This is a genomic window from Alishewanella sp. WH16-1 (assembly GCF_001441695.1).
GTDB lineage: Bacteria > Pseudomonadota > Gammaproteobacteria > Enterobacterales > Alteromonadaceae > Alishewanella > Alishewanella agri.
Window position 1 is genome coordinate 57,672 of sequence record NZ_LCWL01000147.1, and the last position, 57,671, is coordinate 115,342.

Below are 57,671 nucleotides of genomic sequence, written 5' to 3' on the forward strand. Positions count from 1 at the left end.
AATATCGGCTAACTGCAATAACTCCGCTGCAGCGTCCGACAACAACTCAACTGCCAGCTCCTGAGTATAGCAAGCCTCTAGTTGCTGTAACCGTTGCAGGTGCCGCAACAGGCGCTCTGCCGGGTCTAGCGACACGGCCAAAGCAGCAGGTCTGGGGGTGGTTTTTTGCTGATACAACTGATAACCGCGTGCTGCTTTACTCAGCCAGCCCGCGCGCAGCGGCAAATGCTGTAATAAAAAGTGTGCCAGCTGAAACAGCTCGTTGGCATCACCACTAAGCAGTTCCAGCTCCAGCTCAGCCAGCTGCTGCCGTCGCGCTCCGGAACGGACTTCGCCTAAATCATAGACCACATCAATTTCCGCGTGCGCAGTGCGCAGCAGCCAGCTTTGGCGGCTAAAGTCGGTGCGAAACAATTCAATCAGCTCCGCCTGCAGTTGCGCCAGATCGGTGGCCACCGGCCAAATTTCCGCCGGGAAGTCGCTAAGCTGCGGTCTGACACCCGCACAAGGCAAGTTATATTCCGGCCGGACTTGTAGTGCGCCATGGTGCTGACCGGCAAGCTTAATCGTTTGTTCAAAACGTCCTTGCTTCTGGCGGGTACGCAGGCCCATATCATGCTGGCGAAACCACTGTGCTGGCGTATCAAAGTAGGCGTTTAGCAAGGCGCTGACTGGAGCAGCAGTTATCTCACCGTATAATGCCAGTAATTCAGGCAAAGCCGCTGCGTCTGCCGGCCCTAACAGAAACTTTAACTCCAGTTCCAGACTCATCATTTTCTCTCCTGCAAGGGTAAAGGCCGAGGTATTAGTCCTTGTAAACTGCGCCACAACTGCCTATCATCGCCGATACCTTTGCATTACTGCGTTGATTTTTGTCAGGATACCTATGTTCAGTATATTTCGCAGCTGTTGTCGCCGGTTATTTTTGTTAAGTCTGTTGCTGTGTTGGCTACCAGCCCAGGCCCAAACCGAACAACAGCCCGCCTTTATCTCCGACAATCTGGTGGTCTATTTACATTCTGGTCCGGGTAATCAATACCGGATTGTTGGCACCCTCACTGCTGGCAGCGAAGTGATCAAGTTGGCAGAGCAGGATGGTTATGTGCAGATCCAGGTTGATGAGACGCGCAGTGGTTGGATCCCAAAAGAAAATCTTAGCTTTACGCCGGGGATCCGCAGCCAGCTAACTGATTTACAAAGCCGTTTTGAGCAACAAAGCGTGCGGTTAACCGAGTTGGAGCAACTTAGCAGCGAAGGCCAGCAGGCTCTGCAACGTCTGACGCTGGAGCGCGACCAGGCGCAGGCAGAGCTGGAGCAACTGAAACGCAGCAATGAACGTTTGAGTAAAGAGCTGGACGCGCAGCAAGCCAGCTTCTGGCAACAGCCTATGGTACTGGGCGGAGCGATTTTACTCTTTGGTTTGCTTTTCGGTTTAATTTTACCCAAGCTGATCCCGCAACGGCGCAATAGCGAGCGCTGGATGTAGTGGCAAGCGTAACCTAAAGGCTTTAACCTGCCGCCGGTGGCGTACTGGCATCGGCGTGCAGTTTTAACGGTAAGCCCTGGTCATTTTTTACCTGCTCGATCACCACATAGGTATGGGTTTGCGCCACGCCGGGTAAATCAACAATTTTTGCCAGAATACTGCGATAGGCCTCCATATTTGGCAGCCGCAGTTTCAGCAAATAATCAAACCCCCCCGCCACCATATGGCATTCCGCTACCTGCGGAATTTGTACTACCGCATCGCGGAATTTATCGAATACATCGCTGGTGGTGCGATCTAAAGTCACCTGAATAAAAGCTGCAGTGCCATAGCCAAGTTTGCTGCTGTTTAGCCTGGCACCATAGCCTTCAATAAAGCCTTCTTTCTCCAGCCGCTTAACCCGATCGATACAAGGACTGGCACTTAAATTGACCTTCTTTGCCAGATCAACATTGGCAATACGCCCTTCTTTTTGCAACGTATCGAGGATACTGATGTCTATTCGATCTAACGCCTTAATTTTGCTGTTCGTCGTCATGGCAGTATTTTTTTGGGTTTGAGGTTTCATTGGCAGAATTATATACGGTTAAATTGCAAAAATAACCACCCTATGCGGTAGTCTTTTCTCTACAATGCCGCCAATATTTCGGCCTAATTTCAGGATACTTCTTATGCTGTTTAATGGTTCATTGGTTACTACCGACCCTTTACGCCAAATCATTCGCGACCACTACCGCGCGGATGAAGATCAGGTATTGGATTACCTGCTGCCTTTGGCAGAGGTCGACGCCAAAACCCGCAGTCGCGCCTGGGAGCGTGCCCGGCAACTGGTGTTGTATATTCGCCAGTCACAAGTGGGTAAAGGCGGTGTCGATGCGCTATTAAACGAATTCTCACTCTCGACCGAAGAAGGTCTGGTGCTGATGTGTCTGGCCGAGGCGCTGCTGCGGGTGCCGGATACGACCACGGCCGACCGGCTGATCCGTGACAAGCTGTCGCAAGGTGACTGGAGCTCACACTTGGGCAACAGCAGCTCACTGTTCGTCAATGTTTCAGCCTGGGGCTTATTGCTGACCGGTAAGTTGGTGAACTACTCGGATGAACAGCGTAAACAGCAATTTGGCTTATTAAAACGCACCTGTGGTCGTCTGGGTGAGCCAGTGATCCGGCAGGCTGTGCGCTACGCGATGCAGATTATGGGTACTCAGTTTGTTCTGGGCACAACTATCGACAAAGCCTTAACGCGCGCCACGGAAATGGAAGCCAAAGGCTTTAGCTACTCTTACGATATGCTGGGCGAAGGCGCCCGTACCATGGCCGATGCAGACCGCTATTTCGCCGCCTATATGACCGCTATTCACGCTATCGGTAAAGCGGCGAATGGCCGCGGTCCAATCAAAAGCCCCGGCATTTCGGTAAAATTATCGGCCATTCACCCGCGCTATGAATTCAGCCACCTGGACCGCGTACATGAAGAGCTGGTACCACGCCTGAAACAACTGGCACTGGCTGCCAAGTCTTACAATATCGGCTTTACTGTTGATGCCGAAGAAGCAGACCGGCTGGATATGTCGCTGGATGTGATCGGCAAAGTATTTAGCGATCCGGATCTGAATGGTTGGGAAGGTTTTGGTTTAGCGGTACAGGCTTATCAAAAGCGTGGCATCCATGTTATTGAATGGCTACGCGAACTGACGGTAAAAGTTGGCCGTAAGTTAATGGTAAGGTTGGTAAAAGGCGCCTACTGGGATACCGAAATCAAACTGTCGCAAGTAGAAGGTTTGGATGATTTCCCGGTATTTAGCCGCAAGCCATCGACTGATGTGTCTTATCAGGCCTGTGCTAAAAAGCTGCTTAGCTACCGCGACAGCATTTACCCGCAATTTGCCACCCATAACGCTTATACTGTGGCGACCATTCTGGAGATGGCCGGTGATTTAACCGGTTTTGAATTCCAGCGCTTACACGGTATGGGCGATGCGCTGTATGACTTAGTGGTTGCCAACGAAAAAGTCCCTTGCCGCATCTATGCCCCGGTGGGTGAACACTCGGATCTGCTGGCTTACCTGGTACGCCGTTTGTTAGAAAACGGTGCCAACAGCTCCTTTGTTAACAACATTATTGATGAAAAGATCCCGGTCGAGTCACTGCTGCAAGATCCGGTAGAAGTGGTGAAAAGTTGGCGCCAGAAGCGCAACCAGTCTATTCCATTACCGGCGAATTTATACGGCAGTAGCCGCCTGAACTCCAAAGGCATGGATCTGACGGATATCAACCAGCTAACGCCACTAAAACAGCATATGTCTGAGTTTGAGCAGCAGATCACCAGCCAACAGGCGCCAGAGGGTGCAGTGGCTGTGGTTAACCCGGCTAACTTAACAGAGGTGATCGGTTACCTGCACTACCATACCCCGGAGCAAATGCAGCAATTGCTGGCCAAAGCCGAGCAAGCTTTTGCCAGTTGGTCGGCAACGGCTGTTACCGAGCGTGCCGCCTTACTGCGTAAATTGGCGGATGCAATGGAGCAACATCGCGATGAGTTACTAACGCTCTGTGTTAAAGAAGCCGGTAAAGTCCTGGCTGACGCCGTGGCAGAGGTACGCGAAGCGATCGACTTCTGCCGTTACTACGCACATCAGGCCGAGCTGCTGTGTGCCAAACCACAGCAGGCGCGCGGCGTATTTTTATGTATCAGCCCGTGGAATTTCCCGCTGGCGATCTTTATTGGTCAGGTTGCTGCTGCCATCGTCGTTGGTAATACCGTGGTGGCGAAACCAGCCGAACAAACCAGCCTGATTGCCGTGCGCACTCTGGAATTACTGCGTGAATGTGGTATGCAAGAGCATGTGGTGCAACTGGTGATTGCGCCGGGCCGTCAGGTCGGTGAACACATAGTACCGGATCCGCGGGTACAGGGCGTGATGTTTACCGGCTCGACCGAAACCGGTTGCTGGATCGCCCGTAAACTGGCAGAGCGTGGTGGTGAGCCGGTGCCCCTGATTGCCGAAACCGGCGGTCAGAACTGTATGATTGTTGACTCGACTGCCCTGCCAGAGCAGGTCGTAGACGATGTGATTTCGTCGGGCTTCCAGAGTGCCGGCCAGCGCTGTTCGGCACTGCGGGTGTTATTCCTGCAGGAAGATGTCGCCGATAAAATTATTACCATGATTAAAGGTGCAATGGCTGAGCTGCATGTTGGCGATCCGGCCTGGTTAAGCACTGACTTAGGTCCGGTGATTGATGCCAAAGCGCATGACCGCCTGACCAGCCATGTTAATTATTTAAAAGATAAAGCTAAGTTGCATTATGCCTGTGCTATCCCCAGCGAAGGCGAACACTTCTTCTTTGCGCCGCACCTGTATGAGATCAGCGATCTGACCGTGCTGGAACGCGAAGTCTTTGGTCCGGTGGTGCATATTATCCGTTTTAAAGCAGAAGAAGTGGATCAGGTGATCCGTCAGATCAACGCAACCGGTTACGGCCTGACGATGGGTGTGCATAGCCGGATTGAACAGTTTACGACTAAGGTCGCCCGCGAAATCAAAGCCGGTAATATCTATGTTAACCGCAATATGATCGGTGCTGTGGTCGGCGTACAGCCGTTCGGTGGCCGTGGTCTGTCTGGTACCGGTCCGAAAGCCGGTGGCCCGCTGTATCTGGAGCGACTGGTTAAAGATAATCTGAGCGTTGACTGCGCAGCATTGGATGAGACGAAAAAAGCCCGCTTACTGGCAGAAACGACCAGCAGTGCGGTCGCTTATGCGATGCCAGCCGCAGCCATTGCCCAATATAAGTGGTCACAACTGACCACCAGCCAACGTACGTCAGTACTGCGACAATTCCTGGCGTCCTTAGCCAGCAATCAGGTGGTTAGTCGCCAGGAGCCGGATCTGGAGCAAGTGCTGATGGTGGCCCGCGCCAAACTGCAACGGGTGGAGTTGGAATTAAACCGGCCAATTAACCTGCCTGGTCCTACTGGTGAGAGCAATGTGCTGGTGTTGGATCCACGCGGTATTTTAGCGCTGCTACGCGATGACAGCAGCAGTTTTAGCCACTGGTTACTCAGTATTATCACCGCGCTGGCGGCTGGTAATGCCGTGATCACTGCCGTTGAAGACGCCGATTTGCCAGAAGCCGAAGCCTGCATCAAGGCGCTACTGGCTGCGGGGATGCCACAACATTTATTAGCTGTGGTACGGCTGGATTGTCTGACTACACTGTTAGCGCATCCGGAGCTGAATGGTGCCGTAATTGAAGTCAGCAGTGCGTTAAAACCGCTGGCTGCCGAGCTGATTGCTGCCCGCGAAGGCGCCATTCTGCCACTGATTACTTCACCGGCAGACGAGCGGATGTTACACCGCTTAGTTACCGAGAAGACCATCACCATCAATACTACCGCTGCTGGTGGCAATGCTTCGCTGATGACGATGGCTGATAACATCGGTTAAGAAGCAGATTTTTTTGCAGAACTACCGTAAAAGCCCGCTACCCGGCGGGCTTTTTGCTATGCTTAACGCAGCAACGACAGCACTACAGGATGTAGGATCGCTAAAGATGTCTTATCAGAAAGTAACTATCGATCAGCTACAGCCGGGTAGCTATGTAATTAAAGTGCTGGAGCAAACCGGCGAACTTGAAATTAAACATGCCGGTTGGGTCCGCACCCGCCAGGCTATTCGCTCATTACGTGCGCAAGGCGTGTTAGCGGTTGCCATCGATCCAGCCAAACAACTGTCGACCACCACTGCACCGGCCAAACCAGCAACCGAACGCGAACCTGAACCTATTGCCTTTCGGGCGCTATTTGCCGATGAACAACCCAAAGCACAACGCTGTATCGAACAAACACAGCAAGTGCAAAAGCAAGTGTTGCAAGCTGCGGCCAGTGGCGAGCCGGTTGATTTAAGTCTGGTACACGAAGTCAGCGCTGGCTTGTCCGATGCAGTAAGCCGCAATCCGGATGTACTACTCTGCCTCGGCCGTATTGCCGCGCAAAGCGACGCGCTGCTGCGGCATAGCTTGAACTGCGCCCTGTATATGGCCGCTTTTGCCCGTTTTCTGAATTTACCCAAACATAAAATTCAAGCACTGATCACGGCAGCTTTGCTACATGATGTCGGCAAAGCACAAAATCCAAAGTTATTGCAGGCCGAGGATGCCGCCGCAATTAGCACCAGTCTGGCAGTGTTGCAACGCAGTACGGCGCTGGCGGGGGAAGTGTCGTTATGGATTAGCCAACATTGCGCCTGCCCGGACGGTAGCGGCGAACCAGCCATCCGCGACGCGCAACTCGATAATGGCAGTAAAATGCTGGCTATTGTTAACCGGTACGAGAAGCTGTCTGCTCCCGAGCAAGGTTATGTCAGCCCTCTGGCGGCGGCACGGCAGTTGCTGGCGCTGGCACCCGCTAAAGTCGACGGGGATTTGTTACAGTTATTTATAAAGTGCATTGGCGTTTATCCACCTGGGACCGTGGTGCGACTGAGTACCGGCCGTCTGGCACTGGTATTAGAAAATAACGCCAAAAAACCGACCCTACCGAAGGTGAAAGTGTTTTATCACAGCACACATCACCATCATGTTCCCCCTAAGGTTGTGGATTTATCCCGTCAGGTCGAAGAGCAGGTTGAAGCCTGTGTTGATCTTAATAAGTATGGGTTAGATGTGCGTAACTACCTTTAAGAAAGATATTTACCACTCACTCAGTGCACGCATACTAAACAGTGTTTGACCAAACTCCAGCATCACATAATGCGGTGTGATTTCCCGTAATCTGACATCCGCTGTGATCCACTGCCCTTCCTGCAAAGACTTGCCATTCACTTTTACCCAACGCTGCGCCGGTTGGGTCGCATAGACATGAGCTTCAAATTTCAGCCGCGGTAACTGTCGTTGCAGGGTTAAATCCAGCATGCTGATATCCTGCGCCGGAGCAGAATGAGCCGTGATATTGCTATTGGCGCGAGGTTGTTGTTCACTTTGCGCCAGCGCACTGGCAAATCGCTCGCGCAGTTCTGCCGATACCTCAGGTTCAGGCACTGGCTCGGCAACAGGTGCAGCCTGCGCAGTCACCGTCACCACTTCTGGTTGTGGCGGCAGAGTTTCCGTAACCTTTTCAATGACGACAGGCTCAGCAACAGGCTCGGCCGGCTGCGTTAATGCCTGTGCAATGGTTGCGGTCGTCGCCGGCGTTACCGCAACCGGCTGCTGTGCTTCAGATACCGGAGCGCGCTGTAACAATAGATAACCTGCCGCAAAACCGGCTAGTACCGCTAACACTAAAGCCAACGCAATAGCCAGGTTACGCCAAAAATGTGAGACCGGCGCCGCAGCCGGTGCTTGTTGCTTTAACGCATCCATCAGGATGGACATATTATTCTCCGCGCCAGATTGGCAACAGTTGTACCGCCAGTAAGAAGCCCAGAATTATACCGAACAGCGCCAATAGCGGCCAGAGCCAGCCGGGTAATGTTTTCGCGACACTTGAGGCCTGATTTAACGGCAGGATTTCAGCGGCCGCGCGCTGCACCTCTTTGGCATCGACCACCGCTTGCTGCTTACCATAAGCCGCTAATAATGCCCGATCAGCCAGCAGGTTGAGTAAACGCGGGATCCCCCCGCTCAGTTCAAACAGCTTCTTTACTGCCTTGTCATTAAATACCGGCCGCTCACAGCCTGCGACCTTTAACCGGAAGCGCACATATTGTTGCACTTCGCTAAGATTAAGCGGCAGCAGATGATAACGGGCAGTAATACGCTGCGCCAACTGACGCAAATCGTTGCGCTGCAACAGTTGTTGCAGCTCTGGCTGTCCAATCAAAATCACTTGTAACAGTTTTTTGGTATTGGTTTCCAGGTTAGTCAGCAGGCGCAGTTGCTCTAACACCGCCGGTTGCAGATGCTGGGCTTCGTCAATAATCAGGATAGTCTTTTTACCGGCGTCATGATTTTTTTGCAGCCGCTGGGTAATTTTATCGCCCAACAGTTTCAGACTGGCGTCGGTTTTTTTATAGCGGATCTTAAGCTCATCGCAAATCGCCGCCAGTAACTCTAGCTCGGATAAAGTCGGGTTTAGGATAAAGGCCACATCGGTTTGCTCGTCCAGCTCTTGCAATAAACTGCGCGATACCGTGGTTTTACCGGTGCCGACCTCGCCGGTTAACAGCACAAAACCACCGGCATCGCCCAAGCCAAAGCGTAAGTGCGCCAATGCCTCAGCATGACGCGGGCTTAAAAACATAAAATCCGGGTTGGGCGCTATCGAAAACGGCGGGCTGTTAAAACCAAAAAATCCGCTATACATCGCTATCCTGTTTATCAGCACTGCAAATTAGGCCAAGGCGGGTATAATGGCAAAAAAACAGCAATCAGGAAAGCGTGTGCAAATTTATCTTGTTGGCGGCGCGGTGCGCGATGAACTGCTGGGCTACCCCTTTACTGAGCGTGACTATGTTGTGGTTGGCGCCAGCCCGGCGCAGATGCTGGAACTGGGCTATCAGCAGGTAGGTAAAGATTTTCCGGTTTTCCTGCATCCGAAAACCAAAGAAGAATACGCCCTGGCCCGCACCGAGCGTAAAGCTGGCAGTGGCTATACCGGCTTTAACGTCTATGCGGCGCCTGATGTGACGCTGGAGCAAGATCTCGCCCGCCGCGATCTGACCATCAATGCTATCGCCAAAACGGCCGACGGCACATTAATTGATCCCTTTGGCGGCGTTAAAGATTTGCAAGCACGACTGCTGCGGCATGTCTCAGCGGCTTTTGTTGAAGATCCGCTCAGGGTACTGCGTGTCGCCCGCTTTTATGCCCGTTATGCGCATCTGGGTTTTCAGGTAGCGCCGGAAACCTTAGCGTTGCTGCAGCAATTAAGTGGCAGTGGTGAATTGCAAACACTCAGTGCCGAGCGCGTCTGGATCGAAACCGCCAAAGCATTGAGTACCGGTACGCCGGCTGCCTACTTCGATCTATTACAGCAATGTGGTGCTTTGCAGGCACTGATGCCTGAACTTGCCGCGCTGTGGGGTGTACCACAACCGGAAAAATGGCATCCGGAAATTGATACCGGAGTGCATACCTTGCTGGTGCTGGCGCAAGCGGCCAAGCTGTCAGAAAAAATCGAAGTCCGTTTTGCCAGTTTAGTGCATGACCTGGGTAAAGGTGTTACCCCAACGGCTTTGTTACCTTCCCATCATGGCCACGAACATACGGGTTTACCATTAATCCAGCAGCTGTGTGAGCGCTTACGGGTACCTAATAGTTGCCGTGAACTGGCGCTGCTGGTTTGCGAGTATCATCAGCTGGTGCACCGCGCCCAGGAGTTAAAAGCCAGCACCGTGCTGAAGTTTTTCAATGCGATAGATTTATGGCGCAAACCAGAGCGACTGAACGATATTCTGCTCTGCTGCACCGCCGATCTACGCGGCCGTACCGGTTTTGAGCAGGCGGAGTATGCGCAGGCCGCTTATTTGCAGCAGTTGGCAGAAGCCGCGCTGCAGGTCACAGCGCAGCAGGTCATGGCTACGGGTATCACCGGCCCGGCGATTAAAGAGGCGCTAAACCAAGCCCGGTTAAACGCCATCGATACCGCCAGACGGGATGAGTGGCGTTAGGCACTAAAACTTAAAAAGACAATCAAGCCCACACCTAATAACAGCCGGTAAATTACAAAGGGTAACATCCCCATCCGGCTGATAATTTTTAGGAAGAAGTGAATACAAATTAAAGCGCTGATAAAAGACAGCACCATACCTAATAAAATACCGCTGATATCGTACTGGGTCGGCTCACTTAGCAGTTTGCTGGCTTGGTAACCACCACTTAACACAATAATCGGGATTGACAGCAAAAACGAAAAGCGGGCAGCGCTGACTTTATCTAACCCGAGCAGCATCGCTGCGGTCATGGTAATACCAGAGCGTGAGGTGCCGGGAATTAGCGCCACTGCCTGTGCCAGACCAATGAACAACGCCTGACGCCAGTTCATCTGCTCCATACTAACCTGTTGTTTAGCAGTCGCATCGGCTAACCACAGTAGTAAGCCGAATACTATGGTGGTGATTGCCAGTACCCAGGGCGAGCGCAAAAAGGTCTCAATCAAATCGGCAGCCAGTAAACCGGCTAACCCGGCCGGAATGGTTGCTAATATCACCCACCACGCCAGCTTACTATCGGTACTATGTTGCCCCCCCAGGCTTTTTATCCAACCCACGGTTAAATTGGCGATATCCTGCCGGAAATACAACATTACCGCTAATAAGGTGCCAACGTGCACCGCCACATCAAAAGCAATGCCCTGATCTTCCCAGCCGAAAATGGCGGAAGGCAGAATCAAATGGGCGGAGGAAGAAATAGGTAAAAATTCGGTAATACCCTGAATAATCGACAGGATAATCACTTCAAGCATGCTCAAGATTAGTCACTCCATGAAAAATCAATTGGCCAGAGTTTCTGGGGTTTGTTGTAGGTTTGCCACAAAGTAGCGTAGCTTAGTTGGGTTAACGGATGAATTTGTTCCGCGGCAATTTCGGCCAACGGCCAAAGTACGAAAGCATTTTCGGTTATCTCGCCACGTGGCAGCTCCACTGGCTGCTGACACACCAGCTGATCGTAGGTCAGTAAATCCAGATCCAGGGTGCGGCCACAAAACTTTTCCGCACCACGCACCCGGCCAAATTGATCTTCAATCTGTTTTAGCAGCGTGACGCACTCGGTCAGACTCAACGTCGTTTCAACACCGACCACCAGATTATAAAAAGGATCGCCGTTAAAACCGACCGCTTCACTTTCATACACTGAGGATAAGGTTAAAGCACCAAAATGCTCGGCCAGTTTACGCACACCGGCGCGCACATAGTGCTCCCGGTCGATATTCGAGCCGACACTAATATAAATCAACGCCATTAGCTTAGCGCCTCGCGGCTGCGCCGAATACACACACCAACTGTTTGCGCCGCAGGCACGGCACCCGGTTTATACACGGTGACTTTGACATCCTGGGTCGCAAACTCGCTGAGTAGCAGTTCAGCTACCCGCTCTGCCACACTTTCAATCAGTTCAAGTGGTTGGGCAGTAATCAAAGCAATCACCCGTTCGCTGATCACCGCATAGTCCAACGTATGGCGCAGTTCATCACTGCGGCCGGCGCGAGTCAGATCACAACCAAGCTCCAGATCCAGCAGTAAGCGCTGCTTAATCTGCTTTTCCCAGTTGTAAACGCCGATCACCGTATCAACGGCAAGTTGCTTGATAAAAACGATATCCATCCGGTGAATTCCGCATTGCGTTATTTTTCGTTTCAGGTAGGCTGGTCGGATAGGTGAAATGCAGGAACACCCGTATTCTGCTGCCCGAAAAATGTTGTCGCAATAGTATCGCAAAAATGGGTGCTGAGGAACCACGGAATGACCCTGCTGATCCTGATCATGATGTTAGCTGCGTACCTGCTGGGTTCGATTTCCTCGGCCGTGCTGGTGTGTCAGTTATTTCGTCTGCCGGATCCGCGCTTTCATGGCTCAGGTAATCCCGGCACCACCAATGTGCTGCGTCTGGGCGGTAAACTGCCTGCGGTATTGGTGCTGGTCTTCGATATCCTCAAAGGCACTATCCCGGTTTGGGGCTCGTACTTTCTGAAAATTGAACCACTGTGGCTGGGGATGATTGCGATTTGCGCTTGTTTGGGGCACATCTACCCATTATTTTTTGGCTTTAAAGGCGGTAAAGCCGTGGCTACTGCCTTTGGTGCCATGATGCCGATTGGGCTGGATCTGGCGGGGTTACTGATTGGCACCTGGCTGCTGGTAGTATTACTGACCGGTTATTCGTCGCTCGGTGCGTTAATCACGGTGGCGCTGGCGCCGCTCTTCACCTGGTGGATCAAACCACTCTATACTCTGCCAGTACTGATGCTAAGTATCCTGATTATTGCCCGCCATCATGAAAATATCCGCCGACTCTTCCGCCGGCAGGAAAGTAAGATTTGGGATAAATCCAAGCGGATACGCGAATAACCCGCTTGCCAGAGCGTTGTAGTAAGTGCCGCTTCAGATCGCTGGCAGCAGCTCCAGTGGCCAGCGTGGCGTAACGCCAATTGATAAATCCTGTTGCTGCCCGGCTTTTAAACGCTGATAACCGGCAAAGGCAATCATAGCGCCGTTATCGGTGCAAAACTCCTTACGTGGATAATACACTTCCCCTTTCAGGCTTTGCATTAACGCCGCCAGTTGCTGGCGCAATGATTCATTAGCACTAACACCACCGGCAATCACCAGCCGCTTGTAGCCGGTTTGCTCCAAAGCACGGCGGCATTTAATCAGCAAAGTATCCACCACTGCCTGCTGAAAAGAGGCGGCGATATCAGCCTGCACCTGTACCGAGTTGCCTTCTTTTTGAATCACCATCGAGGCCGCGGTTTTTAAGCCGCTAAAGCTAAAGTCCAGGCCGGGACGATCGGTCATCGGCCGCGGAAAGCTGTACTTAGTGGCATCACCCTGCGTGGCTAACTTGGCCAGTAAAGGCCCGCCCGGATAATCCAGCCCCATCAGCTTGGCCGTTTTATCAAAGGCTTCACCGGCGGCGTCATCTATCGATTCCCCCAGTAACTGATACTGCCCGATACCCTTCACCGCCACCAGCTGGGTATGACCGCCTGAGACCAGCAACGCCAGAAACGGAAATTCGGGGGCTCTCTCTTCCAGCATCGGTGCCAACAAATGGCCTTCCATATGATGAACCGCCAGTGCCGGCTTTTGCCAGGCAAAGGCTAAACTACGACCTAAGGTTGCCCCGACCAGTAACGCACCCGCCAAACCGGGGCCGGACGTGTAGGCGACGCCATCGATATCAGCAGCAGTTAAACCGGCTTCGCTGAGCGCCTGCTTGATCAGTGGCAGGGTTTTACGGACATGATCGCGAGACGCCAGTTCAGGCACCACGCCACCATAATCCGCATGCAGCGGGATTTGGCTATACAATACATGGCTAAGCAGGCCGCGCTCACCATCGTAGATGGCAATGCCGGTTTCATCGCAGGACGTTTCTATTCCCAGTACTCGCATGTATTAAACCTCAATTTCGGGCGTTAAAGCGGGAAAAAGATCGCTAAGTGCAGCACACTTCGCTATACTCCTCGCCCTTAAAAACGTGCATTGTAGCGGCTTGGCGCCCTGGTCGCCAGAGGATCTGATTTAAGATCGCACAAGCGCTTTACTTTAGTGGTGCTTTTTGCGTAGAATACCGCACCATTTTTAATCGTATTGGTTAACGAAAACCAGTTTTGGCCTGAGGTGAGAATTTAATGCCTGTAGTTAAAGTAAAAGAGAACGAACCGTTTGACGTAGCCCTGCGTCGTTTCAAGCGCTCATGTGAAAAAGCCGGCGTTTTAGCTGACGTACGTGCAAAAGAGTTCTACGAAAAACCAACGTGGATCCGTAAGCGCAAGAAAGCTGCTGCTGTTAAGCGTCACGCGAAGAAAATGTCTCGCGAAAACGCACGTCGTATCCGCCTGTACTAAGTTACAGCTGCCGGATAACGGTGCAGGGCTCACCAGCCCTGGTTTAAATGCTTTATCTGCACACCGTGTTCTTCGAACACGGTTTGTCTTTTTCTAAGACCCGAATAAAAAGGACAACAGTGGCAGGACAAATTCCCCGTCAATTTATCGATGAACTACTGGCCCGTACGGACATAGTAGAACTGATTGATAAGCGCGTACCGCTTAAAAAAGCCGGTAGCCGCAATTACACGGCCTGCTGCCCTTTTCATAACGAAAAATCTCCGTCTTTTACTGTCAGCCCGGATAAGCAGTTTTACCATTGCTTTGGCTGCGGCGCACATGGCAATGCCATCAGCTTTATGATGGAATTTGAGCAGCTGGAATTTGTTGAAGCCATTGAAGAGCTGGCTAAAGATCTGCATCTGGAAGTGCCACGCGAAAAAGGCCAATTTAATAACAGACCACAAGCCCAGGCTGATGACTACACGCTAATGCAACAAGCGGCCAGTTATTATCAGCAGCAGCTGCAACAACATCCGAAAGCCGCAGAGGTTCAGGCCTATCTGACCAAACGCGGCCTGAGTGCGCAGAGTATTGCCGATTACCAGCTGGGCTATGCGCCAGAGAGCTGGGATGGGCTGCTGAAGCATTTTAACGCCAACAGCAAAGCCAAACGCGACCAGCTCTACGATTTAAAACTGATTAGCCGCAACGACAACGGCCGCGAGTTTGATTTTTTCCGTGACCGCCTGATGTTCCCCATTCGCGACAAGCGCGGCCGGGTGATTGCGTTTGGTGGTCGGGTACTGGGTGATGGCCAGCCTAAATACCTGAACTCACCGGAAACCCGTCTATTTCACAAGGGCCGTGAGCTGTATGGTCTGTATGAAGCGCGGCAGCAACCGGGCCATCTGGAACGGTTACTGGTGGTCGAAGGCTATATGGATGTCGTGGCATTAGCGGAACACGATATCCGCTTTGCGGTGGCCTGCTTGGGCACCGCCACGACCTCAGATCATTTTCATACGTTGTTTCGCTATACCAGCCAGGTGATTTGCTGCTATGACGGTGACCGCGCCGGTCGCGATGCTGCCTGGCGCGCGCTGCAAAATGCCCTGCCACAACTAAAAGACGGTGTGGAGCTAAAATTTGTATTTTTACCCGATGGTGAAGACCCGGATTCACTGGTGCAAAAAGAAGGCAAAGCCGCCTTTTTAGAGCGGTTGGCACAAGCCAAACCACTAAGCCAATATTTATTTGAGCATTTACTGGCCGAAAGTGACCCCAGCTCTGATGCCGGAAAAACCGCGCTGGCGGCTAAGGCTACTGAGCTGATCCGCCAGGTACCAGGCACCTACTATCAGGAACAGCTGAGCAGCAAGCTGGATAATTTACTCGGCCGCCAAAGCGCAAGTTCCGTCAGAGCACCAGCCAAACCAAGGCCAACAGCACCGTCGACTACGCTTAAAATTACGCCGATGCGCCGTGCCATTGCTCTGCTGCTACAAAACCCTGGCCTGGTACAGGTGATGCCTGATGCACCGGAACTGGCCGAAGCTGCTTTGCCAGGGATTAATTTGTTGCTCAGTTTACAGCAACATATTCTGGCTAAACCGGGAATTACTACTGCACAATTGCTGGAATACTGGAGAGATCTGCCAGAGCATACCATACTGTTAAAGTTAGCAAGTTGGGAACACCAAATTGCCACTGAACAGTTAACGCAGGACTTCCTCGATACTTTTCATTCAATTGAGGATTTATATCTGCAACAGCGGCTGGAAGCGCTGGAACGAAAAGACAAACTGCAGCAACTAACAAAAGCCGAATGGCAGGAATATCATTTGTTGCTACAAGCGCTGAAAAGCAAAAAACCGCGTCCGGTGAGTTAACCGCGGCTGGCTAGAAAAGCCCCGCTTTGTTATAATCGCCAGTTCGCATTTTTAGATTAATCAACTTTGGTGGAAGATAAGTCTCTATGGAGCAAAGTCCTCAGTCGCAGTTAAAACTCCTGATCCTGAAAGGTAAAGAGCAAGGGTATCTGACCTTTGCCGAAGTAAACGATCACCTTCCACAAGACATTATCGACTCTGATCAGATCGAAGATATTATTCGCATGATCAACGATATGGGTATTCAGGTATTCGAAAGTGCCCCTGATGCCGATGATCTGATTATGTCTGATGCCACCGCCGATGAAGATGCGGTGGAAGAAGCTGCTCAGGCGCTGGTCAGCGTAGACAAAGAACTGGGTCGTACTACCGATCCGGTGCGGATGTATATGCGCGAAATGGGTACCGTGGAGCTGTTAACCCGCGAGGGCGAAATCGATATTGCCAAGCGCATTGAAGACGGGATTAACCAGGTACAAACCTCCGTAGCAGAATATCCGGAAGCCATTACCTACCTGCTGGAACAGTGGGATAAATACGAAGCGGAAGAAATCCGCTTAAGCGATATCGTGTCTGCTTTCGTTGACCCGAATGAAGTCGATGATGCGCCGGTAATGGGCAGCAATATCGGCTCTGATCTGCCGGAAGAGCACCAGGATGACAGCTCTGACTCTGACGATGATAGCGACGAAGACGGCGACAGTGACAGCGATGATGGCGATAGTGGCCCGGATCCGGAGCTGGCGAAACAAAAGTTCGCTGAGCTGCGCGCCCAATACGAAGTGACCCGCAACTCAATTGTGCAGAACGGCCGCGAGCATGCCACTACCAAAACCGAAATTGAAAAGCTAAGCGAAGTATTCCGCTGCTTCCGCCTGGTACCTAAGCAATTCGACCGCCTGGTTAAAAACATGCGTGAGATGATGGACCGGGTGCGGGTGCAGGAACGGTTGGTAATGAAACACGCCGTTGAATACGCCAAGATGCCGAAGAAAAACTTCGTTAAAGCCTTTACCGGCCACGAAACATCGACCGCCTGGGTTGATGCGGAAATCAGTGGCAGCAAACCGTATTCAGCAAAATTAGCCGAAGCCAAAGACGAATTATTCCGCTGTATTGAAAAGCTGAAGAAGGTCGAAGAAGAAACCGGCCTCAGCATCTTTAAAATTAAAGATATCAACCGCCGGATGTCGATTGGTGAAGCCAAAGCCCGCCGCGCGAAAAAAGAAATGGTAGAGGCGAACTTACGTCTGGTCATTTCGATTGCCAAAAAGTACACCAACCGTGGCTTGCAATTCCTGGACTTAATTCAGGAAGGCAATATCGGCCTGATGAAAGCGGTAGATAAATTTGAATATCGCCGTGGCTATAAGTTCTCAACTTATGCAACCTGGTGGATCCGTCAGGCCATTACTCGTTCTATCGCTGACCAGGCGCGGACCATCCGTATCCCGGTGCATATGATTGAAACCATCAACAAGCTGAACCGGATTTCACGGCAAATGCTGCAGGAGATGGGCCGCGAACCCTCACCAGAGGAATTATCAGAACGGATGCAAATGCCGGAAGATAAGATCCGCAAGGTACTGAAGATCGCCAAAGAGCCGATTTCAATGGAAACGCCGATTGGTGATGATGAAGATTCGCATCTGGGCGACTTTATCGAAGACTCCAGCGGTGAATCACCACTGGACTCTGCGACCATGGAAAGCCTGAAAAACGCTACCAACGAAGTACTGGCCGGCTTAACCGCCCGCGAAGCCAAGGTTCTGCGGATGCGCTTTGGTATCGATATGAATACCGACCATACGCTGGAAGAAGTGGGCAAACAGTTTGACGTAACGCGTGAGCGGATCCGGCAAATTGAAGCCAAGGCCCTGCGTAAGCTGCGCCACCCTTCACGCTCTGAAGTACTAAAAAGCTTCCTGGACGAGTAATTACAGCTCTGTCCGCTAGAAACCAAAGGCGCTTTTTAGCGTCTTTGGTGTTTTAAGCGTTTTCAGCGTAAAAAAGCAGCAACCAATTGAAGTTAGTGTCAGAAGCCGGATGACAAAGTTAGTAAAAGTTTTTATACTTCCTCGCGTTTGCATGGTCCCATAGCTTAGGCGAAAGGCGGTCATACAATTCAGGCCCCATAGCTCAGTTGGTTAGAGCACTCGACTCATAATCGATCGGTCGCTGGTTCGAGTCCAGCTGGGGCCACCATTTCAAGCTTCGCTTTCATGCTGTCCCACAGCGGACTGCTCTCGCTTCCTTAACAGCGTTCTAGAATCAGTATCTATTTTTCACTATTCTGTTTTTGGCTGCGATCACTAATTTCTCTGACAGTCCATTCGGGCAACGTAATAGGTATAGTTAATGCCATTGTCACGCAGCTCGTCACACAGGTTCCAACGTTTTGTACAATATCCTTGTTGGTCATAGTTTACTCTTAATACTTCAATCTAATTTAGCCGTGTGCGGTTAATAGCTCGCATAAGGGCTGGTTAATATAGTAATTGCCACGGCCTATTTTCTGTTTCTGTAAAAACCCATGCTCAACCAGCAACTCCAGATACTTCGTCGCCGTAATACGACTTACACCTAATTCCTCAACCAGAAATTCGATCTTGGTGTAGGGGTGAGAAAACAGATTATTTAATAGCTCCTGGCGATAAATTTTCGGTAGTTTCTCGCGCAGCCGGTGTTTTACACCTCGCATCAAGGCTTTGATATTGATGATCAGGTTGATGGTATCTTGAGCAGTAACCGTAATACCGTCCAGCATATACAGCAGCCATGGCTCCCAGTTACCCGTTTCACGCACCTGCTGCAATTGCGTGTAGTAATCTGCTTTATGCGTAATAATAAAACGGCTTAAATACAATACCGGCAGGTTGAGCAAGCCTTTTGCTACCAAGTACAAAATATTGATAATGCGCCCGGTACGGCCATTGCCATCATAAAACGGGTGAATACTTTCAAACTGATGATGGATCAGTGCCATCTTAACCAGTGGATCAGCGTCACACAGGCTATCGTCATTGATATATTGCACTAAGTTAGCCATAAGCTGGCTGATCTCGGTCGCATGTTGCGGCGGTGTATACACGACTTCACCAGTACGGGCATTTTTTAATGCTGTGCCCGGTAAACGGCGTAAGCCTGCCTGATTATGCTCTAACTGTTGCTGTACGGCTAAAATATCATCCAGCCTGATTAAGCCGGTTTGCCTGACGGTAACAAAAGCTTGTTTCAGTGCGAAGGCATAGTCCTGCACTTCTTTCGTTGCAGGATTGGTTAACGCTTCTTCAAACAAGTTGGCTTTGTAAAGCTCATCGTGGGTGGTGACAATATTTTCCACCTCCGAGCTGTCTTTCGCTTCTTGTAAGGCGAGAGTGTTAATTAAGATAGTTTCATTCGGGATACTGGCAGCTACCCCTTTAAGCTCTGCCAGATAACGATGGGCTTCAGCCGCTTTTTTTAACACATTGCGGGTTTCCCAGTTAGCAATATCTGCCAATGGCAACTGAGGTAAGTTATTATGCATAGAAAATCACTTTTTCTACTCTTGTGGTGAGCAATATACATAGAAAAACGCAAAACTTATACATAACGCAATCTAAATGTATAAAAAACAGAAAAAGCTATACATAAATTCCGATAGCAACGACTTCAAGCATATTGCTCCCTCATATAGCCTCGCTTAACTCTGAAAGCACCTGGTCCAGCGAGCTTACGCACAAAAAACCACTTGGCGAACCTCAAACCAAGTTTTTACTCTACAATCGCTTCAAACTAAACTGCACCTGCACCCCAGCCTGACGATATAAGCCTGTTAAATACTGCTGTAATGACTGGGCTAAATCGTCCTGTGGGCAATCGCACCATAACAAAAAGTGTGGCGGCATAACGCTGCGCTCTTGTTGTGGTGGCGGGTTACAATCACTGCGGATCACAAAGTTAGCCGGTCCGGGCAAGGTCAACCGGCTTGGGATTATGCCGCGAACAGTGATCTGCCGGCTCAGATATTGGATCTGGGTACTTTCATCGGCCTGGCCGCTAAATTGCTCGGTAAAGTCATCGATTTGCATTGGCAAGCGTTGCTGTGGCAAGCCAAGCTGCTGCAGTAAGGCGGGGCTGAGCCAAAGATCATTATTGCCTGTTGGCCCCAACCAGTCAGGCTGGAAGATAAAACTTTGCTGCTCAAAACAGTACTGCATTACCAACACTGGCTGCATACCAGTGCCCTGTAATTGCAACAGCTGACTATCAAAGCTGGTGACTGCCCGATTACGGATATCGAGGCTGAGAAAGGCCTGTAACTGCTGCGCTGACGGTAACGGTGACAATGACGCAGCATCTTTCCCGACAGCTACCGCAGTAGCCGTTTGTGGTGTTACCAGCCAGAGTTGCCCGGCAGCCATAGTCTGCGCGCCGTAAAGCAAGGCACTGAGCAGTAAATAAGCGATAAGGTTACGCATCAGAACTCTCCCGCGTTAATCTGGCAACAGGTCCGCTAATACCAGCGAAACCGGCGCTAATTTGTACAGACAAGCAAAGCCTAGTCAGGCCGCAATAGCTTTGCCAGCATCCAGATCAAAGAAGCTGACGCTTTCTTACGATGGTCCTGAAAATTATGAGCTTTGCCGGATTTTTAGTTGCAGTGCGGTATGGAACAGGTAAGGTACAGACAAAATAATCACGCAAGAGGTTTTATGAAACTGTTACCCCTGGCTGGCCTATTAGCCGCAATCAGTTTTGCACCTGCGGTGCTGGCAAGCAGCGCAAATATCAATACTGCTACGCCACTGCAAGCCGAAGATATTTTCCGTCTGGCTGGTGCCAACGATGTACAAATCTCGCCTGATGGCAAACGTGTTGTCTATGTACGGCAGCAAAATAATGTCATGACTGATCGTACCGAGAGCAGCTTATGGTTACTGGATCTTGATACCGGCGCCCATTCGCCGCTGTTTGCCGATAATTTTAGCTACAGTCAGCCACGTTGGGCGCCGGATAATAACCGTATTGCCTTTGTTTCTGAACGTGATGGCAGCAGTCAGATTTATGTGTATTGGTTGAAGGAGCAAAAAACGGCAGCAATTAGCCAGGTGCAGTTGCGTCCCGGTCAGCTTAGCTGGTCGCCGGATGGTCAGCAGATTGCCTTTATGGCAGACGTACCCGCTCCTGCCACCGAGTTTGCCAAAAGTGTTTATCAACCGAAAAAACCCGCTAACGCGAACTGGGCCGCCAGCCCCATCGTGGTCGAGCGTACTTATTATCAGGCAGATGGTCGCGGCGTTATGCGATCTGCCTACACCCAGATTTTTGTACTACCGGCTGATGGTGGCGTAGAGCGACAGCTCACCACTGGTGCTTTTGAGCATCGGGGGCCCTTAGTCTGGACAACCGATAGCCAAAACCTGATTTTCTCCGCCAACCGTCATCCGGATTGGGAGTTACAAAGCCGCCAGGCCGACTTATATCAGGTGAATCTGCGCAATCAACAACTGACCCAGCTGACCAGCTTAGACGGTGAAGAAGCGGAACCAGCGTTGTCGCCAGATGGTAAAACGCTGGCCTTTACCTTTACCCGGCCGGATGCCGTATCTTACGTTAACAGTAAACTGAAGCTGCTGGATCTGGGTTCACGGCAGATCCGGATGTTGGCAGCTGAGCTGGATCGTAGTGTCGAAAATCCAAATTGGGTTAGCAATAACACCCTGGTATTCCAGTATGCTGATCGTGGCCTGACTAAGGTTGCACAAATCAGTACCCGCGACCGCATGACCGACTTAGTCTCAGATCTGGGCGGTACCAGCTGGGGCCGGCCATACTTAAGCGGCATGTATAGCGTCGCCAGCAATGGCACCTTGGCTTACACTCAGGGCAGCAGCCAGCGCCCGGCCGAAGTGGCCGTGTTTCGGAATAAGGCCAGCCGCACCCTTACCGATCTCAATGGTGGGTTGTTGGCACAGCGTCAGCTCGGTAAGGTGCAGGAGATCCGCTACACTTCGACTGCCGGCAATGAAGAAATCCAGGCCTGGTATATTACGCCGCCTGATTTCGACCCCAGCAAAAAATATCCGCTGATCCTGGAAATTCATGGTGGACCACATCTGGCCTATGGTCCGCAGTTTGCTGCTGAGCTACAACGCTATGCCGCTGAAGGTTATGTGGTGTTGTATAACAACTACCGCGGCAGTACCAGCTATGGCGAGCGCTTTGCGATGCTGCTGCACTACAATTATTCCTCTGAGCATGACTTTAAAGACCATATGTCGGGGGTCGATGCGATGCTGGCGAAAGGCTTTATCGATCAGAATAACCTGTTTATCGCAGGCGGTTCGGCCGGTGGCATTGCAACCCTGTATGCGGTAGGTTTAACCCAGCGTTTTAATGCCGCTGCTGCGACCAATCCGGTGGTTAACTGGACCTCAAAAGTACTGGCTGCCGACAGCTATGTTGGTCAGATCCGCAATCAGTTCCCCGGCACACCCTGGGATGAACAGGCGCATTACTGGCAGCGTTCACCGTTGTCTTTAGTGGGTAGTGTCAGCACGCCGGTGTTACTGTTTACCGGTGAAAAAGATCGGCGCACGCCTATTGCCGAAACCGAGCAATACTATCAGGCGCTGCAGTTACGGCAGGTTGATAGTGCCATGGTGCGGGTACCCGATGCTTACCATGGTGTCACTAACCGGCCGTCATGGTTAATTGCCAAGGTGGAGCATGCGCTGGCCTGGTTTAAGCGCTACCGCAAGGACTAAACCTTAGTTCAACAACTGCGGTGCCGGCATAGCCCGGCGCCGCTGCTTATCCTGATACATCGCCACATCGGCCAGACTAAGCAGCAAATCCAGCTCCCGGCTATCACCACTATGCCAGCTGACGGTGCCGATACTGGGCCCGTGATACAGCACCTTATGTGTGCCTAACGAGTAAACACCACTGCATGTTTGCCGGATCCGGTTCACCAATAATTGCGCCTGCTCTTTCGAGATTTCCTGCGCCTGACATAACATCACAAACTCATCGCCACCCTGGCGGGCTACAAAGTCACCTTTACGTAAACACTCACTCAGCCGCTGCCCCACCTGGCGTAAAAATTCATCACCGGTTTCATGCCCGAACTGGTCGTTAATCTGCTTAAATTTATCTAAATCGACAAAAATTAAATAAAACCCGAGTTGCTGACGGTTACCACGGGCAATTAAACGTTCCAGCTCTTCCAGCAAATAGCGGCGGTTTGGCAGCCCGGTCAAAGCATCATGCCTGGCGTGATACGTTAACTGTTCATTTAAATCAGAAAGTTGCTGATGCTCCTGTAAGCGCGTTGCCAGCAATGACAAGGTATTGCCGATCCCGCTTAACATCAGCTGCTGTTCGCCAGTCAGGTGATCGTTAGCGCTGATCACCAGCAACCCTGCAACCACACCCTGCGCATCATAAATATTGAGTAACGAGCTGTGGCTACCACTGAACTGCGGTGGGCAGGTCGCACCAGGGAGAACCTGTATATTCGAGCCTGTCACGGAAAGATCGGCCTGGCTAAGCCAACTCTCCAGTTCAGCCGCAGGTGCCGTCTCCTGCCACAGCCTTTGCTGTTCGGCGCCGGTGCTAAAAGTAAAAATATGCTGCCATTGACCGCTTTGCCGCATTAAATCCGCGACCTGCTCTACCGCCAAAGGCAACGACTGAGCAGCAACGGCAAAATCACTTACCGCAGCCAGCAACTTGACGGTACTTAGCTCCCGCTCGGCGCGGCTGGCGCGCAGCAGGGTGCTTTGTTGCTGCCTGTCGCGTGCCCACTGCACACTGATTAACTCGGCACACAGTTGTAAAATTTGCAGCAATTCCGGCCGATCCTGCAGCTGTAATTGCTGGGAACTAGCACCACAAAGTGTGCCGCAAACCTCCCCCACTGCGTCCACGACCGGCACACTCATATAGGTTTGTAATCCCAATTTTTTCGCCGCTGCCGAGTCCGGCCAGGTTGCAGCTACATCGCTGGTTATAAAACGGCCACTTTCCAGTGCTCTTTTGCATAGGGTGTCATGCCAGGGCACTTCCAACCCTTCCGGTAGTTGGAGCTTGCCAGCATTTAACACATACTCAATACGTTGCACACCGGCCGGAAAATTGATACTGGTCAGGTAGGTCGACTCCAGCCCGGTAAGTTGCTGAATTAAGCGCAGCATCGGGCGGGTCAGATCTTCTATTGAATTGGCGCCGGCGACATAGCCAGCCAGCAAACTAAGTTGTGAGTCCATCCCGCTCCTGTTCCTGTCTGTCATGGCTATTTAACTACGGTTGCAGTTGTTCGTTTAGCATAAGTGTAGTAGAAAACTAAGCGGAAGTAGTGACTTACCTAAGCCCGCCTAAGGCTAAATATTTCAGGGAAGTATAATCATCAAGCCCATATTTTGAGCCTTCCCGGCCATAGCCGGACTGTTTTACCCCTCCAAAAGGCGCAGCAGCATTAGAAATAATCCCGTCATTAATCCCCAACATCCCAAACTCTAATGCTTGTGCCACCCGAAATACCTGCCCCAGCTGCTGACTATAAAAATAGCCGGCCAGGCCATAATCGGTGGCATTGGCCAGCGCAATCGCTTGCTGTTCAGTACTAAAGCTGGTTATCGCCAACAGCGGCCCGAAAATCTCTTGTTGGAATAGCTGCATCTGCGGCGTAACGCCGGTCAACACCGTCGGTTCAAAAAACAAGGCTCCGGCCGGATGTGGGTTGCCGCCTAGCCGCAACTGCGCGCCATGCTGCAGTGCATCGTCCAGTAACTGCTGCACCTTAGCCACAGCTTTAGCCTCTATTAAAGGCCCAATAGTTACGTTTGGGTCAGTGCCGGCACCGACTTGAAGTGCCCGCACTTTAGGCAATAAGATTTGCAGGAACTGTTCGAGAATACACTCGTCAACCAATACCCGGTTGGCACAAACACAGGTTTGGCCGGCATTACGAAACTTGGCGGCGATTAACCCCTCGGCAGCAGCGTCCAGATCGGCACTGGCAAACACGATAAAGGGTGCGTTGCCACCCAACTCCATACTAACGCGTTTCACGCCATCAGCGCACTGTTTTAGCAGTTGCTTTCCCACCGCAGTGGAGCCGGTAAAACTAAATTTGTTTACCAGCGGATGCCGGGTTAACACTTCGCCAAGTTGTTGGGCCGCAGTACCGACCAGCACATTAAAGATGCCGGCCGGTACGCCGGCACGCTGCGCCAATTCGGCACAGGCCAGCGCCGACAACGGCGTTTGTGCTGCCGGCTTCACCACAAAACTACAGCCCGCAGCAAGGGCGGCGGCAGCTTTGCGCATTAACATCGCATTGGGGAAATTCCATGGGGTGATCGCCGTCACGACACCTAATGGCTGACGCAATACCAGGATCTGTTTATCGGGCGCGGCCGGCGGAATAATATCGCCATAGAGACGTTTTGCTTCTTCAGCAAACCAGCTTAGGTAAGCAGCGCCATAACGAATTTCTGCCCGGGCCTCCACCAACGGCTTGCCTTGCTCCAGTGTCAGTAATAACGCCAGATCCGCTTCATGTTGCTGCAGTAGCTGTTGCCAACGTAATAATATGGCCGCGCGTTCCGCAGCGGGCAGTGCCGCCCAGGCTGGCTGCGCGGCTGCTGCAGCTTCAACGGCAAAAACGGCCTCAGTTTCGCCCGCTTCGCTAACCGTTGCTAACACTTCACCACTCGCCGGATTAACGACTTGAAAAACGCCTGCTTTTGACGCCAGCCATTGGCCGTTGATATAAGATGTGGTTTTAAGTAACGCCTGCTCAGTTAAGGCTAGCATTAGCGGCCCCCTGCTTATAAAGGAATAACCGCTATTAAAACATGCCCTGCTGAGGGAATAAACCCGCCGATTGTTCGCACTTAGCGTTTATATTGGGTGGGGCAATAAGCGCGGCTAATCTCAGGGTTTCGCAATTTCAGATGTTTGGTTTTACGGCCACTGACTCTGGCCCGCCATAGCCGAAAACTACTAGCTTTTAATTCAGCCCGCATAAAGCGAATTAGCGCGTTTTCATTCAAGCCATATAGGTTTTCAATAACCTCGAAGGGGGTACGATCTTCCCACGCCATTTCGATAATACGCGAGCGTTGTTCATCACTAAAGGTCACTGGCATTCTCCATCAGCGCATAACGCTGGTACAGCTCAAGTGTGGCAAATTTCGAAAAATATTGAGGGCCATAATGACTTCTCAAAAAACCATAATGATGATTAAACGTATAAACTAAGCTAACCGATTGCCTGGCAGGAAATTTTTTATGCGTATTTATTGGCTGTTATTGTTATTACTCGCGGGTTGCACCAGCGTGCCGGATAAAGTCACACCGGTTAGTCCCTTTGAGCTGGAGCGCTATTTAGGTAGCTGGCATGAAATCGCGCGGCTGGATCACTCGTTTGAACGCGGTTTAACGCAGGTAACGGCGGAATATAGCTTGCGTGATGATGGCGGTATCAGCGTCCTTAATCGGGGCTATGATGCCGCAAAAGAGCGTTGGAAAAGTGCAACCGGCAAAGCCTACTTTGTTGATGACACTAATACCGGCCGCTTAAAGGTATCGTTCTTTGGGCCTTTTTACGGCGGTTATAATATTGCCAAGTTGGATCCAGATTACCAGATAGCCCTGGTGGTCGGTCCGAATCTCGATTACGCCTGGCTGTTGGCCCGCAAGCCGCAGTTATCCGCTGCAGAATGTGCGCCCTATCTGGCCGAAGCCGAACGCATTGGCATTGCCCTGGATCAGCTGATCTGGCTAGCGCCTTGTCGCTAGCGCAAAAAAACGCCGGCACTGCGCTTTGCACAGGCCGGCGTATTATTACTGTAAAAATGAAATTAAGCTTTTGCCGGGATCCGCTCTAAAACCGCCAGCAGCAGCTGCCAGTACTGACCGACAGTTTCGATATTGACCATCTCATCCGGACCATGTGGGTAGCGGATAGTTGGGCCAATCGACACCATATCCATCTCTGGGTACGGCTTTTTAAACAAACCGCATTCCAAACCAGCATGGATCACCATAATCACCGGCTCTTTGTTATAGATTGCCTGATAGGTATCTTTAACAATCGCCATCACCGGCGAAGCTGGATCGGGCTTCCAACCCGGATAAGCACCACTGAACTTCACCGCAACACCGGTCAGGGCTGCTAATGATGCCAGGGTGCTCTCAACCTGCTCGCGGCCGGAGTCGATCAGCGAACGGATTAAACAGACCACCTGAACGGTATCGCCGGTGGTGGTAACGACCCCCAGATTTAATGACGTTTCTACCACACCGGCAATATCGTCGCTCATCCGCACAACGCCGTTCGGGCAAGCATTAAGCAGGTGTAAAACCTTATGCTGGCTGGCATTATTCATCACCTGGGCCGGTAAAATGGTCTCAGCAACCGCAAACTTAATCGCCGGCTCTACCGCTGATAGCTCCTGACGGATCAGGGTTTCAAAGGCTGCCACCGCATTTTCCAGTAAGACTTTTTTATCTGCTGCAACGGTAATGGTCACGCCGGCCTCGCGCGGAATCGCATTACGCAATGAACCACCGCTGATTTCACTGACTTTCAAATCCAGAGTTACCGCCTGCTCAACCAGAAAACGCGCCAGTAATTTATTCGCATTGCCGCGGCCTAAATGAATATTCACCCCGGAGTGGCCACCTTTTAAACCACTCAGATTTAAGCGATAAGCCTGATGCCCAGCCGGTACCGGTTGCCATTGCATGGGGATACTAAACTCGGCATCGACACCGCCGGCGCAGCCCATATAGATTTCGCCTTCCTGCTCCGAGTCGGTATTAATCAGGATCTCGGCGTCGAGCAGGCCGGCTTCAAGGCCAAAAGCACCGGTCATACCGGCTTCTTCGTCGATCGTTAACAGCACTTCCAACGGACCATGTTTAATGTCGTCACTACCTAAAATAGCCAGCGCCGATGCCATACCAATACCGTTATCTGCACCCAGCGTGGTGCCCCGGGCCGTGACCCATTCACCATCGACATAGGCATCTATAGGATCTTTAGTAAAGTCGTGTACCTTATCGGCATTTTTTTGCGGCACCATATCCAGATGCGCCTGGATCACCACGGTTTTACGGTTTTCCATCCCCGCTGTGGCCGGCTTTTTAATGATCAGGTTGCCTACCTTGTCTTCCACGACGGTTAAACCTTTATCGCGGGCCCAGGCCTGAATATGCCGGCTAAGCGCCTGCTCATGCTTGGACGGATGTGGAATAGCACAGATTTGGGCGAACCATTGCCATAGCGGCTGCGGGTATAAACTGGAAATCGCGGTCACAACAACTCCTGATGTAGGGGCAGAGAAATTATCGTGATTTTATCACAACCTCTAGCGCAGGCGCATAAGCCACCGGCTAATCGCCCGCGGGCTGCGATTAATAACGTAAAGCGGGATAGACAGTCGTCAGCTATTTCTTACAACTGACGGCTTTAACCCACTAACATCCAGATTGCGACGCCAAACATCAGGCAGGCGCCAATGCGGTTTAAATACTGTAGCCGGTTGGTTTTCGTCAAAAACAGCGCCAGCGCCTTGCCGCCACTGGCATACAACAGCATAGAGCCAAACTCCAGCAGCAGAATAATGGCCACCAGCACCAGCAATTGCGGCCAAAACGCCAGTTTGCTATCGATAAAGGGCGGTAATAACGCCATATGAAAGGCCCAGCCTTTGGGGTTAGACACGGCGGTAATAAAGCCCTGACTAAACAAGGTGCGCCGCGGTAACAACACCGGCGCTGTGCCCAGCTGCGGCAGCGCCAGTTTACCTTTGGCACGCCACATTTGGATGCCAACATAAGTTAGATAGGCGGCACCAAGCAGCTTAAACCACTGAAACAGGTCCGGAAACTTCAGCATCAGAGCGGCTACACCTAATACCGCCGCCATGGCAACTAAACCCACGCCCAGCATCTCGCCCCACATCATCCAGAAGGTACGACGCACGCCCTGACTCATCCCCAAGGTCATGGCCAGCGTCATACACATGCCCGGCGTAACAGAGACAAATAAAAAGGTGGGAATAAAAGCGCCCAATAATGTCAGATTAACCATAAGTACCCCGGTAGACTCGCCGCTTATTCTGGCGACTTCTGCGTATTGCAGCAATAGCTAAACTAACTTTTAGATTATCCTGTTCAACCGCACGCCTCGTTTTGCAATTAAAACAGTGCCAGACATTCAAAATCTAACCGCCAAAGGCCAACCAGCCCCAGACTGGCGCCCACTTCCTGATCACTGTTATGCTAGCGCTACTTTGACTGTTGCAGATTGAAATCCCTGATGAAAATAGTGGTAAGAAGTTTATTAAAAGGCCTGGCGATTGTACTGCCGTTAATTATTACTATCGAGCTACTGCGCTGGCTGCTGACCACGATCGAAAGCGTACTCGCACCTGTGGTGCAATTGCTGATCCCGGCCACCTGGTATCTGCCTGGCACGGCAATACTGTGTTTTGTCATCGCCTGTGCGGTAATTGGTTTTAGCTCGCGCTGGGCTGGTGTGAACTGGCTCTGGCAGTTGCCGGGCAAGGTATTAATGATACTGCCGGGCAGCAAACAAATTTACGGCATGTTGCAAGATTTAATTGATGTGATGGCCGGCAAGAATTTTAGTGATGGCTCGGTGGTGATGGTGAAACTGCCCTCATCTGAGATTGAACTGATTGGCATTGTTACCAAACAAGGCGGCCAGGCAGAGGATCGGATGTCGTCACTGATGCAGGAAGAACAACTGGCGGTGTTTATCCCGATGGCCTATAACGTCGGTGGCTACACCATTATAGTGCCACGCAGTTGCACCCGCAGCCTTGATATGAAGCCCGCCGAAGCCCTGCAACTGGTGCTTAGCGGCGGCTTGGGTAGCAGTAAAGCACCGGGGAAATCATAAGCTCAGCTATCGAAGCCCGCCCCCCGGCGTTGCTTGCTGTTATTCGAGATCCAGATTTAAAGTGCGCAGCTCTTTTAACGTCTGCGACTGCAACATCTCTAAGGTTTTATGGTGCGGTTCTGGCCGTTGCGTTTGTGCGTCTACCCGCACAAATACTATATCATCGGCAAAGCAGATGGTTTTTTTGGTGGCCTTGTTACGCACCAGACAACTTACCGTAATAGAGGTTCGGCCCACCGCTTTGGTGGCCAAACCAAACTCGACCACATCACCCAGCTTGGCCGGGCTTTCAAAACTGATGGCGCCCATATGCTTGGTCACCAGGCTATTGGTTTCTAACTGACAAATGGCGTAAATCGCCGCTTCCTCGTCTATCCATTCTAATGCCCTGCCACCAAAGAGGGCATTGGCATAATTTAAATCACCTTGCATCACCAACCGACGGCTTAAAAAACGCATCTTCTCACCTGTAACATCATTGTTTGAACCTTAAGTATATCCCTGTTGGCGTATTGCACCAATCAGCCAATCCCCTGAAAATCAGATTAATAATTTTTCTTCGCTGACTACTGTTTTCAGTTTGCACAAGGCTTTATGATCGCAGCCCTATTATTGCCGTGCGCGATCACCTTCGATGCAAAATATCCTGCTGTATCTGATTACCGTCCTGATTTGGGGTTCGACCTGGTTTGCCATTGAGTTTCAGCTGGGCGAAGTGGCCATTGAAGTCTCGTTGTTGTATCGCTTTGCGCTGGCTGCGGCACTGATGTGGCTGTACTGCTGGTATCGCAAGCTGGATATGCGTTTTTCGCTGCGCCAGCATGGCTTTATTCTGCTGCTGGCCAGCCTGAATTTTGCGCTGAATTTCCTGTTTATCTATCAGGCGCAGCAGTATCTGACCTCTGCCATGACGGCGATAGCCTTTACAACTATGTTGCTGATGAACATTATTAACACCCGGCTGTTTTTCGGCAAACCGGTGGCCAAACGCATCTATTTTGGCGCCCTGCTCGGCATTGCCGGCATCGTTGTGTTGTTCTGGCCGGATCTGGACGGTATCGATTTCACCAACACCAGTTTACTCGGCTTAATCCTGATCTTATCCGGCGCTCTGTCAGCGTCCTTTGGCAATATGGTCAGTGTGCGCAATTCGCGGGAGCAAATGCCGATTATGCAGGTCAATGCCTGGGGTATGCTGTATGGCAGCCTGGTGCTGCTGGCCGCCGCACTAATCAAGGGCCACAGCTTTACTTTTAGTACTGAGCCGGCCTATCTGCTGTCGCTGGTCTACCTGGCGGTATTTGGTTCGGTGATTGCTTTTGCCAGTTACTTTGCGCTGCTAAAACAAATTGGTCCGGAAAAAGCCAGCTATACCATAGTACTGTTCCCGTTAGTAGCAGTGGTGCTAAGTACCCTGTTTGAAGATTTTCACTGGACCAGTTACACCTTTAGCGGCTTTGCGCTGGTACTGCTGGGTAATGCCATCGTACTAACGCCTTTTGACCGCATTCGGGCCCTGCTTAACCGTGAGCAGCCAAAGCTAGCCAACTGAGGTGCGTAGCAGAGTTAAGTCGCTTTGAAACCTATCGAGGTACCAGCGTAAAAACGATAGCAGCCTTGCTAGAATGCCTGTCGCTCTCGTAAAAATCGGGCGAAGCGCGGTATCCCATTGCTGGTGTAACCATTATAACGATAAGTAATTTCGCTACCGATGGCCGGCGGTGTTTGCCGCAGGGCATCGGTTAAGCCGCTGCCAATAGCAAACTCCAGCCCTTCAGGTGTTCTGACAATAAGCGCCCCTACCATGCCCTGATATTTCCCCCTACCAGGCCGATAGCCAATCACTGTCGCTTCGGCATCCTGATAGGTTTTAAGTTTAAGCAAATCTGCGCTGCGGCCGGTTTTATAGTGCGCATCCTGATGATGCAGCATTAAACCCTCAGCGCCAGCCTGCTCCAGCTGTGCCAACGTTGCCAGTAAGGTTGCTCTGTCCGCAACGCGAAACTGCGGTACTACCTGCAGATAAGGGCTATTTTGCTGCTGTACCAGCAGTTGCATCATCCTGATCCGTTCAGTAAAAGTCCCCTCTGCCTGCGGCAGCTCAAAAATATAATAGGCTAACTGCTGCCACTCACTGCTCACTGGCTGCTGCTTGCTCACCGTACTTAAGATTTGTGCAAACTGCTGCCTGGCAAGCCACAGCTCACCATCGAGCGGCCGTGGTGGAAAGTCTGCGGTAAACCAGGCTGGCGCCTGAATAATATTGCCACCACGGGAAATCAGCTGTTTGCCATCCCAGTAAGCCCGCACACCATCCAGCTTTTCACTTACCCAATACTGACTGACATCAATATTATCCTGATAATCCTGTGCCAACAGCAGATCAGGCTTTGTCACAGCCAAGAGTGGAAAACTACCGAACACCAGCAAGAAAATTAACATTTTAAACATTATTTTGCTTCCTTTATGCAAAATAATGAGTGTAGCTGCTAAGCGCCTGAGCGCAACTTAGCTGGATACTGGCCAGACGGAAAACGGCGACAAAAGGCTAACGCGGGTTAATCCAGTACCGGTTTTAGATAGCCTGCGCCCAGTTGCCGCATCTGTTGTTCAACCCAACTGACGCGTTGCTGTAGGTAGGGTGTTAACTGATTCGGATCGCGCCGGCGCGGGCTTGGCAACAGCACTGCTAATCTGGCAGCCTGATTGCGGCTTAACTGGCTGGCTGATTTACCAAAGTAATACTGACTGGCCGCTTCCACACCATAAATACCGGGTCCGAATTCGGCGATATTCAGGTATACCTCCAGGATACGCTTTTTGCCCCAAAGCACTTCCAAGCTCAGCGCTAACGCTGCCTCCAGTCCTTTTCGCAGCAAACTGCGGCTAGGCCATAACAACAGGTTTTTTGCCGTTTGCTGAGTAATGGTACTGGCACCACGCAAACCGCCGCCATCGTCAAAACGCTCCAACGCATTACGGATTTCATCGATATCGACACCAAAGTGCTGCGGGAAGCGCTGATCTTCTGACGCCACCAGCGCCAGCGGTACATGTGGCGGCAATTGTGCAATGCTGATCCACTGCTGCTTAACCGGATACGGGCTTTGTAACATAAAGGCGGTGGTAGGCGGCGGCACAAAACGTAAGATCAGAAGTAAAATTAAGACCAACGCTAACAATAGCAGTGCCAGCTGCAAGGCACGCCAACATAGCAACCCCAGCCAACCGAATGCACCGCGCTTCTGCTCTGTCATCTTGCCTCTTTAGTCACTTGCAACCGTCAATTGTTAGTACCCGTTTGCTCATTCGGCGGCGGGTCGATGATAAGCTCCCGGTGCACACATACCGCAACCTTCTTCGGCCGGATAGGCTTACCTCGCCCTTCCAGATGAGCACGGGTAAAGGCTGCACCAAACAACAAAATCATCGAAGAATAATTTACCCATAGTAGCAATAATGCCAAAGAACCGGCAGCGCCGTAAGCCGAGGCTGTCGCGGTATAGGCCAGATAAACAGAGATAAAAGAGCGGCCGATGGTAAATAGCAAGGCGGTAATAAAGGCGCCTAATAGCACGTCACGCCAGGCAAGCAGTACGTCGGGCAAAATTTTAAACATGGCGGCAAATAGCAAGGTGATCACCAGTAACGATAGCCCCCATTCCATACCCACCATCGCCCAAGCGGGCACGGGCAACCATTCCTCCGCAAATGCCATTACGCTGCGCAGTGCCACCGACAGCAGTAATGACACCATCATAATAAAACCAATCGCCAGAATAATGGTTAAAGACAGCAAGCGGCTTTTCAGCAGCGCCCAAAGATTGTTACGCTTTGGCCGCGGTGCTACACCCCAGATCTGATTCAGCGATTGCTGCATCTGTGCAAACACTGTGGTAGCACCAATAATGGTGGCAACAATACCGACTAACGCCGGGACAAAACCACTTTGATCAATTTGCGAATTGACGACCGCGGTTTGCACTACACCGGCCGCTTCTGACCCTATAGTTTCCTCAAGCTGGGTAAATAACTCCCCTTGCACGGCCCGCTCACCGATAACCAAGCCGACCAGTGCCACCACGACCACTAAAATAGGCGCAATCGAAAACACCGTAAAAAATGCCAGCGCGGCAGCATAAATAAACGCCTGGCTATCCAGCCAATGCCGAAAGGCTGCCGCCAGAATACTCAGCCAGTGTCGCACTGTGTTGGGAAGTTTATTGAAGATATTACTCAGCATGCCCGATATTACCTTTGCCGCGACGCGCGCTTTATTTCTGTTTGTGTCAGTGGTCTATGATAGCAAGAAAGTGTCAGCACAAAAGTCAGTTTAGCCATTACCATGGAGGTTATCGCTAAGCTTGCCTGTTAAGACACTAAATCACAATCACTTAGGTCAAGCCTAGTACCCCAGAGCTGACCATTTGCCCTACTCTAGAGCAAGGGTTACACTGCGTTTATAAGCTAACCATCTGCAACGCGGGGCCCGGTTTGAATTTCTTACCAATACTGCAGTTACTACAACAACGTTTGCCAAATTTAATGGCAGTTTACGCCTTTGGCAGCCAGATACAGGGCACCGCGGATAAAAACAGTGACTTAGATTTAGCTGTGCTGGTAGCAGGCTATGCTGATGTGATTGAACTGTGGGATATTAGCAGTGACCTGGCTGAGCTGGCGAACTGCGAAGTCGATTTACTCGACTTTCGCGCCGCCACTACCGTTATGCAGTATCAAATCCTCACCACCGGTAAATGCCTGTTCGCTATCGACAGCAGCGTCGGTATATACGAAGCCATGGTGTTATCGCAAATGACGGCATTAAACGAAGCCCGCGCTGGTTTATTGCAGGATATCAGAGAACAGGGAGCAGTGTATGGCCGTAACTAAGCTACCGGATGATGTATTACTGAATAAAGCTGCGACTATCGAGCGCTGTGTTAAGCGAGCACGGGATGAATATCAGCAAGCTCCGGTTGCTCAGCAAAGATGAGGCTTTTACATCCTCACCATAAGACCTGTTGACCTAAACCAACTGGCGACGGGCATTAATCAGCTTTAGCAGCTCTACCGTGGCGGTGGCATCAGCCAGGGCGCGGTGGTGGTTATTAAGTTTAATGTCAAACTCTTCACACAACTTACCCAGGCTATAGGATTGCAGTCCCGGGTAATAGCGGCGCATATTAACTACCGTGCAGAGTTGCGGCATATCGAATGTGATATCACAGCGGGCAAACTCGCTGCGAATAAAACCATAATCAAACTTGGCGTTGTGCGCCACAAACACCGCACCGTGTAAAAATTCGGCAAGCTTATCGGCAATATCAGCAAAGGTGGGCGCATCGGCCACCATGGCGTTGCTGATACCGGTTAAGCGGCTGATAAAAGACGGGATAGTGCGGCCAGGATTAAGCAGGGTGCTAAAGGTGTCTAACACCTCGCCAGCCTGGACTTTTACCGCGCCAATTTCAATCACCCTGTCGGTGCCAGCTTTGCCGCCGGTGGTTTCGACATCCAGCACCACATAGAGCCGGTTGGGGTCGACTATCCACTGCAGTTTTTCAATCCGGGCGTTAAAACCGGCGTTATTCAGCGCTAGCAGCCGGGCTAACTGGTGGCGCTGAATTTTATCGCCGGGCGCTTTAACTTCGATAAACTGCAGTTGCTGCTCTTTAATCAGCAATAAATCCGGGTAGCCACTGCTATGGCGGTTAAAGTCCTGCGCCATGGCGCGCAGTATTGGCGCAAGAGCACTCTCAGCCTGTTCGCCGCTTTTGTCATTTTCGCCATTTTTGTACTGGCCGCGCGGCGCGTATTGCAGCAACGGTAATAGCTGTTCAGCGAGATCGCTATGCCAGTAAAACAGGCTATTGGCTTTGCCATAATGCGCGGTTAACGCACTTAGCAGGATGGTTGCGGCATTTGGCGTGGCTAGCTGCGTTAATTTATGCTCGATGGTTGTTTGAAATTGCGGATAAAAGCCCCCCGCACTTAAATTACGCGGTCGGCGCTCAAAGGGGTTATGTAGCGCACTGTCTTGGTGCTCAAAGAGTTCATGCCAGAACCACAGACCAAACAACGCCAGCCAAAGATTGTTTTCGCTATGAAACACCCGATAACCGAGCGCCTGATAATGCGCGATAAGCCCGGCTTCTGCTTTGCCTAAATAGAGCTCGTCTACACCAATTTGCGGGGCGGCGTGCAGCAACTGCGTGAGTTGCGAGCGGCGCGGGCTGTTGTTATCAGCACTAAATTTACGCTGATAAAAATCGTCAGCAAATAACCATTCTTCATCACAGCTGGGATCCTCTAACAGTTGTTGCAGGTGCTGTTGGCACTGCGTTTTATCGCCTTGTTGCCAATATAGGCGTACTAAGCGCTCACTAGCCGGAAAACCGTTGCTTTGCTGGTAAAAGGCCTGCGCCAATGCTAGCAGTTTCTGCTGCTCAGCCAATTTGCCAAGCTGATAGCAGCGTTCGCTGCGTTTGGTCACGAGCTCCGGAGTAGTGCCAGACGGCCACAGCTGTACTTGTTCCAGCCATGGAGTTAACAGCGATTCGGCATCAGCCGGCTGTTGCTTTAGCTGTTTACTTAAATCGGCCAGTACCAGTTTGGCTTGCGCTAATTGAAAAGCCAGCTCAGCGGTCGCCAGCTCGGTAAAACGCGGGCTAAATTGCTGCTTAAACTGGCCGGTTTGCCGGATCCCCAAATCGCGCAGGGTAAACAGCGAAAGGTTAGACTCGACCCGTCCAAAATAAAGAAAATACAGATAATTAAGCGCATCCAACCGTTGCAATGCCACATACTGTTGCGGCAACTGTGCGATCAATACCAGCCAATCGACCGGCAACGCTAAAGCCGCGCGCAGCAGTACCGGCTTAGTGTGGCTTTTTTTGACGTCAAGCGGAGATGCCAGTTGCGGCTGCGCCAGTTCTAGCAACTGCCATAGTGTGTCTTTGGTGAGTCGTAGCCAAAAATCAGTAAGCGTATCTTCGGTCACCGCAGCAAGAAAGCCAGCATGTTGCAGTTCAGACAATAGCGGCGCTACCGGTCCAATTTCGGCATAGTACAGCTCACTGTCAGCAAACACCCGGCCTTTACGATTGAGCATCCGCACCAGCAGCTGTTGCGCTGGCATGCTGAGCTGTTCGAAATCGGCAAGCCAGGTGCTGGCAGAAGGTGTCAGACAAGGGCCATAATGCGTCTTTACAAACTGCAGTAACTCCTGAAAGTGCTGCAGATAGTAACGGGCATCCAGCTCCGGTCTGACCGCCATGCGTTTAACTAAGCACCGTGCTAATCAGATAGCCGGTATAACCGATAAATATCGCCAGCAACAAGGCGCCTTCAACACGGTTAATACGGCCTTGTTTTTTATAGCCGTATCCCATCACGAAAATGGCTGCCGTTAATACCGCCATCAGCGTCCAATCACGGGTTAATACCACCGCTTCAACTGCCATCGGCTCAATGGCCGCAGCTATACCTACTACCGCTAAGGTATTAAACAGGTTAGAGCCAATCACGTTACCCAGTGCGATATCATGCTCGCCTTTTTTAATGGCAATAAGTGATGACGCTAGCTCAGGCAGCGAAGTCCCGACGGCGACCACGGTTAAGCCGATAATCAGATCACTGACACCAAGGCTTTGTGCGATAAAGACTGCGCCGTACACCAGTAACCTTGACGCCAGGATCAACAGCGCCAGACCTACCACCAGCCAGATAATGGCTTGTTTTAACGTCATACTCTCAGCAGCGGCCAGTTCATCCCCCATCTCTACCGCCATCGCATCCTGGGGATTACGCATGCCCTGCCACACCGACCAACCCATCAACACAAAGAACACCCCAAGCAGACACCAGGCATCGAAGCTGCTTAATTGATGATCGAATAATTGCCAGCCGGCGAATAGTGTCACCAACATCAAAATCGGTAGCTCTTTGCGAAGCACTTGCGAGTTCACGGCGATTGGGCTTAACAGCGCGACCAACCCGAGGATCAGCGCAATATTGGTAATATTGGAGCCGTAGGCATTACCCAGTGCCAGTGCCGGATTACCATCAGCCGCTGCCATGGCAGAGACCACCATTTCCGGTGCTGAGGTACCAAAACCGACAATCAACATACCGATTAACAGCGGCGGCATACCGGCATACTTTGCTGTCGCCGCAGCACCATCGACAAATTTATCCGCGCTCCACACCAACAGCGCCAAACCCGAAATCAGAGCTAACACGGCCCACAACATTGCTTGCGTCTCCAGAGAGTGAATTGGGTTTAGTGTAGCATGACGCAAAATTGACTAATAGCGGGCCGCACAGCATTTTTTGCAGCAAAGTCGGCAGGCTGTTAAGCTGCAACAAAAGCGAACAGGAGACCTTTATGGCGTTGATCGGCATCTTAGCGGTATTATTTTTGGTATTGTTTTTACTGTTACCCCTACTGGAAAAATACGGTAGCAAGGGAGAACAAGCAGAGCAGGATTATCGCAAGTATAGTCGCTGGATCCTGCCATTAGTTGCGATTCTGCTGCTGGCGCAACTGATCAAAATGCTGTTTAGCTGATTAGCTGATTAGCTGATTAGCATAACTTTAGTGCCAACTCAGTGGATTAAGGCGGTAAAAGCGGCTTAATAACTGATAAAGATCGGGATGCTGCGTCGATAGCTCTGCTGGCCGCTCAAAAAATATCTCGGTCAGCACGGCAAAAAACTCTGCCGGATTAGTCGCACCATAAGGATCAAGCAATACCGGTAAGCCCTGTGCCACCTTCACCTGTAACTCATTAAAGGCCTGCTGCATCACCGCAGACCATTGTTGATAGTCACTGCTGCGACTCAGCACCGGCGCACCTTGTGTCGGGCCTTGCTCCTGATCCAGCTGATGTGCGAATTCGTGGATCACCACATTATGACCGTCATGCGGATCCGCAGCACCGGCCAGGGTATCCTGCCAACTAAGAATCACCTTACCCTGCCCCCAGGACTCACCACTGAGTACCCGCCGCTCCTCGCACACTAAGCCTGCGGCATCGGTTTGCGCACTCTCGACAATAAAAGCCGCCGGGTAAATCAGAATGCTTTTCAGCTCGGGGTAATAGTGATTCGGCCGGTTCAGCAACAATAAGCAGGCTTGTGCGGCAATCGTCACCCGCATTTCATCGCTAACCTGCAAACCATCACAACCAATAAAGACTTTTTCGGCGATAAAAACCTGGATATGCTTTTTCAGCTGTAATTGCAAATCTGCCGGTAAGGCCCGAAAATATGGCATCCGTTGTTTCAGTATTTTGCGCCAGGCTTCCGGAAAAGGCTTTGCCAGCACACGACGGCGCTGCCACTGTCGCCAGTAGGGTTGCCCGACGACTAAACCAATAATCAATATTGTCAGTACAGTTAAAATAACGAGCGGCAACACGGTGCTCCGGTAAGGTCAGGCGAACTCTTTTAGTGGGGCAGCGTCTGATAAAAATCAAGCATCGACCCAATTGGAGATAAGTATTGTTTAATTTCCTGAAAAATCTGCTGGAAAAAGCCAGCGAGGGCTTAGCGGGCAGCGCCGGGCAACAGGCAGTCTGGCAAAACGCCGGCCTGAGCGAAACCCAATTTATGGCAGTGGTGTTATTATTGCAGCTCAGTCATGCTGACTTTGACAGCACCGAGCAAGAACAACAGCTGGTGCTCGGCTATCTGCAACGGGAATATCAATTAGCTCCCGCTATCGCACAGCAGGTGCTGGCGCAGGCCAATCAGTTAGCCGCGGATGCGACCTGCCTGCATGCTTATACGTCTAAACTTAAGGTGCTGTCGGAGACCGAGCGCTTGGCGCTGCTAAATCAGCTGTGGCAACTGGCCTGGGCCGATGGCAGTGTTGATCCGAATGAGGAGATGATGCTGCGCAAAGTTGCCGATTTACTGTTTATCCGTCATAGCGACTTTATTAAAGCCAAGCTGGCGAATCAGCCAGCTTAGTGTTAACGCGGTTCTGACTCGTCTTTGCGTAATACTTCGCCTTCAATAACATTACCGTGGGCAGAGCGATTGTCACTGTATTGCTGCTGTTGATAACGCTCCGCCTGCGCCCGGAATTGCCGCATCCGCTGGCGGTGACGGTAGAGTAAAATCGGGATCAGGATCCAGCTTAGTAGCAGTGCAAACAACAGAAAAAACGCCCCCACCAGTAACATCACACCCAGCACTAACCACGCCAGTAAGCGTTGCAAAAAACTGCCCTGATTACGCAACTGAAACTGGCGCTGCCAGGCCGACGCTTGCTGGCGAAATGAAGGATCAAACATAGCTTTCCTTTAAAATTTAAACAGGCCGGTTCGCATAACCGACCTGTCAACATCATATCTGCTTTGGCTGAGTTTAGGCGGAATAGTTCATCAATCTGCCTTATTACTCAGCGCCCAGCGCATAATATCGCCCCAGCTGGGTTCTTTGCCATACATTTGCATACCACGTAAAAAGATCCGGCCGGCAACCCGGCGCAGCCAGTATAAGGTTGCAACGAGTAATAATAGCGATAACGCGGGCTGCCACCAGGGCAATTCCACCATCGCCAGTCGCACCGGCATAGCGGCAAAGGACGTAACAGGTAACCAGCTGAGTAAGGTCATCGCCCAGCCGGTCGGGCTATCAATCACCAGATAGGTAAAGAGTAGCGGTAGCCAGGTAATCATCATCACCGCGCCCTTGCCACTGGTATTCGGATCATCGATAGAGGCGGCGATGGCCGCCATAAAGGTCGCGCAAAGTACCACACCGAGCAGCGCAAAGGGTAACAACCAGGCCACCACACCAAAGTTCAGCCAGTCCAACTGTAACGGCTTATTCGCAAATATCAGCACACCCACCACAAAACCTAATAGCATCATGAGCGTGGTGGTAAACATCGCTTTTAGTGCACTCAGGCTGTGCCCAAGCACCTTACCGTCAATCCACTGCTGCGGCGTGACAATCGCATACAGTTGCTCGGTGACCCGTTGTTGTTTTTCACCGGTGATGCTCATCAACAACTGGCCAAAAGCGGTGGATAATCCAATTAACAGCATAAATAACACTGCTAACGCAATCAGCTTCTCCGGCCGATCTTTGCCCTTGTAGTTGTCATCCAGAAAACGCATTTCCAGCCTCACCGGCTGTTGCAGTTTAGTTAGCTGAGCTTCAGTCCAGCCTTGCTCAGCGGCATATTGCTGACGGTAATATTCCTGCAGCACTGTTTGCAACTGTTGCTGCCATTTTTTACCGGCTTTGGTGTGAATAATTACCTGTTCTGACGTCGGCTCAAGCACGGCATGCCAGGTTTCATCAGCTTGCAGTTGCTGCAATTGCTCAGCAAAACTAATGGTCGGTTGCTGAAATTGAAACTGCTCGGTACTTTCAATCGCAAAACCGGCCGGCACGGCAATCCGGTATTGCTGGCGGCCTTCATCCACAAAATAACTCCAGGCGAAGACCGCACCCATTACCCCAAGCATAATCAGATAAGAAATCAGCTGCTGTTTCCATTTAAAAAAGCGTAAGAACTCCCATTTCGCCACGGTAATGCTTTGTTTCGAAATCATACTGCTGGCTCCTGCTGCTGATGTTGGCTCATGGCATTCAGATAGAGCTGATGCAAATCCGGGTTTTGCATCGTCACCGCTCTGAGTGGGCAATGGGGTAATAAGCGCTGCAAGCAGTCGGATAGCTGGCCACTGCCCGACAGTTTCAGGGTGAGTCGTTGTGGCGCAGTCAGTTGCCAGTCCAAATCCGGCAACCATTGTTCCAGCTCGGCCGGCGTTAACGCGCGCTCAGTCTCAATTAATACCTCAGGCTGCGGCTGGGCCTGAGTACGAATTTCACTCAGGGTGCCTGCCAATACGGCCTTACCCTTGGCCATCAGTAACATATGATCAGCCAGTTTTTCGACCATCGCCATCTGATGGGCACTCAGAATCACCGTCATCCCCTCGGCCCGCAGCCTTTGTAAAAACTGTACAACCTTTTCCTGATTGATCGGATCCAAGCCAGAAAAGGGTTCGTCCAGGATAACCAGCGCCGGCCGGTGGATCACTGCCGCAATCAGCTGCACTTTTTGCTGATTGCCTTTCGACAATTGTTTTAATTCTTCTTTACGCCGGTCAGTGAGCTCAAATACCGCCAGCCAGTGTTCCAATTGCTGCTCGGTTTCCGTGGCCGACAAGCCATGCAACTGCGCCAGATAACGCAGATTTTTTTCCACACTTTTATCAATATACAGCCCGCGGTCTTCCGGTAAATAGCCCAGATAACGTCGCGGTACATGATCAAATACTTCATCACCGTGCTGCACACTGATACTGCCACTGTCTGGTCGGGTCATGCCGACCAGCATCCGGATAATTGACGATTTACCAGCACCGTTGGGGCCAAGTAAGGCAAAAATTTCACCGGGACGAATTTGAAAGCTCACCCCTTGTACTGCCTGCACTGTGGCATAGCTTTTTTGAATATCATTCACTGTTATCTGCATCTTGGCATGACCTGTAAGTATTTTTATTTACTGTATCAGCTCTCACCCGTAACGTAAAAAACAGATTTGTTAGCAATTATGTAATAAAGCGTACGAATTTCAGCCGATGAAACTGAATTTTCGACCATAGTCGCAACCTTTACAGCTGCATTAGATCGCAAGCTATGCTAAAACAGCAGTTTATAAAATAGCGAAGCTGATCAATCTCATAATGCGTTACAACATTGTATTTTTAGATGCGGCCTCCCTGGGAGATGCCGACCTAGCCGCACTACAACAACCTGGATGTGAACTACAGCTGTTCCCGTACTCTGCACCAGCGGATATCGTTGACAGACTGCAGCATGCCGACATTGCCATTGTCAATAAATGCCGGTTGGATGCCGCCGTGCTGGCACAACTGCCGCGCTTAAAAGCCATTATGGTTGCCGCCACCGGTATGGATAATATTGATTTAACCGCTGCGGCAACGCAGGGGATCCAGGTGTTTAATGTCCAGGACTACGCCGGTACCGCAGTGCCACAACATGTTTTTGCGCTGCTGTTAGCCCTGAGTAATCAGCTGAGTCAGTATCAGCAGGCAGTGCAACGGGGCGACTGGAGCCGCAGTCAGAATTTTTGTTTGCTCGATTACCCAATGTTCGAGTTAGCCGGCAAAACCATGGTGATTGTTGGTTATGGTAGTTTGGGTCAGGCCACAGCGGAGCTGGCTAAAGCCTTTGGCATGCGGGTGTTAATTGCCGAACGTCCGGATGTCACAGAGGTTCGCCCGGGTCGGATCGCCTTTAACAACGCGCTGGCACTGGCAGATGTGCTATCTTTACACTGCCCTCTGACACCGGCAACACAGCATTTGCTTAACCGGGAGCGACTGGCACAATTAAAAGCCGGGGCTGTGCTGATTAACACTGCCCGAGGCGGTTTAATTGAAACCGAAGCCTTAATCGCAGCCCTGAAATCCGGTCAGCTGCTGGCCGCAGCACTCGATGTGCTGGAAACTGAGCCACCGCCGGCTGAGCATCCGTTACTGCAATGTCGTTTACCGAACTTGTTGCTTACACCCCATATTGGTTGGGCAAGTCGGGAAGCACGAACAAGAATGGTACTGAAAATCGCAGCCAATATTCAGAACTTTGTTAACAGCAGAATGGAAACCAGACGGTAGACTACAGCCTCCAGTCTGGCTGGCGTCCCAGATAATAAGAGCAACTCATGCGTATTTTAGCGATAATTTTTATAGTGATCTTCAGTAGCCCGTCACTGTGTGCTACCAGCTTATCTGAACGTTTGCGCGACGCCGCCAGCAGTCAGGCTGCGGCGGAAAAAAACATCGAAGCCCTGCATACTCAGGCGACCGATCAGCTCAGCACTGAGGATTACCTGGTGCTGTCAGAAAGTTATCAAACGCTCAATAATCGTGATGCCGCCCTGGACGCGGCCAGTAAGGCTGAGCAGTCAGCGGTCACACCTTATTTAAAAGCGTTAAGCTTTTATCATAAAGCACAGATCCACGGTATTTATTACCAGAACGCCGAGATGGCAATCCAACAACTCGTTGCGGCAGAACAGATTTTAATCAACGCCGAAGACAAAACCTCACAACTTTTACTTAACGATGTACTGCATAGTTTTGCTTCTGCTTATAACTTGCGTGGTCAACTGGCTCAGGGGTTAACCTATGCTGAGCGCAGCTTAAAACTTGCCCGTCAATTAAATGAACCCGCGCGTGAATTGAATGCATTGATTATCGGCGGCCGGCTGGCACTGCAAAACAATCAGTACCAACAAGCATTTTATTATTTGCAGCAAGGCGTAACCTTAGCATCTAAGCTGGAGGATAATGAGAGCCTGGCCTCATTGCATTTTCGCCTCGGCATGGCCTTTCGCAAACTGGATCTGCACCCGGAAGCGCTGGAGCATTTTCAGCAGGCGGCAGAACGTTACCGGGCTCTGGATCGCCAATCTAATTATGCTTATACCCTGATTTATCTGGCCGAGACCTATCTTGAGGAGCCGGTGCAAACCGACAAAGCAGAGCGCTTATTGCAAGAAGCCAAACTGATCGCTGAACAGCAACAACATGTCTTGCGCATGGCGTTAGTCAACTACAGTTTGGGGCGGGTGGCCCTGCTGCGCGAGCAATATCCAGCTGCTGAGCAATTCTATCAGCAAGCACTACAACAATTCCGCCAGGTTAATTCAGCGACTTACACACTGGAAGCGGCTCTGGCACTGGTCAGACTGTACTATCAACAACAACAGTATCCGGCCGCCACGGCATTATTGAACGAATTAAGCGCGAATATCGCTGAAGCCGCAACTTATCTGCAATTGCGCTTTTATACCAGTGCCGCGCTGTTAGCGGCGGCGAAAGGCGATTGGCAGCAAGCGTACCTGGCCCAGGAAAAAGCGACTACGCTGAATCAGCAAGAATTGACTGAACACTTACAACAACAAATGACCCAGTTAAAGGGCAGTCTGACGCAGAGCTCTGACCAAACAGATGTCCGCGAAGAGGTGCTGGCATTGCAGCAGCAGTTGTCTGCGGCTGAATCCCGGCAGTTACTCCTGCAATTGTTGCTGGTAGGTCTGATTTTCACCGCCTTCGTGATCTGGCAACTCTACCGGCGCCAGCTGCCGGCGGGGCCCTTACCCAGCCAGACAGAGCTGACGCCACGGCAATGGAGTCAATTCAGGGATAAAGTAAAACAACAGACGGCCAACACGCCACTAAATCTGCTGCTACTGTTACCACGTGAGCGCACCGCTCTGCAACAACGCTTTGGCCGCAAGATTATCAATACTCTATTGCAACAGGTACGGCAGGAACTGGACTTGCCAGAGGTATCAGCTTGTTACAGTGGCAGTGAAATGCTCTGGCTGGCGACACCAACAGAGCATGCCGATGCATTAATGCCAAAAGCCCAGCAATTGCTACAACAGAAACTGACTGCCCTCGGCGCTGAACCGCGGATTATTTGTACTAACCTGTCATTGGCAACCTTATTGGGTGAGCACTGGCAAAAAGACGATTTAAGTGCACTGCCAGAAGTCATTTGGTTTAGCTGGCACCTTGCATCCAATTCTCAAGCGGAGCAAGCTACCTGGCAGTTAGAAGTAGAGGCATCGCATCCACGTCCCTGCGAATGGCAGGCTGAAAATTTACGCACGGATATGCTGAATGCCTGCAAACTGGGTGAGTTACAACTTTGGCTGAACGGGCAAGAATTAAAGGCCAGACTGTAACACATCAAAGTAGTACGACGCTGGCAACGTAAAATGTTGCTGGCGTCGCGTAAGCGGACAGTTAAAACCTAAGGCAATGGCTTGTAACGCCAGACCTGATGCCGACTTGTTTCCTTTGCCGTATTGCGGATCGCCCAGCACCGGATGCCCCACTGCAGCAAAGTGTCGTCGGATCTGATGTTTGCGCCCGGTAATGAGTTGTACTTCGCATTCGCTATAATCCTGATTGGCATCATAACGCAGCACACGAAAGCGACTTTCGCAGGCTTTACCATCCAGCGACTGCCGGATAACGGCCTGACTTTGTAAATCTGCGGCCAGCTGCCCCTTTACCCGTATCCAATAGGTCTTATTGATTTGTTGCTGTGCAATCAGCTTACTCAGCGCTGCTGCGGCTTTTTTATTATGTGCCAACATCACTAAACCGCTAGCTTCACGATCCAGGCGATGGAGTAAAAAAATCGGCCGCGCAGGCTGCAAATGCTGCTCGGCGTAACGCATTAAACTCAGATGGTCACCCCATTCATTACCCTGACTCAACATACCTGGCGGTTTAAACCAAATACTGTATTCCCGCTGATCAAACAATAACCGGGCAGGTGTACATTGGCGTTGCAGCAGCTCAGCATCATAGTGCAGAGCCAGTTGAGCGCCGGGATTTAGCATAGATTGGGCGCGCCGCAACCGCTTGACCGGTTTGGTTAACAGTTGTACTGCCCCTTTTTGCATTGCATCTTTTAGCCTAGCCTTGGCAAGTTCAGGCACCTGAGCGGCCAGTAGCTCAATGGCACTGCCTGCAGTGGTCGCGGTAATCTGACGACTTATTTTCATGCTGCTCCAACAGCAGCTTATCTTAGCTGCGCGTTATCAGGGTTTGAGACGGGTGATCTTATCAAACATTTCTTCCCAACCACCAGGAATATGCCTGACCCCACCCTGATCTCGCGCTAACCGCTCAATATGGATCCCCAACCGCTGCAATGGCTGTAACACTTTTTGCTTGTAGCGGTAAAAAAACGCCAGCAAGGCAGCCGCCAATACGAATAAATAACCAAACCAATAGCCAAGAAAGCCTGCCATCCCCTCACTAATCAGACCATGACGCTGCTCCAGCATCACCAAAGATAAAGGTTGTTGACCGATCCGTTGTAACTGCAACAAGCGTTGCTCTAACTGACTGCTCGCGGCAACGGTGCCTCCCAGGATCTGACCACTTTCGTCCAGTAACAGAAAATCAGCCTCCGGCGTTACCTTCTGCAACGGCTGCAAAAGCGCTGGGATATCAACAACAAATAACAGTCTGCCGGTTTCGCCGGAGGTAAATTTCAGCGGCGTGCTAAAAATCAGTTTATTGTCATCAGATTTGCTTAGCGCCACTTTGTTGTCAGCACTCAGATTGCCAGCTAGCCAGGGGCTGAGCGCCTGGATTTGTAGTAATGACAGCTGCTGTGGCTGCAAATAAATAAAGCCGCTATCAGAAGTGTAAAGCACCCGCTCTAGCCACGGATAAAGCAGGCGGCTGGCGTTAAAGGCGCCGGTGTTTACCTGCAGAAAACTCCGCTCCACCGCAGAAGCACGTTGCTGCGCATCAGCTTCTGTAAGTGTTTGTCCATCGCGATTATACAATGTTAAAGGTAACGCCGGAATGATAGGCGAGTGACTCAGCGCCTGCTGTTGTAACCATTCACCCAGTTTTAGCAAGGGTGCCAGTTGGATATCCAGCTGTAATGCTTTTAATTCTAATTGCTTCGCCTGCCGGGTCATCCGCTGGTCTAGGGTCAATAAGAAATGGATAAAAGCGGCTCCGACCGAGAGCAATAAGATAAACACCAGAGCGATGCGCAGATTACGCTGAAAATCGCTGGTTGCTGGATTCTGCATCGGCAGTCCTTGCTGCAGGTTAAGATAGTGACAACATAGTATTTTTTTCAGAATAGTCAAATAGCGGCGATAGCACCAGCCGCTATCTGCCAGCTGAAAAGTGACCTATAAGTTTGCCTCGGCAAAAGACGCCAGCCGACTGCGCACCACGCCATTTAAATTGATGGTGGTACTGCCTTCAAAGTTTTTAAATCGCTCTACGATATAGGTCAGGCCAGAGGTCACCGCGGTTAGGTAATTGCTGTCAATTTGTGACAGGTTACCGGAACAAATCAACTTAGTGCCTTCACCACAACGGGTAATAATGGTTTTTAACTGGGCGGCGCTGAGATTCTGACACTCGTCCAGAATGACTATCGCATTCTGAATGCTGCGACCACGCATAAAGTTTACTGATTTAAACTGAATATTGGCTTTTTCCATAATGTAGTTAACGCTGGCATGCGGGTGTTCGTCAGTTTTGTGTAACACTTCCAGCGAGTCGGTGATAGCCGCCAGCCAGGGCGCCATTTTCTCCTCTTCGGAACCTGGTAAAAACCCTATCGACTCGGCAATTTCCGGGGTATTCCTTGTTACAATTACCTTGTCATACAGCCCTTTTTCAATCACCAATTCCAGTGCTGCCGCTAAGGCAATGAGCGTTTTACCACAACCGGCGGGACCGGTCAGGATCACCAGATCCATCTGCGGATCCAACAACGCCTGCAGAGCCATCGCCTGATAGATATTTTTCGGATGGATGCCCCAGGCATGACGATGCATTAGCCGTTCAACGCCATAATCAGCAATTTTCAATTCCTGCTCTGTAATAGCCAACACCTTACCAGCAAAAGTTTCAGCTTCATCAATCAGGTATTCATTTACATAGGCATTGGGTAGTACTTTACGACTGACGTAATGCACCACCTCACGCCCTTCATTTACTGTGCGGCATTCGCCAACCTGTGACCAAAACTCGCCGCTAAACTTGTAATAGCCTTTGTATAGGAACCTGACATCGTCGATTAATTGATCGGTACGGTAATCTTCGACCAGTTTTAACCCGGCGCCCTTAGCTTTCAGCCGCATATTGATGTCTTTAGTGACCAGTATGACTTTGACCGGACTCTTTTCGCGCTGTAAATAAAGGGCAGTGTTAATAATCAGGTGATCGTTTTCACCACCGGGTAAGCCAGGAATTTCATCTTTTAAATGGTGGTCGTTGATAATAAAGATATGCCCGCTGGGTCTTTCATCACTGCGGGCCGGTAAGGCGACACCGTGCAACATTTGCTCCGGCGAAGCATCTTTGAGCACATCCTCCAGCGCCCGGATCGCCACCCTGGCGTCACGACTGACATCCTTATGCCGGTCTTTAATATGATCCAGCTCCTCCAATACCGTCATCGGAATCACGACATCATGTTCTTCAAAGTTTAGGAAAGCGAAAGGTTCGTGTAGCAGTATGTTGGTATCAAGGACGTAGATTTTCTTTTCTTTCGATTTTTTCCGCGCCATAGGCACTGCTCCTTTATGTTCGTAACGTACCACGTTTCTCATCCTGTTTACTCAGCATAGTGCATCCCTCCGAGACTGCTATACTGAACGCAAATTTTTTGAATCCGCTGCCTCTAACCATGCGACATTCTGATGACAGAAAAATGACTAGCCGCCCTTGTTTAACAGATGCATCCGCCGTCATTTCGCTGTACCATGGCGCCCCATTTTTAGACTGCCAGGATTGAGTATGAGATTTGCACTGGGCCAGCGCTGGATCAGCGATGCGGAATCAGATTTAGGTTTAGGAACCGTCATTGCGATTGAGGGGCGGATGCTAACTTTGTTGTTTCCAGCCAGTGGCGATACCCGCCACTATGCCCAGCAAGAAGCCCCTTTAACCCGTGTCAGTTTTAACAGTGGCGATGAAGTAAAAAGTGCAGAAGGCTTCAATATGCTGGTTCAAGACGTCACCGAGCACCAGCAACTGCTCAGCTATCACGGTGTACGCACTGATAGTGGCGAAGCCGTGGTATTGCGGGAAACCTTTCTGGATCATTTTTTAAGCTTTAATAAACCGCAAGACCGTTTATTTGCCGGCCAGATTGATCGCTTTGAGTACTTCCCGCTGCGTTACCAAAGCTGGCAACAGCAGCAACAATTGCAACAAAGCCCACTGCGTGGCTTAGCCGGCGGCCGTGTAAGTTTAATCCCACATCAGCTTTATATTGCCAGCGAAGTTGCCCAACGCCACGCGCCCAGGGTGTTACTGGCTGACGAAGTCGGCCTGGGCAAAACAATTGAAGCGGGTCTGATCCTGCACCAGCAACTGCTGACCGGCCTTGCTAGCCGGGTATTAATTGTCGTTCCTGAATCCTTGCAGCATCAATGGCTGGTTGAAATGCTGCGCCGCTTTAACCTGCGGTTCTCGATTTTCGATGAGGAGCGCTGCCAGCAAGCGCAATTAGATGCGGATAACCCTTTTGATACTGAGCAGCTAGTACTGTGCAGCCTGGAGTTTCTAACCAAGAAGAAAAGCTGGCATGAACAAGCTGTCAGCAGTCACTGGGATATCCTGGTCGTCGATGAAGCCCATCACTTGCACTGGCAACCAGAAGCGGCCAGTAGTGAATATCAGCGCATTGAAGCACTGGCGCAGGATACGGCAGGCTTAATCCTGCTTACGGCCACACCCGATCAACTGGGCCATCAGAGCCACTTCGCCCGCCTGCGTTTATTGGATCCGGCGCGCTTTCATGATTATGAAACGTTTTTGGCACAAGAGCAGTCTTATCAGCAAATCGCTGAGCTGGCCAGACAATTACTGCAAACGACCCGGCTCGAACAACCTCTGCTTGAGCAGTTGCAACAACTGTTAGACGATGATGAAAGTGGCAGCTTGCTAAATCAATTGGTGCATACTGAGGTTGAATTACCCGAGGTGAAAGCCGCGTTGTTAAAACAGTTACTGGACCGTCACGGCACCGGCAGAATCCTGTTTCGTAACAGCCGCGCTGGCATCAAAGGCTTTCCGCAACGTTGTCCGATACCCGTTGCCCTGCCGTTGCCTGCACAATACGAAAATGCATTAAAAGTTTTTAGTAATCTGCAACAAGACGCCCCCGTAACCACCCGAATTCAGGCGCAACTTTTTCCGGAGCAAGTGTTTCAGGATTTTGAAGGCCAGAGCAGCCAATGGTGGCAATTTGACCCCAGAGTCAGCTATTTACTGCAGCTGCTAAAAGCCCATAAGCAGGCAAAATTTGTACTCATTTGCAGTAAAGCCGCCACAGCTATTGCCCTGGAAGAAGCGCTGCGTACTCTGGAAGGGGTCAGAGCGGCGGTATTCCATGAAGGGATGACGATTGTCGAGCGCGATAAAGCAGCCGCCTATTTTGCGCAGGAAGAGTACAGTGCTCAGGTGCTGCTCTGCTCTGAAATTGGTAGTGAGGGCCGGAACTTCCAATTTGCTCATCATTTAGTGTTATTCGATTTACCGTTAAATCCTGATCTGCTGGAGCAACGGATCGGCCGGCTGGATCGGACCGGGCAACAGCATGACATCCAGATCCACCTGCCCTTTTTTGCTAATACTGCGCAACAAGTCTTATTTGACTGGTATCAGCACGGGCTGAATGCTTTTGCTACGACTTGTCAGAGTGGACGCATTATTTTTGAACAACAAAAAGCGCTGCTGTTACCCTTACTTGCCTCTGCCACACCAGACTCAGTGCTGGTGGAAGAATTAATTAACAGTACCGCCGCGCAGGCCAGACAATTGCAGCACGAGCTTGAGCAAGGCCGTGACCGCTTACTGGAACTTAACTCTGCGGGTGGCAGTAAAGCGGTAGCACTGGCGACAGAGATCGCCCAATTAGATCAGGATGTCCGGCTACCGATGCTGATGTTTAAAGCCTGGGATCTGCTTGGCGTTAATCAGGAAGACCGTTCAGATACCAGTATTATTCTACGCCCGTCAGAGCAGTTACAAATGAACTATCCGGGCCTGGATGATGAAGGTACTACCGTTACTTTTGATCGTGCCACCGCGCTGGCGGAAGAGGATATTCAGTTTTTAAGCTGGGATCATCCGATGGTTACCGGCACTTTGGATATTTTAACCAACGAGCAGTTCGGCAACAGCTCGGTCGCGTTATTACCGAATAAAGCGCTACCGGTTGGCAGCTTTTTCGTCGAGCTGATTTATATTGCCGAAGCCAGCGCACCGGCAAGCGTGCAACTGAATCGCTATCTGCCGCCAACGCCGATCCGTTTGTTGCTCGACAAAACAGCCAAAGATCTGGCTGCTAAAGTGCCATTTGATAACTTTAACCGGCAATTAAAGCCTGTAGGCCGGCAAACTGCAGCCAAGCTGGTTAACGCCCTGCAAACGCTGATCCATCCACTCCTTAGCAAAGCAGAGCAGCAAGCTGCGGGACAATTGGCTGCGTTAAAAACAGCGGCGAGCAGCAAGCTAAAACAGCAACTAGACGAAGCGATTCAGCGGCTGCTGGCACTGCAAAGCTTAAACCCGCTGGTACGCCCCGAGGAAATCGCGCATTTAAAACAACAACAACAGGAAGGTTTAGCCTACCTCGAGAAAGCCCGTTTAAAATTAGACGCGATCCGGGTCATTGTTGTGAGTCACGATTAAGATGCTGTTGGAGTATCAGCCACCGCTTTGGCCGTATTTGGATATTCTGTATCAGGATGAACAACTGGTCGTACTGAATAAACCCAGCGGTTTGCTCTCGGTTCCGGGTAAAGCGCCAGAGCATTTTGACAGCCTGCAATACCGGGTACAGCGGGTTTGGCCGCAAGCTACTGTAGTACATCGGCTGGATATGGCAACGTCAGGCGTGATGGTGATGGCGCTGACTAAAGCAGCGCAACGGGAATTAAACCGCCAGTTTCAACAACGGCTCACAGCGAAACGATACATTGCGCTGGTACAAGGTCAGCCGCAGGCTAACATTGGCAGTATCGAGTTGCCATTGATCTGTGACTGGCCTAACCGCCCGAAGCAAAAGGTGTGTTTCGAGCACGGCAAACCCTCGCTGACTCATTTCCGGGTGCTGCAACGCTATTCGGAATACAGCAGACTGGAGCTGGAGCCAGTGACGGGTCGATCACACCAGTTAAGGGTGCACATGCAGGCTATCGGACATCCGATACTCGGTGATAAATTCTATGCCACAACTAACACACCGACAGCCCCCCGCTTGCAATTACACGCAGCAGAGTTAATGCTCTGGCATCCGGTGTCCGGCGCACGGCTGCAGTTTGCTGCCGTTTGCCCGTTTTAGGCAAATATTTAGCTTTTTATTAACGCAACATTCAGTTAACTCAGCTAATATAGTCGAGTGGAATAAAAAATAACCGAAAATTCTGCAAAACTAATAATACTGTCAAAACAATATGGTAAACTTGCATGAGTTTGCTAAGTTGGATGAATCTAAGGAGAAACGGATGAAACTTAAAGCAACCGCTATTGCAGTTTTGACTGCGCTGCCTCTGCTAAGTGTACAAGCTTTTGCCAATGCACCTTCTGCACAGGATTTGGAGAAGAAAGTTTTTGGTTCATTATTTGGTGAGGCTTACTTTACGGATATCCGTAAAGGTCAGTCTGCTGCCTGGGACAACGTTGATGATGGTTGGGGCGTTGGTGTCGAGCTGGGTTACCGCTTTAATGAAACCTGGGGTATTCGTGCTGAGTACGCCCGTCAGAGCCTGGACTCGCTAACACAAAACTCTCGGGTAACCGGTGATCGTTTCGGTTTAGACGCGATGTACCACTTGGCTAACACAAACGTTTACCTGGTCGGTGGTTGGAAACACTTCGAACATAATGTGGCTTTCGATGCACTGAATATCGGTGTCGGTTATCGCTATTTTGTTAACGAAAGTGTGGCCCTCTTTGCAGAAGGTAACCGTTTCCGTGGCATAAGCAACGGTAACTGGAACGATGCCTCAATCAAATTAGGTGCCAGCTGGATCTTCGGTGCAACGCCTGCCGCTGCCCCAACTCCGGCACCACAGCCAGAGCCGGCACCTGCACCTGCTCCTGTTGTTGTAGATTCAGACGGTGACGGCGTACCTGACAGCCAGGATCGCTGCCCTAACACGCCAGCAGCACACAAAGTGGATGCCCAGGGCTGTACTATCTACACCGAAAAAATGGACCGCGTAGGTGATGTGGATATCGAAGTTCGCTTCGCTTTCGACTCAGCCGTTGTTTCTCCGGAAGGCCGTACTGAAGTTAATCAGTTAGCTGCCTTTATGAAACGCTTCCCGGAAGCGGTAGTCTTTATCGAAGGCCACGCTTCTAACATCGGTAACGCAGATTACAACATGCGCTTATCAGAGCGTCGGGCTAAAGCTATCGCTGATTTGTTAGTGGCACAAGGTGTTGAGACATCACGCATTACCTCTAAGGGTTTTGGCGTCACTCAGCCACGTGTACAGGGTAATACCCGCGAAGCACACCGTGCTAACCAGCGTATTGAAGCAAAAGTAACGGCAACTGTTAAAGAGCCGGTACTGCGCTAATAGCCAGTAAGTATTAGTTACGTATAAAGCCGCTGCTTCAGCGGCTTTATTTTTGCTCGGTTAGGGTCTTTCTAACAAATTTCTGTTGCTGACCACTACCAAGACTGCTAATTTCTACCCGAACCTATAAACTCCGGGAAAGAGTCACGATGTCTGGTTTTATCAACTCGCTCGCCGCGGGCACTCTATTTTTAAGCACTGTCTCCGCAACTGCTGAAACTGTACCAACCAGCGACATGATCCAGCTGCAACATGCCGCTCATGTGTGTAATGACGAGCAAGAAACTAAAAGATTAGCTGCCAATGATCATCTGCGGGAAATGGCAAAAGCACTGGTCGAATTTAAAGCCACCAAATACTGTTTTATCATGCAACCTTCGGTGCTGGTTAAACTACTTGAAAACCATGGTGGTTATGTCAAATTCAGCCACGACAATCGTGTTCTTTTTACTTTTGCCGAACATTTGGTCAGTAGTACACCATAAAGTTTGCCTGTTATTAGCCGATAGCCTGCTATTACTGACAATAATCTGATCCCTATGAAACTTGCGGCTTGTTTGACTTTAGCTGGAATCTTATCCCATCCGGTTATCAGCCAGGCTGCTGTCTGGCAGGATCTGCAACGCCAATACCCGCAACAGTCTCTGCAGCAATTACAGTCGGCGACATTATCTATACAGGTATTGCAACTGCCAGCCCAAACCGCGGTAGTCCGCGGAACCTTGCTGTTGTTGCCTGCCGCAGGGCGCCATCCATATAGCCCTGATCTCTTTCACACCCTACAGCAATTAAGTGCCGAAGGCTGGCAACTGGTATTTATGCCTGCCCCCGACACCACACCCCCAGATGTCGCGCGACAAGCATTACTAAACACTGAACTCCGGGCACGCTGGCAACTAGTACAACCTTTGCTACAAAGGCCAGTAGTCGTTATTGCTCAGGGCGAGGTCGCCGGCACCCTAAATTTGGCGCTGGCCGAAGATAAAGATACTCAATTTCAGCTGGATGCGCTGGTAAGTCTAGGCGCCTATCTGTCAGATCCGAAACTTGATAACCAGTTACAACAGCACATTGCGCAGCAAAACCTACCCGTGCTGGATCTACTCACCCAGGCTGATCATCCCGGAGCGATACGTGGTGCTGAGCAACGGCAGCAGCTGGCTCGTACTCTGCAAACGCCATTCTACCGGCAACGCGCGCTAAACGATTTTAGTTATCACAGTAGCCAGCAACAATGGCTGCTGCGCGAAATCAGTGGCTGGCTTAAAACTAGTGGTTTTTAGCCCGGTATTGCTTAATCACTTCGTAAGCGGCCTGAATATCCTGCGAACGTCGCTTGGCGACATCCAGCATCGCAGCAGGTACCCCTTGCGACATCAATTTGTCTGGGTGATGCTGCGCCATCAGCTTACGATAAGCCCGCTTTAATTGCAGATCTGTCACTGTGATATCACAACCCAGCACCTGGTACGCGGCAGCGAGTCGTTGTTCTGTTGAGGTATGTTCTGTTGGTTGGCTGCCACTACGAGCCTGGTAAGCACGCAATAATTGCTCTAACGTTGCCCGTGGTATTTGTAGAATTTCCGCAATTTGCCAGAGTAACTCTCGTTGTCCGGCCACCATTTTCCCGCCGGTACAGGCGATGCTGAGTTGAATTTCTAAAAATAGTTGTAACACATCTGGCCGACGGCGATAGCAGTAATAAAATTCATTAACCTGAGCCCGTAGTGGAAAATTAACCGCTTTTCCATCCCGAAACGCCGCCTGTGCTTCCCGTTGTTGCCGGGCGGACAAACCAAGCTGTTGCATAAACAAATTTGCCTGCTCAATATGTGCTTTAGTAACAATGCCGGTTGCTTTAGCCAGATGCCCCATCACCGCGAAAGTGCTGTACATAAACAAAGCTTGTTCGTCGTCGGAGCCCGACATGGCGGCTAACCCCCGCCAGTCGGCAAATTTACGCGCAAACCATTGGTCAGCCAGATGACCTAACAGCACCCCAAGGATTAAACCAGGCAGCTTTAACAGGGCCAACCCGAACAAGGCGCCCAGAACTTTACCCCACACCTGAACTTCTCCGCATTTTTACTACCCAAGCTGCCACGCGCAGAATGAGCTTGAACTCCGCAACTATTCGCACTATATCGGATTAGCAGGAATTCTAAAATTGATTTATCATAGCAAACCCGCGTTGCAGGGCGCTAAAGCAAAGACATTAATGAGAAAAGGCATGAAACAGGGTTTGAGTTTAACAGGGCTGATTTGGGCGATACTGCATACAGGTACAGTTTACGCTGAGCAGCCCGCGGTTACCGCTTGTTATCAACCCTTGAGCCTCCCCCAGATCCTGCAAAATGCTGATAGTAATGACAATAGCGTAAGGATTTATTCTGATCAGGTAAGATTGCAAGACAATCAGCAAGCCGATTTCTCCGGCTCAGTACAAATTCTGCAGCGTGATACCTTGCTACAGGCGCCAAGGGCCCGCTATCGTGCTACCGAACAGCAATTACTGGCGGATGGTGGCATCGAATACTATAACCAGGACCTCTACGTCAGTGGTGGGATGTTCTCCGCAGATTTGGCAAATAACAGTGCCAGACTAACTGATGCTAACTATCAGTTTATCAGCCAGGCTGGTCGCGGAGCGGCCAACGCCTTGGTGGCATCGGCAGACGAATTAAGACTGGAGCAGGCGCTGTTTACCACTTGCCCGCAACAGGATAATAGCTGGGGCCTGCACGCGGAGGAAATCAGCATTGCCGCCGACTCAGGTTGGGGGGAAGCCAGGCATGCGGTGTTTAAAATTAAAGATATTCCGGTTTTTTACCTGCCTTATCTGACGTTTCCGGTTGATGATCAGCGTAAAAGTGGCGTCTTGTTACCTAAAGTTGGTAGTTCACAGCGGGTAGGTTTAGATTTTGAACTACCCTACTATTTTAATCTGGCAGAGAACTACGACCTGACGCTTACCCCACGCTATATGAGTAAAAGAGGCACCCAATTAAAATCTGAGTTTCGTTATTTAACCACCGAACACCAGGGTTTGTTGCAACTGGAATATCTGCACAATGATAATGATAAACCGCGTGACTTTGGCCAGCGTTACCTGGGGCATCTTAGTCATCGCTCAGATTTTACCAGCCGCTGGCGCGGCTATATTGACTTTACTGATGTCAGCGACGACGCCTACCTGACGGAGCTGGGGTCGGATTACAATAGTCAAAGCGACTCTCAACTTTACCGGGAAGCCAGCCTGAGCTATTTTGGCGATAGTGTGCATTCTCATCTGAAAGTACAGGGGTTTGAAATCCTGGGAAACTACAACCAGGCTTATCAGGCCTTACCGCAGTTAAGCCTTGCAGCCGCTAAACCTGAACAACTGACCGAACATTTACAGTGGCTGTGGCAGGGGCAATACGCGCACTTTCGCAATGATCAAGCGTTTTATAGCAGCGCGGATCGCGTGCATCTTGAGCCGACGCTCAGATTACCACTCATTACCCCGGCTTTCGAACTGACTGCTGAAACCAGCTTGTTGTACACCTACTATCAACAAAAAAGTATGCAACAGCTAACGGCTGAACAATCGGAAATCAGCCGCACGCTGCCTAAAGTTCGTTTACACGCCCGGGTCAATTTTGAACGCGAGTATGACTGGTTCGGTGAACAAGCGCTGCAAACTTTTGAACCGCAAGTTCAGTATCTCTATATCCCAT

General features: G+C 50.8%; 52 protein-coding genes and 1 tRNA gene (2 of these 53 cut by a window edge). 24 read left to right on the forward strand and 29 right to left on the reverse strand.

The window, feature by feature from the left end; all coding sequences use genetic code 11:
• Positions 1-774, reverse strand: the 5' portion of a protein-coding gene (locus AAY72_RS15895) for an inorganic triphosphatase (RefSeq protein WP_231728985.1). The gene continues 147 nt to the left of window position 1, outside the view; only the first 774 of its 921 coding nucleotides appear in the window; its start codon is at positions 772-774; its stop codon lies beyond the left edge, outside the window.
• Positions 775-886: 112 nt separating this feature from the next.
• Here AAY72_RS15895 and AAY72_RS15900 point away from each other — a divergent pair, with 112 nt between their 5' ends.
• On the forward strand, positions 887-1,486 hold the full coding sequence (locus AAY72_RS15900) for a TIGR04211 family SH3 domain-containing protein (RefSeq protein ID WP_057788860.1): 600 nt from the start codon (positions 887-889) through the stop codon (positions 1,484-1,486).
• 22 nt (positions 1,487-1,508) lie between these two features.
• Here the strand turns inward: AAY72_RS15900 and AAY72_RS15905 are convergent, their stop codons facing one another.
• Positions 1,509-2,024, reverse strand: coding sequence for an Lrp/AsnC ligand binding domain-containing protein (locus AAY72_RS15905; RefSeq protein WP_040292112.1), 516 nt, complete (start codon positions 2,022-2,024; stop codon positions 1,509-1,511).
• A 133-nt stretch (positions 2,025-2,157) separates the two neighbouring features.
• Between AAY72_RS15905 and putA the strand changes: the two genes are divergently transcribed.
• Together putA and AAY72_RS15915 are read left to right on the forward strand one after the other, a co-directional pair.
• Positions 2,158-5,934, forward strand: a complete 3,777-nt coding sequence (gene putA, locus AAY72_RS15910) for a bifunctional proline dehydrogenase/L-glutamate gamma-semialdehyde dehydrogenase PutA (protein ID WP_057788862.1) — start codon at positions 2,158-2,160, stop codon at positions 5,932-5,934.
• A gap of 106 nt (positions 5,935-6,040) precedes the next feature.
• Positions 6,041-7,168 carry an HD-GYP domain-containing protein gene (locus AAY72_RS15915; RefSeq protein ID WP_057788864.1) on the forward strand — a complete coding sequence of 376 codons (1,128 nt, stop codon included), beginning with the start codon at positions 6,041-6,043 and terminating at the stop codon, positions 7,166-7,168.
• 9 nt (positions 7,169-7,177) lie between these two features.
• Here AAY72_RS15915 and AAY72_RS15920 read toward each other — a convergent pair whose 3' ends face one another.
• Together AAY72_RS15920 and AAY72_RS15925 are read right to left on the reverse strand one after the other, a co-directional pair.
• The gene (locus AAY72_RS15920; RefSeq protein ID WP_057788866.1) at positions 7,178-7,858 is read right to left on the reverse strand and encodes a general secretion pathway protein GspB; all 681 of its coding nucleotides are present in this window, start codon (positions 7,856-7,858) and stop codon (positions 7,178-7,180) included.
• A gap of 1 nt (position 7,859) precedes the next feature.
• Positions 7,860-8,789, reverse strand: a complete 930-nt coding sequence (locus tag AAY72_RS15925) for an ExeA family protein (protein ID WP_008985488.1) — start codon at positions 8,787-8,789, stop codon at positions 7,860-7,862.
• A 76-nt stretch (positions 8,790-8,865) separates the two neighbouring features.
• Here AAY72_RS15925 and AAY72_RS15930 point away from each other — a divergent pair, with 76 nt between their 5' ends.
• Positions 8,866-10,095, forward strand: coding sequence for a multifunctional CCA addition/repair protein (locus AAY72_RS15930; protein WP_197408433.1), 1,230 nt, complete (start codon positions 8,866-8,868; stop codon positions 10,093-10,095).
• Here the strand turns inward: AAY72_RS15930 and AAY72_RS15935 are convergent.
• Genes AAY72_RS15935 through folB form a run of 3 tightly spaced genes read right to left on the reverse strand, consistent with a single transcriptional unit; the run spans position 10,092 to position 11,748 of the window.
• Entirely contained in the window at positions 10,092-10,895 is an 804-nt protein-coding gene (locus AAY72_RS15935) for an undecaprenyl-diphosphate phosphatase (RefSeq protein ID WP_057788870.1), read from the reverse strand. The genes AAY72_RS15930 and AAY72_RS15935 overlap by 4 nt on opposite strands.
• Positions 10,896-10,897: 2 nt before the next feature.
• A complete protein-coding gene (gene folK / locus AAY72_RS15940) occupies positions 10,898-11,386 on the reverse strand; it encodes a 2-amino-4-hydroxy-6-hydroxymethyldihydropteridine diphosphokinase (RefSeq protein ID WP_057788872.1) in 489 nt (162 codons plus the stop codon).
• Positions 11,386-11,748, reverse strand: coding sequence for a dihydroneopterin aldolase (gene folB, locus AAY72_RS15945; protein WP_057788874.1), 363 nt, complete (start codon positions 11,746-11,748; stop codon positions 11,386-11,388). The genes folK and folB overlap by 1 nt, the downstream gene beginning before the upstream one ends.
• Positions 11,749-11,886: 138 nt before the next feature.
• Between folB and plsY the strand changes: the two genes are divergently transcribed.
• Positions 11,887-12,492: a glycerol-3-phosphate 1-O-acyltransferase PlsY gene (plsY, locus tag AAY72_RS15950; RefSeq protein WP_057788876.1), complete on the forward strand. Its 606-nt coding sequence runs from the start codon at positions 11,887-11,889 to the stop codon at positions 12,490-12,492.
• Between the two features lie 33 nt (positions 12,493-12,525).
• Here plsY and tsaD read toward each other — a convergent pair whose 3' ends face one another.
• Positions 12,526-13,539: a tRNA (adenosine(37)-N6)-threonylcarbamoyltransferase complex transferase subunit TsaD gene (gene tsaD / locus AAY72_RS15955; RefSeq protein WP_057788878.1), complete on the reverse strand. Its 1,014-nt coding sequence runs from the start codon at positions 13,537-13,539 to the stop codon at positions 12,526-12,528.
• 239 nt (positions 13,540-13,778) lie between these two features.
• Between tsaD and rpsU the strand changes: the two genes are divergently transcribed.
• The 4 genes from rpsU to AAY72_RS15975 all read left to right on the forward strand — a co-directional run bounded on the left by rpsU (position 13,779) and on the right by AAY72_RS15975 (position 18,073).
• Positions 13,779-13,994 (forward strand): 30S ribosomal protein S21, encoded by a 216-nt coding sequence (gene rpsU / locus AAY72_RS15960; RefSeq protein WP_008951050.1) that lies wholly within the window; start codon positions 13,779-13,781, stop codon positions 13,992-13,994.
• Positions 13,995-14,113: 119 nt separating this feature from the next.
• Positions 14,114-15,868 carry a DNA primase gene (gene dnaG / locus AAY72_RS15965; protein ID WP_057788880.1) on the forward strand — a complete coding sequence of 585 codons (1,755 nt, stop codon included), beginning with the start codon at positions 14,114-14,116 and terminating at the stop codon, positions 15,866-15,868.
• A gap of 86 nt (positions 15,869-15,954) precedes the next feature.
• Positions 15,955-17,805 carry an RNA polymerase sigma factor RpoD gene (rpoD, locus tag AAY72_RS15970; protein ID WP_008985480.1) on the forward strand — a complete coding sequence of 617 codons (1,851 nt, stop codon included), beginning with the start codon at positions 15,955-15,957 and terminating at the stop codon, positions 17,803-17,805.
• 191 nt (positions 17,806-17,996) lie between these two features.
• A tRNA-Ile gene (locus tag AAY72_RS15975) sits at positions 17,997-18,073 on the forward strand.
• Between the two features lie 244 nt (positions 18,074-18,317).
• Here AAY72_RS15975 and AAY72_RS15980 read toward each other — a convergent pair.
• Positions 18,318-19,397, reverse strand: a complete 1,080-nt coding sequence (locus tag AAY72_RS15980; protein ID WP_057788882.1) for a Fic family protein — start codon at positions 19,395-19,397, stop codon at positions 18,318-18,320.
• 232 nt (positions 19,398-19,629) lie between these two features.
• On the reverse strand, positions 19,630-20,331 hold the full coding sequence (locus AAY72_RS15985) for a hypothetical protein (RefSeq protein ID WP_057788884.1): 702 nt from the start codon (positions 20,329-20,331) through the stop codon (positions 19,630-19,632).
• 234 nt (positions 20,332-20,565) lie between these two features.
• Between AAY72_RS15985 and AAY72_RS15990 the strand changes: the two genes are divergently transcribed.
• A complete protein-coding gene (locus AAY72_RS15990) occupies positions 20,566-22,620 on the forward strand; it encodes a S9 family peptidase (protein ID WP_057788886.1) in 2,055 nt (684 codons plus the stop codon).
• A gap of 3 nt (positions 22,621-22,623) precedes the next feature.
• On the opposite strand, the gene AAY72_RS15995 is transcribed toward AAY72_RS15990, so the two are convergent.
• From AAY72_RS15995 to AAY72_RS16005, 3 genes are all read right to left on the reverse strand, one after another.
• Entirely contained in the window at positions 22,624-24,123 is a 1,500-nt protein-coding gene (locus AAY72_RS15995) for a GGDEF domain-containing protein (protein ID WP_057788888.1), read from the reverse strand.
• Between the two features lie 94 nt (positions 24,124-24,217).
• A complete protein-coding gene (locus AAY72_RS16000; protein ID WP_057788890.1) occupies positions 24,218-25,675 on the reverse strand; it encodes an NAD-dependent succinate-semialdehyde dehydrogenase in 1,458 nt (485 codons plus the stop codon).
• Positions 25,676-25,755: 80 nt separating this feature from the next.
• Complete coding sequence (locus tag AAY72_RS16005) at positions 25,756-26,010, reverse strand: TIGR03643 family protein (protein WP_197408434.1); 255 nt, start codon at positions 26,008-26,010, stop codon at positions 25,756-25,758.
• Positions 26,011-26,152: 142 nt separating this feature from the next.
• On the opposite strand from AAY72_RS16005, the gene AAY72_RS16010 reads away from it, so the two are divergent.
• A complete protein-coding gene (locus AAY72_RS16010; RefSeq protein ID WP_008985473.1) occupies positions 26,153-26,662 on the forward strand; it encodes a lipocalin family protein in 510 nt (169 codons plus the stop codon).
• A 62-nt stretch (positions 26,663-26,724) separates the two neighbouring features.
• On the opposite strand, the gene AAY72_RS16015 is transcribed toward AAY72_RS16010, so the two are convergent.
• Positions 26,725-28,185 carry an aminoacyl-histidine dipeptidase gene (locus tag AAY72_RS16015; protein WP_057788891.1) on the reverse strand — a complete coding sequence of 487 codons (1,461 nt, stop codon included), beginning with the start codon at positions 28,183-28,185 and terminating at the stop codon, positions 26,725-26,727.
• A gap of 152 nt (positions 28,186-28,337) precedes the next feature.
• Positions 28,338-28,961 carry a LysE family translocator gene (locus AAY72_RS16020; RefSeq protein WP_057788892.1) on the reverse strand — a complete coding sequence of 208 codons (624 nt, stop codon included), beginning with the start codon at positions 28,959-28,961 and terminating at the stop codon, positions 28,338-28,340.
• Between the two features lie 228 nt (positions 28,962-29,189).
• Between AAY72_RS16020 and AAY72_RS16025 the strand changes: the two genes are divergently transcribed.
• Complete coding sequence (locus tag AAY72_RS16025) at positions 29,190-29,795, forward strand: DUF502 domain-containing protein (RefSeq protein WP_057788893.1); 606 nt, start codon at positions 29,190-29,192, stop codon at positions 29,793-29,795.
• Between the two features lie 39 nt (positions 29,796-29,834).
• On the opposite strand, the gene AAY72_RS16030 is transcribed toward AAY72_RS16025, so the two are convergent.
• Positions 29,835-30,254 carry an acyl-CoA thioesterase gene (locus AAY72_RS16030; RefSeq protein WP_008609222.1) on the reverse strand — a complete coding sequence of 140 codons (420 nt, stop codon included), beginning with the start codon at positions 30,252-30,254 and terminating at the stop codon, positions 29,835-29,837.
• A gap of 175 nt (positions 30,255-30,429) precedes the next feature.
• Between AAY72_RS16030 and AAY72_RS16035 the strand changes: the two genes are divergently transcribed.
• Complete coding sequence (locus AAY72_RS16035) at positions 30,430-31,347, forward strand: DMT family transporter (RefSeq protein ID WP_008609228.1); 918 nt, start codon at positions 30,430-30,432, stop codon at positions 31,345-31,347.
• A 68-nt stretch (positions 31,348-31,415) separates the two neighbouring features.
• On the opposite strand, the gene AAY72_RS16040 is transcribed toward AAY72_RS16035, so the two are convergent.
• The 3 genes from AAY72_RS16040 to AAY72_RS16050 form a co-directional block, all read right to left on the reverse strand.
• On the reverse strand, positions 31,416-32,246 hold the full coding sequence (locus AAY72_RS16040) for a DNA ligase (RefSeq protein WP_057788896.1): 831 nt from the start codon (positions 32,244-32,246) through the stop codon (positions 31,416-31,418).
• A 107-nt stretch (positions 32,247-32,353) separates the two neighbouring features.
• Positions 32,354-33,052: a monofunctional biosynthetic peptidoglycan transglycosylase gene (gene mtgA, locus AAY72_RS16045; protein ID WP_057788903.1), complete on the reverse strand. Its 699-nt coding sequence runs from the start codon at positions 33,050-33,052 to the stop codon at positions 32,354-32,356.
• Between the two features lie 26 nt (positions 33,053-33,078).
• On the reverse strand, positions 33,079-34,038 hold the full coding sequence (locus AAY72_RS16050) for a YihY/virulence factor BrkB family protein (RefSeq protein WP_057788905.1): 960 nt from the start codon (positions 34,036-34,038) through the stop codon (positions 33,079-33,081).
• A gap of 251 nt (positions 34,039-34,289) precedes the next feature.
• On the opposite strand from AAY72_RS16050, the gene AAY72_RS16055 reads away from it, so the two are divergent.
• Entirely contained in the window at positions 34,290-34,688 is a 399-nt protein-coding gene (locus tag AAY72_RS16055) for a nucleotidyltransferase domain-containing protein (protein WP_057788907.1), read from the forward strand.
• A gap of 136 nt (positions 34,689-34,824) precedes the next feature.
• Here AAY72_RS16055 and AAY72_RS16060 read toward each other — a convergent pair whose 3' ends face one another.
• Positions 34,825-37,074 (reverse strand): exonuclease domain-containing protein, encoded by a 2,250-nt coding sequence (locus tag AAY72_RS16060; RefSeq protein WP_057788909.1) that lies wholly within the window; start codon positions 37,072-37,074, stop codon positions 34,825-34,827.
• A 4-nt stretch (positions 37,075-37,078) separates the two neighbouring features.
• Positions 37,079-38,050: a calcium/sodium antiporter gene (locus AAY72_RS16065; protein ID WP_008985462.1), complete on the reverse strand. Its 972-nt coding sequence runs from the start codon at positions 38,048-38,050 to the stop codon at positions 37,079-37,081.
• Between the two features lie 134 nt (positions 38,051-38,184).
• Here AAY72_RS16065 and AAY72_RS16070 point away from each other — a divergent pair, with 134 nt between their 5' ends.
• Complete coding sequence (locus tag AAY72_RS16070; protein WP_040291982.1) at positions 38,185-38,367, forward strand: hypothetical protein; 183 nt, start codon at positions 38,185-38,187, stop codon at positions 38,365-38,367.
• Positions 38,368-38,394: 27 nt separating this feature from the next.
• On the opposite strand, the gene AAY72_RS16075 is transcribed toward AAY72_RS16070, so the two are convergent.
• Positions 38,395-39,219 carry a zinc-dependent peptidase gene (locus AAY72_RS16075; protein ID WP_369815373.1) on the reverse strand — a complete coding sequence of 275 codons (825 nt, stop codon included), beginning with the start codon at positions 39,217-39,219 and terminating at the stop codon, positions 38,395-38,397.
• A gap of 83 nt (positions 39,220-39,302) precedes the next feature.
• Here AAY72_RS16075 and AAY72_RS16080 point away from each other — a divergent pair, with 83 nt between their 5' ends.
• Positions 39,303-39,773, forward strand: a complete 471-nt coding sequence (locus AAY72_RS16080; RefSeq protein ID WP_057788913.1) for a TerB family tellurite resistance protein — start codon at positions 39,303-39,305, stop codon at positions 39,771-39,773.
• 2 nt (positions 39,774-39,775) lie between these two features.
• On the opposite strand, the gene AAY72_RS16085 is transcribed toward AAY72_RS16080, so the two are convergent.
• The 3 genes from AAY72_RS16085 to AAY72_RS16095 form a co-directional block, all read right to left on the reverse strand.
• Entirely contained in the window at positions 39,776-40,099 is a 324-nt protein-coding gene (locus AAY72_RS16085) for a hypothetical protein (protein WP_008985458.1), read from the reverse strand.
• A 90-nt stretch (positions 40,100-40,189) separates the two neighbouring features.
• The gene (locus tag AAY72_RS16090; protein WP_057788915.1) at positions 40,190-41,371 is read right to left on the reverse strand and encodes an ABC transporter permease; all 1,182 of its coding nucleotides are present in this window, start codon (positions 41,369-41,371) and stop codon (positions 40,190-40,192) included.
• A complete protein-coding gene (locus tag AAY72_RS16095; protein ID WP_008985456.1) occupies positions 41,368-42,300 on the reverse strand; it encodes an ABC transporter ATP-binding protein in 933 nt (310 codons plus the stop codon). The genes AAY72_RS16090 and AAY72_RS16095 overlap by 4 nt, the downstream gene beginning before the upstream one ends.
• 211 nt (positions 42,301-42,511) lie before the next feature.
• On the opposite strand from AAY72_RS16095, the gene AAY72_RS16100 reads away from it, so the two are divergent.
• Together AAY72_RS16100 and AAY72_RS16105 are read left to right on the forward strand one after the other, a co-directional pair.
• Positions 42,512-43,465 carry a D-2-hydroxyacid dehydrogenase gene (locus tag AAY72_RS16100; protein ID WP_057788918.1) on the forward strand — a complete coding sequence of 318 codons (954 nt, stop codon included), beginning with the start codon at positions 42,512-42,514 and terminating at the stop codon, positions 43,463-43,465.
• A 47-nt stretch (positions 43,466-43,512) separates the two neighbouring features.
• A complete protein-coding gene (locus AAY72_RS16105) occupies positions 43,513-45,546 on the forward strand; it encodes a tetratricopeptide repeat protein (RefSeq protein ID WP_057788921.1) in 2,034 nt (677 codons plus the stop codon).
• Here the strand turns inward: AAY72_RS16105 and AAY72_RS16110 are convergent.
• From AAY72_RS16110 to AAY72_RS16120, 3 genes are all read right to left on the reverse strand, one after another.
• Entirely contained in the window at positions 45,529-46,377 is an 849-nt protein-coding gene (locus AAY72_RS16110; RefSeq protein WP_057788923.1) for an RluA family pseudouridine synthase, read from the reverse strand. The two genes, AAY72_RS16105 and AAY72_RS16110, sit on opposite strands and share 18 nt — an antisense overlap.
• A gap of 36 nt (positions 46,378-46,413) precedes the next feature.
• Complete coding sequence (locus AAY72_RS16115) at positions 46,414-47,427, reverse strand: hypothetical protein (RefSeq protein ID WP_057788925.1); 1,014 nt, start codon at positions 47,425-47,427, stop codon at positions 46,414-46,416.
• Positions 47,428-47,532: 105 nt separating this feature from the next.
• Positions 47,533-48,924, reverse strand: coding sequence for a PhoH family protein (locus AAY72_RS16120; protein ID WP_057788928.1), 1,392 nt, complete (start codon positions 48,922-48,924; stop codon positions 47,533-47,535).
• A gap of 229 nt (positions 48,925-49,153) precedes the next feature.
• Here AAY72_RS16120 and rapA point away from each other — a divergent pair, with 229 nt between their 5' ends.
• The 5 genes from rapA (at position 49,154) to AAY72_RS16145 (ending at position 55,235) form a co-directional block, all read left to right on the forward strand.
• Positions 49,154-52,057 carry an RNA polymerase-associated protein RapA gene (gene rapA, locus AAY72_RS16125; RefSeq protein ID WP_057788930.1) on the forward strand — a complete coding sequence of 968 codons (2,904 nt, stop codon included), beginning with the start codon at positions 49,154-49,156 and terminating at the stop codon, positions 52,055-52,057.
• Position 52,058: 1 nt separating this feature from the next.
• Positions 52,059-52,709, forward strand: coding sequence for a bifunctional tRNA pseudouridine(32) synthase/23S rRNA pseudouridine(746) synthase RluA (rluA, locus tag AAY72_RS16130; RefSeq protein WP_057788932.1), 651 nt, complete (start codon positions 52,059-52,061; stop codon positions 52,707-52,709).
• Positions 52,710-52,872: 163 nt separating this feature from the next.
• Positions 52,873-53,952 (forward strand): OmpA family protein, encoded by a 1,080-nt coding sequence (locus tag AAY72_RS16135; RefSeq protein ID WP_057788934.1) that lies wholly within the window; start codon positions 52,873-52,875, stop codon positions 53,950-53,952.
• Between the two features lie 149 nt (positions 53,953-54,101).
• Positions 54,102-54,437, forward strand: a complete 336-nt coding sequence (locus AAY72_RS16140) for a hypothetical protein (RefSeq protein ID WP_057788936.1) — start codon at positions 54,102-54,104, stop codon at positions 54,435-54,437.
• A 72-nt stretch (positions 54,438-54,509) separates the two neighbouring features.
• Positions 54,510-55,235: a DUF3530 family protein gene (locus tag AAY72_RS16145; protein WP_197408435.1), complete on the forward strand. Its 726-nt coding sequence runs from the start codon at positions 54,510-54,512 to the stop codon at positions 55,233-55,235.
• Here the strand turns inward: AAY72_RS16145 and djlA are convergent.
• The gene (djlA, locus tag AAY72_RS16150; protein ID WP_057788941.1) at positions 55,222-56,019 is read right to left on the reverse strand and encodes a co-chaperone DjlA; all 798 of its coding nucleotides are present in this window, start codon (positions 56,017-56,019) and stop codon (positions 55,222-55,224) included. The two genes, AAY72_RS16145 and djlA, sit on opposite strands and share 14 nt — an antisense overlap.
• A gap of 163 nt (positions 56,020-56,182) precedes the next feature.
• On the opposite strand from djlA, the gene lptD reads away from it, so the two are divergent.
• Positions 56,183-57,671: the 5' portion of an LPS assembly protein LptD gene (lptD, locus tag AAY72_RS16155; RefSeq protein ID WP_057788943.1), read on the forward strand. It continues 776 nt past the right edge of the window; 1,489 of the gene's 2,265 nt are visible here — the first part of the coding sequence; its start codon is at positions 56,183-56,185; its stop codon lies off the right edge, out of view.

Bases quoted from the DNA above. Each gene is read 5' to 3' on its own strand.
- AAY72_RS15900 (WP_057788860.1), top strand. From the start codon at position 887: ATGTTCAGTATATTTCGCAGCTGTTGTCGCCGGTTATTTTTGTTAAGT.
- AAY72_RS15905 (WP_040292112.1), bottom strand. From the start codon at position 2,024: ATGACGACGAACAGCAAAATTAAGGCGTTAGATCGAATAGACATCAGT.
- putA (WP_057788862.1), top strand. From the start codon at position 2,158: ATGCTGTTTAATGGTTCATTGGTTACTACCGACCCTTTACGCCAAATC.
- AAY72_RS15915 (WP_057788864.1), top strand. From the start codon at position 6,041: ATGTCTTATCAGAAAGTAACTATCGATCAGCTACAGCCGGGTAGCTAT.
- AAY72_RS15920 (WP_057788866.1), bottom strand. From the start codon at position 7,858: ATGTCCATCCTGATGGATGCGTTAAAGCAACAAGCACCGGCTGCGGCG.
- AAY72_RS15925 (WP_008985488.1), bottom strand. From the start codon at position 8,789: ATGTATAGCGGATTTTTTGGTTTTAACAGCCCGCCGTTTTCGATAGCG.
- folK (WP_057788872.1), bottom strand. From the start codon at position 11,386: ATGGCGTTGATTTATATTAGTGTCGGCTCGAATATCGACCGGGAGCAC.
- folB (WP_057788874.1), bottom strand. From the start codon at position 11,748: ATGGATATCGTTTTTATCAAGCAACTTGCCGTTGATACGGTGATCGGC.
- plsY (WP_057788876.1), top strand. From the start codon at position 11,887: ATGACCCTGCTGATCCTGATCATGATGTTAGCTGCGTACCTGCTGGGT.
- tsaD (WP_057788878.1), bottom strand. From the start codon at position 13,539: ATGCGAGTACTGGGAATAGAAACGTCCTGCGATGAAACCGGCATTGCC.
- rpsU (WP_008951050.1), top strand. From the start codon at position 13,779: ATGCCTGTAGTTAAAGTAAAAGAGAACGAACCGTTTGACGTAGCCCTG.
- rpoD (WP_008985480.1), top strand. From the start codon at position 15,955: ATGGAGCAAAGTCCTCAGTCGCAGTTAAAACTCCTGATCCTGAAAGGT.
- AAY72_RS15980 (WP_057788882.1), bottom strand. From the start codon at position 19,397: ATGCATAATAACTTACCTCAGTTGCCATTGGCAGATATTGCTAACTGG.
- AAY72_RS15985 (WP_057788884.1), bottom strand. From the start codon at position 20,331: ATGCGTAACCTTATCGCTTATTTACTGCTCAGTGCCTTGCTTTACGGC.
- AAY72_RS15990 (WP_057788886.1), top strand. From the start codon at position 20,566: ATGAAACTGTTACCCCTGGCTGGCCTATTAGCCGCAATCAGTTTTGCA.
- AAY72_RS15995 (WP_057788888.1), bottom strand. From the start codon at position 24,123: ATGGACTCACAACTTAGTTTGCTGGCTGGCTATGTCGCCGGCGCCAAT.
- AAY72_RS16000 (WP_057788890.1), bottom strand. From the start codon at position 25,675: ATGCTAGCCTTAACTGAGCAGGCGTTACTTAAAACCACATCTTATATC.
- AAY72_RS16005 (WP_197408434.1), bottom strand. From the start codon at position 26,010: ATGCCAGTGACCTTTAGTGATGAACAACGCTCGCGTATTATCGAAATG.
- AAY72_RS16010 (WP_008985473.1), top strand. From the start codon at position 26,153: ATGCGTATTTATTGGCTGTTATTGTTATTACTCGCGGGTTGCACCAGC.
- AAY72_RS16020 (WP_057788892.1), bottom strand. From the start codon at position 28,961: ATGGTTAATCTGACATTATTGGGCGCTTTTATTCCCACCTTTTTATTT.
- AAY72_RS16025 (WP_057788893.1), top strand. From the start codon at position 29,190: ATGAAAATAGTGGTAAGAAGTTTATTAAAAGGCCTGGCGATTGTACTG.
- AAY72_RS16030 (WP_008609222.1), bottom strand. From the start codon at position 30,254: ATGCGTTTTTTAAGCCGTCGGTTGGTGATGCAAGGTGATTTAAATTAT.
- AAY72_RS16035 (WP_008609228.1), top strand. From the start codon at position 30,430: ATGCAAAATATCCTGCTGTATCTGATTACCGTCCTGATTTGGGGTTCG.
- AAY72_RS16040 (WP_057788896.1), bottom strand. From the start codon at position 32,246: ATGTTTAAAATGTTAATTTTCTTGCTGGTGTTCGGTAGTTTTCCACTC.
- mtgA (WP_057788903.1), bottom strand. From the start codon at position 33,052: ATGACAGAGCAGAAGCGCGGTGCATTCGGTTGGCTGGGGTTGCTATGT.
- AAY72_RS16050 (WP_057788905.1), bottom strand. From the start codon at position 34,038: ATGCTGAGTAATATCTTCAATAAACTTCCCAACACAGTGCGACACTGG.
- AAY72_RS16060 (WP_057788909.1), bottom strand. From the start codon at position 37,074: ATGGCGGTCAGACCGGAGCTGGATGCCCGTTACTATCTGCAGCACTTT.
- AAY72_RS16065 (WP_008985462.1), bottom strand. From the start codon at position 38,050: ATGTTGTGGGCCGTGTTAGCTCTGATTTCGGGTTTGGCGCTGTTGGTG.
- AAY72_RS16070 (WP_040291982.1), top strand. From the start codon at position 38,185: ATGGCGTTGATCGGCATCTTAGCGGTATTATTTTTGGTATTGTTTTTA.
- AAY72_RS16085 (WP_008985458.1), bottom strand. From the start codon at position 40,099: ATGTTTGATCCTTCATTTCGCCAGCAAGCGTCGGCCTGGCAGCGCCAG.
- AAY72_RS16090 (WP_057788915.1), bottom strand. From the start codon at position 41,371: ATGATTTCGAAACAAAGCATTACCGTGGCGAAATGGGAGTTCTTACGC.
- AAY72_RS16095 (WP_008985456.1), bottom strand. From the start codon at position 42,300: ATGCAGATAACAGTGAATGATATTCAAAAAAGCTATGCCACAGTGCAG.
- AAY72_RS16100 (WP_057788918.1), top strand. From the start codon at position 42,512: ATGCGTTACAACATTGTATTTTTAGATGCGGCCTCCCTGGGAGATGCC.
- AAY72_RS16105 (WP_057788921.1), top strand. From the start codon at position 43,513: ATGCGTATTTTAGCGATAATTTTTATAGTGATCTTCAGTAGCCCGTCA.
- AAY72_RS16110 (WP_057788923.1), bottom strand. From the start codon at position 46,377: ATGAAAATAAGTCGTCAGATTACCGCGACCACTGCAGGCAGTGCCATT.
- AAY72_RS16115 (WP_057788925.1), bottom strand. From the start codon at position 47,427: ATGCAGAATCCAGCAACCAGCGATTTTCAGCGTAATCTGCGCATCGCT.
- AAY72_RS16120 (WP_057788928.1), bottom strand. From the start codon at position 48,924: ATGGCGCGGAAAAAATCGAAAGAAAAGAAAATCTACGTCCTTGATACC.
- rapA (WP_057788930.1), top strand. From the start codon at position 49,154: ATGAGATTTGCACTGGGCCAGCGCTGGATCAGCGATGCGGAATCAGAT.
- rluA (WP_057788932.1), top strand. From the start codon at position 52,059: ATGCTGTTGGAGTATCAGCCACCGCTTTGGCCGTATTTGGATATTCTG.
- AAY72_RS16135 (WP_057788934.1), top strand. From the start codon at position 52,873: ATGAAACTTAAAGCAACCGCTATTGCAGTTTTGACTGCGCTGCCTCTG.
- AAY72_RS16140 (WP_057788936.1), top strand. From the start codon at position 54,102: ATGTCTGGTTTTATCAACTCGCTCGCCGCGGGCACTCTATTTTTAAGC.